This is a genomic window from Amycolatopsis sp. A133 (genome assembly GCF_031082405.1).
In the GTDB taxonomy this organism is placed as follows: Bacteria; Actinomycetota; Actinomycetes; order Mycobacteriales; family Pseudonocardiaceae; genus Amycolatopsis.
Window position 1 is genome coordinate 284,723 of record NZ_JAVHJU010000067.1, and the last position, 57,671, is coordinate 342,393.

Consider the following 57,671-nt stretch of genomic DNA (forward strand, 5'->3'; position numbering starts at 1 on the left):
CGGTCGATCGGGGCCCAGGTGCAGCCGCCGCCGGCGGTCCACCCGCCGCCCGGACAGGTCACGCCTCCCGGACACAGCACGCCGCCAGGGCAGGTGACGCCGCCGGGATCACCGCCCTCCGGCGTGGACGACAGCGTTCGCGCGCAGGGTTACGCGCCGCCGTCGGCGCAGTACCCGCCGGGCTATCAGCCACCAGGCACGGGACCAGGCGGGTTCGGGCCCGGCTCGGGTCCCGGAGGTGGGTTCGGACCCGGCTTCGGCCCTGGTGGTGGCGGCTTCGGGCCGGGCTCGTCGTCCGGTGCGAGCGGCGGCACCGGCGCGGGTGCCCGCGGTCCGGGCGCGGCGACCGGCGCCGGCGTCCCGGGCGAAGGACGTCCCGGCGCGGCCGGCGGGGTCCGCGGCGGCGCGGCGGGCAAGCCGGGCTCACCGGGGATGGGCGGCGTGGGCCAGGGCACCAAGGGCGGCCAAGGCGAGGAGGATGCGGAACACCAGCGCGCGTCGTACCTGGTGGAGCCGGATCCGGAGAGCATCTTCGGCGGCTCCGACGAGCGGACCGTGCCCCCGGTGATCGGACTGTGATCTTCCTGCCCAGAACGGCCCTGCTCACCGCGTGGGAGTGGGAACGGCACGGTCCGCCGCCCGCGGTCCTCGGTGACGGCAACCTCTGGCTCGGCGACGAGACCCGCAAGCGGCTCGACGAACAGGTCCTCGAGGTCTTGGCCTCGCTCAGGCTCGCGGCGGGCGGCACGCTGACGCGGGACTTCCGCGACGTCCTGCGCGTCCTCGCGAAGGGCGCCCACCAGTTCACCGGCTGGCTGGGCGACATCGAAGCGGACGAGTCGGGCGCGGTGCTCGTGTCCGCCTCCGGGCCGGACGCGCTCCGGCTCATCCGGAAGGACGACACGGTCCGGATCGACGTCGTGGAGCCGTCGCGGGTGGCGGAGTCGCTGGTGGATGTGCTGCCGCCGGTGCCACCGGCGCGGATTTCGGCGGTGTCGATTCCGGAGGCGCGGTTCTCGGGCCGCGCACTGGAGGAGTCGTACGACCTCGATGACCCGACCGTCGACCGGGGCCGGGACCCGTTGCCGTGGGCGCGCCGGCTGATGGCGGCGCGGCGGACTGGGTTGCACCAGTGCTACGCCGTCCACCGGGGGTCTCGCAGTGCGCCGATCACCGCGGTGGATGTCGCCGGGACCGGGCGGGTGCTGACGTACGTGTATCCGGGGCGCGAGCGGATGGTCAGCCTTCAGCCGGGGACCCGGGCTGCGCTGACCGAAGTCCTGTACGCGACCCTGAACGGGTTGGGGGAACGACGATGACGGGCTCGTTTTTCAGCGGGATCGACTTCTGGGCGACGGACACGCCGAGCGGGGCGGCGGCGCGGCCGGGTGGTGGGCAGGGGTTCGCGATGAGCTCGGCCGAGATGCGGGCGATGCTCAAGAAGGCCGTGGACCAACGCGAAACCCTCGTTCAGCAGATACGAGCAGCCGATCACTTGTTCCAGGCGACGCCGCCGGCGGAGGAGCCGGTCAGCCAAGCCGCGGTGAACGGGCCGAACGGAATCAATGAGTCCGGCGCGTACTACAAGGGACACCTGCAGTACCAGTTCAGCTACCTCACGGAGTTGATCCGGAGGTTGCAGCAAGCCCTTGGCATCACCGAGGCGGCGGACCAGCAGGCTGCAGACTCGACCAAGACGATCAAGGGGTCCCTCGAATGAGTCATCGGATTCTCACCACCCTCGCGCTGGTCACGGCCGGAGTGACGGTGCTGACCGCCTGCACCGGCAAGGACAACGTGGCCGGCACGCCGACGCCCGCACCGACGAGCAGCTCGAACCTGCCGAACAGCGGTGCTCCCACGGTGGACAACCCGCTACCCGCCAAGGTGCTGGACGGCAATCCGTGCGATTCGGCACTCACCGCCGAACAGGTCCAGGGCTATCTCGGGCAGACCAACCCACCCGAATCGAAGGACACGGAACTGGGTGCGACCTGCGACTGGGCCAGCGCATCGGGATCAGCCGCCGGGATCCTGGTCGGCTACGACACCAAGTCCGAACAAGGACTCAGCCTTCCCTACAAGAACGTGAAGCCGAAGGCGAAACGTTGGGTGGACGACCTGGATCCGGTGCAGGGCTACCCGACCGTGGGTTATGTCGGCGTCGGAACCACCGACGACCGGACCTGTGTGGTTGTCGTCGGTGTCGCGGACGACCTCGCCTACTCGGTCTCGCTGAGCCTCGGTGACTCGGCGGTCCAGGCCGGCAAGGACGCCTGCCGGCTCGGGCGCGGTGTCGCCGACACGGTGCTCACCAACCTCAAGGCGCGCGCCTGAGCTGCACCTTTCGTTACGGCGCAGATCGGGTTGACCCAAAATCCGTCGTACCAACCACCTAGACTGTTCGGATGAGCCACCCCACGCGAAGGGGTCGCGCGCGTGCGGCTACCGAACAGGACATCCGGCGGACCGCCCGGAAACTGCTCGTCGAGCAGGGGCCGGAGGCGGTCACCCTGCGTGCCATCGCGCGGGAGCTGGGCATCACCGCGCCGGCGCTCTACCGCTACTACGAGTCTCGTGACGACCTCGTCGAGAACCTGCGGCTGGACGTCTGCGCCGACCTGGCCGACGACCTCGCCGGGGAAATCGCCGAGCTGCCCGATGACGGCGTGCTGCAGTTGTTCGCCATCTGCAAGGGTTTCCGGCGGTGGGCACTCACCCACACGAAGGAATTCACGCTGGTCTTCGCGTCGCCGACCGGCGGGGTCGGGTCGACGTCGGGGAGTGCGCTGAGCCGGGTCGACGAGCCGTTCGGGCGGATCTTCCTCGCCGCCGCGGGGCGGGTGCTCGCCCGGCACGACATCGTGCTGCCGTCGGCCAGCGGGGTGCCCGACGAGCTGCGGGACGATCTGAAGACCTTCCAGGAATCACTGGTCGCCGTGCTCGTCGAGTCCGATCAGAACGTGCCGGTGGAGAAGATCGACCTCGGCGTGACGTACCTGATGATCCAGTTCTGGGCCCGGCTCTACGGGCACGTCACGCTCGAGGTCTTCGGCAACTACCCGATCCCGATGTCCAAACCGGACGTCCTGTTCGAGGCGATGCTCATCGACCTCGCCCGGGAGATCGGGCTCTACTCCGGCTGACGCTAGGCCGCGTGGCCGCCGTCCACGGACAGCACAGCCGCCGTCACGTAGGCGCTGGCCGGTGCAGCCAGGTAGGACACCGCCGACGCCACCTCCGCAGGTGAGCCGTAGCGGTCGAAGGCCGTCAGCGCGCGCTGGTCGGCCGCGTACGGGCCGTCGGCCGGGTTCATGTCCGTGTCCGTCGGGCCCGGGTGGACCAGGTTGACCGTGATGCCGCGCGGGCCCAGCTCGCGGGCCAGCGCCTTGGTCAGGCCGACCATCGCCGCCTTGCTCGTCGCGTAGAGCGCCATGCCCGGGCCGGGCACGCGGTCGGTGACGCAGCTGCCGATCGTGATCACCCGGCCGTCGTCGCTCAGCACCTCGGCCGCGGCCTTCGTCACCGCGAACACACCACGGACGTTCACCGCGAGCACGCGGTCGACGTCCTCGATCGCGGTGTCGGACAGCGGGCCGACGAAGCCGACGCCCGCGTTGTTCACCAGGACGTCGAGCCGGCCGAACTCGGCGACGGTGGCCGAAACGGCCGCCGACACCGCCGCCGCGTCCGCCGAATCCGCCTGGATGGCCAGCGCGCGGCGGCCGAGGTCCTTGATCTGCTCGACCACCTCGGCCGCCCGCGCGGCGTTGTTCTGGTACGTCAGCGCGACGTCCGCGCCGTCCTCGGCGAGCCGCAGTGCCGTGGCCGCGCCGATGCCGCGGCTGCCGCCCGTCACCAGTGCCACCTTGCCGTCGAGGGTCATCCCCGGTTCTCCTTCGATCGAACGGTTTTCCTTGACCGTTCAATCAAATCGGGGATGACCGCCGACCGCTGGCGTCTTTCCGCCCTCGCGTCAGAGGACGATGTTGACCAGCCGGCCCGGCACCACGATCACTTTGCGCGGCGAGCCGTCGCCGACCATCGCCGCGACCTTCTCGTCCGCCAGGGCCGCCGCCTGGACCTCGTCCGACGAAGCGGAAGCCGGGACCGTGACGCGGGAGCGGACCTTGCCGTTGACCTGGATCGGGTACTCGACCGAGTCCTCCACCAGGTACTTCTCGTCCACCACCGGGAACGGGCCCTGCACCAGCGAATCCGCGTGCCCCAGCCGGTGCCACAGCTCCTCCGCCAGGTGCGGGGCCAGCGGCGCCAGCATCAGCACCAGCGGCTCGGCCAGCTCGCGCGGCGTCGACGCAGCTCCGCCGTACACCTTGGTGACGTGGTTGTTCAGCTCGATCAGCTTCGCGCCGGCCGTGTTGAACCGCATCTCCGCGTAGTCCTCGCGGACGCCCGCGATGGTCTTGTGCAGCACCTTGCGGTCCGCCTCGGAAGCGTCCTCAGCGGACACCCGCAGCTCGCCGGTGGTCTCGTCGACGACCAGGCGCCACAGCCGTTGCAGGAACCGGTGCGCACCCACGACGTCCTTGGTCGCCCACGGGCGCGACATCGCCAGCGGGCCCATCGCCATCTCGTAGAACCGGAACGTGTCGGCGCCGTAGTTCTCGGCCATCTCGTCCGGCGTGACGACGTTCTTCAGGCTCTTGCCCATCTTGCCGTACTCCTGGGTGACCTCTTCGTCGTTGAAGAAGTACTTCCCGTCGCGCTCCTCGACCTGCTCGGCCGGGACGTAGACACCGCGCGCGTCCGTGTACGCGTACGCCTCGATGTAGCCCTGGTTGAACAGCTTCCGGTACGGCTCCTTGGACGTCACGTGGCCCAGGTCGAACAGCACCTTGTGCCAGAAGCGCGAGTACAGCAGGTGCAGCACCGCGTGCTCGACGCCGCCGACGTACAGGTCGACGCCGCCGGTGTCGTCCGCGCCGTGCTCGCCCACGCGCGGGCCCATCCAGTACTCCTCGTTCTCCGGCGCGCAGAACGTCTCGGAGTTCGTCGGGTCCAGGTAGCGCAGCTGGTACCAGCAGGAACCCGCCCAGTTCGGCATCGTGTTGATGTCGCGGCGGTAGGTCTTGGGGCCGTCGCCCAGGTCCAGCTCGACCTCGACCCAGTCGGTCGCGCGGGCCAGCGGGGACGACGGCATCGAGTCGCGGTCCTCCGGGTCGAACGTCACCGGCGAGTAGTCGGCGACCTCGGGCAGCTCGATCGGCAGCATCGACTCCGGAACGGCGTGCACCTCGCCGTCGGAGTCGTAGACGACCGGGAACGGCTCGCCCCAGTAGCGCTGGCGCGAGAACAGCCAGTCGCGCAGCTTGAACTGCACGGTGCCGACGCCGGCACCCTTCTCGGTCAGCCAGTCGATGATCGTCTTCTTGGCTTCGGCGACGTCCATGCCGTCCAAGAAGCCAGAGTTGATCGCCGGCCCGTCACCCGTGAACGCCTTGCCGTCGAAGCCGTCGGACGGCTGCACGGTCCGGATGATCTCCAGCCCGAACTTCTCGGCGAACTCCCAGTCCCGGACGTCCTGGCCGGGGACGGCCATGATCGCGCCGGTGCCGTAGCCCATCAGCACGTAGTCGGCGACGAAGATCGGGATCTGCTTGTTGTTGACCGGGTTCGTCGCGTACGCGCCGGTGAAGACGCCGGTCTTCTCCTTGTTCTCCTGCCGGTCCAGCTCGGACTTGCGCGACGCGGCGACGCGGTACTCCTTGATCGCCTCGGCGGGCGTCGCGGCGCCACCGGTCCAGCGCTCGTCGACGTCCGCGGGCCACTCCGCCGTGACCAGCTTGTCGACCAGCGGGTGTTCCGGCGCCAGCACCATGTACGTGGCGCCGAACAGGGTGTCCGGCCGGGTCGTGAAGACCTCGATGGCGTCGTCGCCGGAGGAGAACGTGACGCGGGCGCCGTGCGAGCGGCCGATCCAGTTCCGCTGCATGGACTTGACCTTCTCCGGCCAGTCCAGCAGGTCCAGGTCGTCGACCAGGCGGTCGGCGTACGCGGTGATCCGCATCATCCACTGCCGCAGGTTGCGGCGGAAGACGGGGAAGTTGCCGCGCTCGCTGCGGCCGTCGGCGGTGACCTCTTCGTTCGACAGCACGGTGCCCAGGCCCGGGCACCAGTTGACCGGCGCTTCGGAGATGTAGACCAGGCGGTGGTCGTCGATGACCGTCTTGCGCTCGGCGGCGCTCAGCGACGCCCAGTCCTTGTTCCCCGGCACCGGGCGCGAGCCGTCGGCGAACGCGGCCTCCAGCTCGGCGATCGGGCGTGCCTTGCCCGCGTCGGTGTCGTACCAGGAGTTGAAGATCTGCAGGAAGATCCACTGCGTCCAGCGGTAGTACTCGGGGTCGATCGTGGAGATGCGACGGCGTTCGTCGTGGCCCAGGCCCAGGCGCCGGATCTGGCGCAGGTAGGTCCGGATGTTCTCCTCGGTCGTCTTGCGCGGGTGCTGCCCGGTCTGGACCGCGTACTGCTCGGCCGGCAGGCCGAACGCGTCGAAGCCCATCGTGTGCAGCACGTTGCGCCCGATCATCCGGTGGTACCGGGCGAAGACGTCGGTGCTGATGAAGCCCAGCGGGTGCCCGACGTGCAGGCCGGAGCCCGACGGGTACGGGAACATGTCCTGGACGAACAGCTTGTCGCTGGGCACCGGCTGCCCCTCGACGGCGAGCGGCCCGACGGGGTTGGGCGCGTGGAAGGTGCCCTGGTCGGCCCAGTGGTCCTGCCAGCGCTGCTCGATCTGACCCGCCAGCGCGGCTGTGTAGCGGTGCGCCGGGACGTCAGTCCCTGTCGTCTCGGTCATGCCGTCTTCCTCCGTGGGAGCTACTCCAGAAACAACTCGACCCCTCAGCCACCAGGGCATGAGGGGTCGCCGCGCCGGCCGGGCCGGGCCCGGTCAGCGCGGCAAGCTAAGGAGCAGCCGAGCCGTGTTCACACTGTCATCGTAACTTGCTGGTCAAAGCCGTTCCGAGGGGACCGCCAGTGCGACGAACTGGGTGACTTGGGTCGCTGAGAAGTTGTTGTCGCTGACCAAGATCAAACTGCGCTCGCCGTTCGGCAGCTTCGGCCCCCACGTCATGCCCTCGAGGTTGTCTACTGTGGACAAGCCGAGGTCGGCCGCGTCGAAGAGGAACCGCTTCTTCACCGGCTTGACGTGCTTCGCCTCGGCCAGGGACTTGACGTTCAGGACGTTCGTCGCGCCCTTCGTGTCGATCTCGTAGACGCGGACCTTGTTGCCGACGCCGGTGCTGAACGAGCGCTCCATCATGAGGAACTTCGTCGGGTCGGCCTGGTCGACGGCCAGCATCGAGGAGACACCGGTGGTGGCGAACGCCGTCGACGGCACCGGCGCGGCGAACAGCGGCTCCTGCGGGTAGGCGTACTGGGCCAGGACCGGCCCGAACCGCGACTGCAGGGTGATCCGCGACAGCGCGCCGCTGGTCGTCGTCGCCTCCGGGCCGTCCTGCAGCAGCGGGCCCTCGACCTCGCTGGCCAGCAGCGAGCCGAAGCCGGCGAAGGTGATGCCCTCGAGGACGAGGTTCTGCCGCGGCCCGGCCGTCGGCGTCATCTTCTCGTTCGCGGGGATCGGCAGGTCACGGACGTATTTTCCGTCGCGGCGGGCTTCCCGGATCGACGGGTCGATCAACGTCGTCGCCGTCCGCTCGCCCTCCTGCGACCAGTAGTAGCCGCCGGTCCACGGGTCGACGCGCAGCTCTTCGGGGTCGATCGTCTGCTCGTTCTGCGGTTTCGCCGGGTCGTTCTGCGCGAGCGGCGGGTACGGCGTGCCGTCCGGGCGCAGCAGCGGCTTCGTGCCGGTGAACGTGACCGGGCCGACGCCGTCCGCCGTCACCGGGAAGGTCGCGGTGTAGAAGCGGGCGGGGTTGATCGCCGACCGGTCGTCGCAGATCAGCGCGTAACCGCCGGTGCGCGGGTCGAAGTCGATGCTGGACAGGCCGCCGACCGTCGTGCCCTGGAACGGCAGGGCGTTCGGGACGATCTGCTCGCCGAGCAGCCGGATCGGCCGCTGGTGACTCTCGGTGGCGCTCGCCGGCGTCGCGGCGAGGATTCCCCCGATCAGGGCAGCGGTCAGGACGGTGGGCAGTACACGCGGTGACATGGCCTGTAGCACAGTCGATCAGGGTATCCGGCAGGTTGCCGGGACGTCACGCTTATCCTTGACCTCGTGTTCGCTATCGCGCTGGTTCCGGTCGTGCTGGGTCTGCTCGTCGGCTTTGGTGGGTTCCTCGGTTTCCGTGAGCGCTTGACGCGCGAAGGCGGCACCGGAGTGCGCACCCAGGCGGCATTGCGCAGCGAAGAAGCGTTCAAGCTGGCCAACCGCGTCGCGGGCCTGCCGACCATGGCCGGGGGCGCGATCTCCGTGCTCACCGGGTTGGCCGGGCTCGCCATGCCGACGACCGGTGGCCTGATCGCCGCCGCGTTCGCGGGCGTGCTCGCCATGCTGCTGCTGGTCATGGGCGGTGGCGTGCTCGGCAACCGGGCCGCGCTGACCGTGCCCGCGCCGGCTCCGGCGGCGCCCGCCGGCTGCAGCGGCTGCGCTTGTGGCGCCGGCGGTTGCGGCGTCTTCAAGAAGGAAGACGCCTAATTCCGCTGGAGGTCGCCCGGATGGGTGGCCAGCAGCGCGAGCGGGATGCCCTGGCGGCGCAGGACCTGGCTCCACAGGTCGCCGTCCGGTGAGGCCAGGATGTCGCTCGGCAACGCCGGCACGATGACCCAGTCCTCGCGCTCGATCTCGCCGGCCAGCTGCCCCGAGTCCCAGCCCGCGTAACCGGCGAACACGCGCACGCCGCGGACCTTCGGCACCAGCACCTCGGGGTCGGTGTCCAGGTCGACCAGCGCAACCGGGCCGCGGACCGCGATCACCCCCGGCACGCTCGCCGCCGTCTCGCCGGTGCGCAGCGCGGCCAGGCACAACGCCGTCTTCTTCTCGACCGGCCCGCCGACGAACACCGCCTGCGGCTCGGCGACGTGCCCGCCCCAGCTGGGCAGCACGTCGTGCACGGCGACGTCGCTCGGCCGGTTCAGGACCACGCCGAGCGTGCCCTCCTCGCGGTGATCGATGACGAACACCACGGTCCGGCGGAAGTTGGGATCGACCATCGTGGGGGCGGCGACCAGGAGCGTTCCCGGTTCAACCTCGGCGTCCGCTGGCACGCGACCCATGATCCCACTCTCGGCCCGGCGAATTACTTCGGCTCGGGAACAATCGCCCCACGAGCCTCGTTTGAAACAGTGGTCGGCGCACTCCGTGTCCCCCGGGCTCACTGAAGAACCGCCTTTGTGGAATACCGTCCGGCTGGAGCCACACTGCGCATAGCCGCCGAGAGGCGACCCTAGTGCGTCGGCCACCCAACTCCCTTGACCCGCGCCCTACGACCGGGCCTTACGCTGACTCCGTGACGATCAGCGCCCGGACGGCGACAGAACGAAGAGGGCCGCGGGCACTGCTCAAGGACCCGGCCTTCCGCCGTCTCCTCTTCACCCGCTTCGCCGCCAGCTGGGGCGACGGCGTCTTCCGCGCCGGCCTCGCCGGAGCGGTGCTGTTCAACCCCGAGCGCGCCGCCGACCCGCTGGCCATCGCCGGCGGGTTCGCCGCACTGCTGCTGCCGTACTCGGTCGTCGGGCCGTTCGCCGGAGCCCTGCTGGACCGCTGGGACCGCCGTCGCGTGCTGATCTTCGCGAACCTCCTGCGCGGGCTCGCGATCGCCGCCGCGTCCGCCGCCGTGGGGCTCGGGTTCGGCGGCCTCGGGCTGTTTTCGCTGGCACTGGCCGCGGAGGGGATCTCGCGCTTCATCGGCTCCGGGCTCTCGGCGTCGCTGCCGCACGTCGTGGAAGAAGAGAGCGTCGTGACGGCGAACGCGTTCGCCACGACGCTCGGTTCGGTGGTCGCCGTGGTCGGCGGTGGCTGCGCGATCGGCCTGCGGGCGCTCTTCGGCAGCGGCAACGTCGGCTCGGCGTACACCACGGTGTTCGCCGTCCTCGGCACCCTGGTTTCGGCGTTCATCGCGCGCGGCTTCGTGCGGGGCGTGCTCGGGCCGTCGGTGGTCGACGAGCCGCCGAACCCCGTGCTGGCCGTCGCGCGCGGGCTGGCCGACGGCGCGAAGCACGCGTGGCGCGCGCCGAGCGTCACGGCCGGGTTCGTCGCGCTGTTCGCGCACCGGGCGTCGTTCGGGGTGTCGCTGCTGGTCACCGTCCTGCTGATGCGCAACTACTTCACCGACCACGGCGTCTTCCGCGCCGGGCTGCCCGGCCTCGGGCAGATGGCCGCGCTCGGCGGCGCCGGCCTGCTGCTGGCCGGGCTGCTGACCGCCCGGCTGATCCGCGTTTTCGGGCGGCTGCGGGCGGTGCTCGGCGCGCTGCTGCTCGCCGCGGTGGCCCAGGCCGCGCTGGGGCTGCCGATGGTGCTGCCCCTGGCGCTGTTCGCGGCGTTCGTCATCACCGGGGCCGGTCAGGTGCTCAAGCTGTGCGTCGATTCGTCGATCCAGCTCGACGTCGCCGACGAAGCCCGCGGCCGCGTGTTCGCGCTGTACGACACGCTGTTCAACATCACCCAGGTGGCGGCGGTTTCGCTGGGCGCGCTGTTCGTGCCGGACGACGGCCGCTCGCCGGGCCTGCTCATCGCCGCGACGGTCTGCTACCTGGTCGGCGGAGCGGGATACGTGGTCGCCCGGCGGCGCGTGGTTCGCTGACGCAAACACCCGAACCGGTCACGGTGACTGCTCCATTGGCATTAGGGTGACGGGCAGTCATTAGTAGGTTCGAGGGACACCGGGGGCACCTGTGACCACCGCGGGCGACGACCGTGCACGGCTCGAAGCACGCAATGCCGCGATGAAGGACCAGATGGACACCCTCCTGGAGAACTTCGAGCGGCAGACCGCGCAGCTGCGCGACGCCCAGGCCGCGGCCGCCGAAACCACCGCTCAGGTGAGTTCCCCCGACGGGCTGGTCCGCGCCACCATCGACGCCGGCGGCAGCCTCGCGAAACTCGAATTCGCCCCGAACACCTTCGAGCGCACGACGCCCGCGCAGCTCGCGAACACCGTCCAGTCGCTGGTGCGTCAGGGATCACTGCAGGTCAAGCAGAAGATCGCGGACCTGATGGCGCCGATCACCGAAGGCCTGCCCGACCTCGCCGACCTGGTCGAGGGCGCGCCGTCGCTGGCCGGGCTGGTGCCGCCGATCCCGGACTTCGTCGAGGAAGAGGCTCCGGCGCCGCGGCCCTCGTACGAAGAAGGTGGCTCGATCCTGCGCAACGACGCCGTGCCGCCACCCGTGCCCGCTCCGAAGCCCACCCCCAAGCGCGTCCGCCCGCCGCGTGACGAGGACGAAGAGCCACCGTCGTCCTGGATGACGAGGGGCGACTGATGCCGGACGGGGGTTCCGGGTTCACCGCGGAGCCGGACGCGGTCCTGCGCGCGTCGAACGGCCTGGTGACAGCGGCCGACGGGCTCGACAACGCGGCGAAGGCGCTGCAGGCGGCCCTCGCCGCGCAGGGCGAGTGCTGGGGCGGCGACGACTCCGGCAAGGAGTTCGCCAAGGACTACGTGCCCGGCGCGCAGGGCGCTGTCGACGGTTTCACCAACCTCGTGCAGGGGTTGCGGGGGATGCAGCAGAACGTCGCCAAGTCGATGAAGGCCCTTTCGGGCGCCGACGAAGACGTGACGTCCCAGCTCGGCAAGGGGCAATGACGCTTGGGAATGGAGATGCCCGACGCGGTCAAGTGGCTGCTGCCGATCGTCGTCGGGGAGAGCTGGCCCGAGGGCGACGAGACCAAGCTGCGCGCGCTGCGGGACGCGTGGCACGCGGCGTCTTCGGCGATCGGACCGGTTTCGGAGACGGGCAACCAAGCGGCGTCGGGGATCCGCGACAACTGGACGGGTGACGGCGCCGACGCGTTCGCGGAGCAGTGGAAGAAGTTCGTCGAGGGCGACGAGGCGTACTTCAAGCAGCTGGCCGACGCGACGAAGGCGCTCGGGGATTCGTGCGACCAGACGGCACTGGACGTCGAGTACACGAAGTACATGATCATCATCTCCCTGATCGTGCTGGCGGCCCAGATCGCGGCGATGATCGCGGCGGCGGCGGTGACGTTCGGCGGTTCGACGGCGGGCATCGCGCCGGCCCAGATCGCGACCCGGATGACCGTCCAGATGCTGTTCCGGCAGCTGCTCGAGAAGCTGGCGCAGCAGGGGTTCAAGCAGGTCGCGAAGGAGCTGCTTGAGAAGCTGCTCAAGCAGGGTCTCAAAAAGATCGGCATGGAGGTCCTCAAAAACGAGGCCATCAACCTCGGCATGGACGCGGGCATCCAGGGTCTGCAGATGGCCAAGGGAGATCGTAAGGATTGGGACTGGTCGAAGACGTCGGACGCCGCGATTTCGGGCGCGGTCGGTGGGGTCGTGGGGGCGGCTTCGGGGTCGATCGGACGCGGGGCGACGGAGGGGCTGTCGCACAGTGCCGGTGGCCAGATCGCGGACGCGGCGCTGCGGGCGGGGACGCGGGGGGCCGTTGAGGGGGTGGCCCAGACCGTCGGGCAGGCGGCCGTCACCGGGGATTTGGGGTCGCTGACGCCGGAGCAGCTGCTGATGGGCGCGTCGAGCGGAGCCGTGGGGGGTGCGGTCGGGGGCGCGAAGGAGCAGATGCACTCCGTTCACGAGGCGAATATCCCGGGGGATGCGGGTTCTTCGTCTTCTTCGTCGGAGTCTGGGCGGGAGTCGTCGGGGGAGTCGTCGCGGGAGCCGTCGGCGGAGCCCGAGTCGCGGGCGTCGACTTCGGAGGCTGAGTCGCGGGGTGAATCTTCGTCCGAGGGCGAGGCGCGGGGTGAGTCGTCTTCCGAGGGCGAGTCGCGGAGTGCGGCGTCGTCTGAAGGCGAGTCGCGCGGCGAAGAGCCGCGGCGGGACTCCTCCGCGCCTGAGTCGCGCGGCGAAGAGCCGCGGCAGTCCTCCGAGCCTGAGTCACGCGGTGAAGAGCCGCGGCGCGAGGCGCCCTCCGAACCCGGGTCGCGGCGAGAGCCGTCGTCAGAACCGCGGCACGAAGCATCGTCAGCTCCTGAGTCGCGGAGTGAGGCGTCAGCCCGGCCGGAGCCGCGCGGCGAGGCGCCGTCTCAACCGGAGACGCGGGCGGCCGCCGAACCGCAGCGTGCGGACAGCGCGCCACGGCCGGAACCGCAGTCCGCCGGGCCGCAGCCCGAGCACCGCGCACCCGAGGCGCCGCGGGCGAGCGCCGAGCACACCCAGCAACCGGAACCACCTCGTGCGGCGGCATCGGCGCCGAGCCAGCCGACGGGCGGGCCGGCCCCGTCGCAGGGCGGCTACGGCATGGCCCCACCGCCGGGACCGGGCCCAGAGCCGGGCCGCCAGAGCGGCGGACGCCCCCAGGACAACGTCGGAGCGGCCGGATTCACCGGCGGCCCGAGCCAGCCGTTCGCGGCGGAGGGGGGTGCGGCGCCGTTCCAGAACGGTCCGTCGCCGCAGCAGGCACCGCCCGCGGGCGGATTCCCACCACCGCCGGGCGCAATGCCGAACGCCGGCGGCGGTCCGGGACGCCCCGGTGGCCCGGCCCCCCGCCCGGCCGGCCCGCCCCCGCCGCAGATGCCACCCCGCGGCGGCCAGCCCCCGCACGAGCAGCCGCGACGGGTCCCGCCACCGGACCCCCGCCGCATGCTGCAGGGCGGCCAACCGCCCATGCCGCAGGGTGGGTTGCCGCCGGTACGGCCCGGCCAGCCGCACGCCCCCGGAGCCCCGATCCAGCACGGCGGACAGCCCCACCAGAGCGGACCACCGCCGGTTCACCCGGCTGGGCAACCCCACCAAGCCGGACAGCCCGGTGGACAACCGCACCCGAACGGGCAGTCACCTGTTCAGGCCGGCGGACAGCCACGCCAAGGCGGGCAGCCGCCGGGCACACCAACACACCAGGGCGGCCCAGCACCCGTCCAGCCGGGCGGGCAGCTACCTGTTCAGCCCGGTGGACAACCGCACCCGAACGGGCAGTCACCCGTTCAGGCTGGCGGACAGCCACGTCAAGGTGCGCAGCCGCCGATTCAGCCGGGGTCGCAACAGGGTGGATGGCCTGCTGGCCAGCCACCGGTTCCGCCCGGTGGGCAGGCCCACCAGAACAGGCAGCCCGGTGGGCAGCCGCCGCAGGGTGGGGCGCCGTTTTCGCGCGGGCCGCAACCGCCTGGTCAGCCGCACATGGGCCAGCCGCCGCAGGGTGGGTTGCCGCCGCAAGGTGGATTGCCGCCGCAAAGTGGATTGCCGCCGCAAAGTGGATTGCCGCCGCAAAGTGGATTGCCACCGCAGGGTGGGCAGCCGCCGCAAGGTGGGTTGCCGCCGCAGGATTCGCGGCGGATGCCTCCTCCGGGGCCTCCGCAGGGTGGGCCGCGGCCGCCGGTGGGGGGTGGGCAGCGTCCTGCCGGGTATCCGAACCAGCCTCGTGGGCCGCAGGGACCTGGGCCTCACCCGGGCGGTCGGCCGCCGATGCCGCCGCCTCCGGGTGGTCGGCCGCCGCATGATCCGCGGTTGGGGCCGCCGCGGACGGTGGGGCCCGGTCAGGTTCCGCCGCCGCGGTTCTCGCCTCCGCAGGAGCACCTTCCGCGTGGTCCCGTCGACCAGCCGCGGCCGGTGGATCCGCGGGTTCAGCGTCCCTTCGAGCAACCGGCCCAGGAGCGGCCGGCGCCTGCCGCCGAACAGGGATCCGCTCCGGCACGCCCGGCAGAGCCCGCCGAGCCGGTGGCTGCCCAGCCGACCGGCCAGACGGCACGCACCGAACAGCCGGCACCCGCCGGCGAACCGACAGCCGGGCACGAACGCCCAGCCGAACACGCAACGGGCGAGCCGCCCACGCCTGCCGCTGAATCGGTGGCACGTGAGCAGACACCCGCGACCGAGTCACCCGCGCCCGTCGGCGAGCACGCACCTGCGCCGGAACACCCGGCACCCGAACAGACCGTGCCGGAGCAGCCGGTCGGGGCCGAGCCGCCCACGCCCGCCGGCGAGCACGGGCCTGCCCAAGACCACGCGGCGGCCGAACACGCCGAAGCCTCCACGGGCGAACACGTTCCTGCCCACGACCAGTCTGAGCACGCCGCCCACTCTCATGAAGAGCCCTACCTCTCCGATCCCAGCTTCCACACCGATGATCCCGCCGGCACCCGGCGGATCGAGGACACCTTCATGGACTCCGGGCGGCACAGCCCCGAGTCCGGCGAGTGGCGGCACGAACAAGTCCGGCGCGAAGCGCTCGCCAAGCGCGACGAGTTCCACCCCGGCGTCTCCGATGCCGGCGCGCTCGCCGTGCACGCCTACACCCGGTACGAAATGGTCGGTCCGCTCAACCACGCGCTTCGGATGGGCGGGCCCGAACTGCTCGACCTCGGGCCGCAGGCCGGGGCGCTCGTCTCCGGGCTGAACGAACTTCCGCCGCACGTCGGGACCGTTTCGCGGCGGATCGACTTCCACGGGGATCCTTCGCGGCTGCAAGCCTTCCTCCGGCGGTTCCACGAGGGCGCGCACATCACCGAACCGTCGTTCCTCAGCTCGTCGAAGGTCGACGCGGATCATCCGCGCAGCGCCTTCCCCGGCGAGGTCGAGATGCGGATCCAGTCCAAGACCGGCCGGGACGTCGAAGCGCTCGCCAGCATCGGGCACGAGCGCGAGGTCCTCTTCAAGGCCGGGACGCAGTTCGAGATCACCAGCATCGAGAAGGGCCCCGGGCACCCGGACAACCCGAACCGGCGGCCGGGTGAGCCGCAGTGGATCGTGCACGCCGAGGAGGTTGCTCCCGGGGATCCGCGGCACCTCGGCGAGGCCGATGCCCGGAACGCCATCGAACAGCGGCGGGCCGAGGAGCGCGCCGACGAGGCGCGGTTCCAGCGGGAAGCCGACGCCGAACTCGAGCAGTTCTACGCCGAGCACCCGGAGCTGAGGCCGACCGGCGACCTGTCGAAGCTGACCGCCTTCGACGATCCGGATGCGCCGCCCCCGCCCGTGCGGCGGCCGCCGGCCACCGGGGAGCCCGATGGGGGGTGGGCGCAGCTCGCCGAGCCGCTTCGGCCGGGGGGTGCGCCCGTGCTGCACGCCGGGTCCGTCGAGACGCCGCAGCAGCACGCTCGCCTCGTCCGCGATGCCGTTCCCGAGCTCGGCGCGGTCAACACCCGCAACCACTACAGCGCGGACGCCCTCGAGAACGGCTTCCGGACCAACGCCGCCGAATCGCTGGTCGCCTTCGAACGGCGGATGAACGGCGAAGACGTCGTCGCCGGACCGGCGCGGCAGCAGAGCCTCGCGGACGTCGGCGAGCAGCTCGGCGGGCAGTGGAGCAGCCGGGAGACCTTCGACGGTGTCGCCCGTGACCTCGGTGAACGCCCGGTCGGCGCGCGGACCGCTGTCGCCTTCGAGACGCCCGGTGGGGAGTCTCGGCTGCTTGCCGCCGTGCACACCGAGCACGGGGTCCTGTTCGCCGATCCGGTCACCGGGCGGCTCGCCGAGCTGCCGCACGACGCCATTGGCATCCACACCATGCCGCTCGGCGGCGGCGACGCGCCCCAGCACCACGAAACGCCACAGCACCACGAAACGCCTCAGCCGGCCATCGCCGACCGGCTCAACCCGGTGCCCGAGCGCATCCCGCACGACGAGGGCTACCTCTTCGACGGCGAGCACCGCGGCACCCCGGCCGACCACGAAAGCATCCGCCGCGCGGTCGGCGACGAGGACATCTACCAGCAGATCCACGACCGCGCGCTCGCCCGCCGGGACGCCGCCGGGATGCCGCTGACCGACGAAGGCGCCGTCGCGATCCACGGCTACACCCGCGGCGAGTACGCCTACGACGTCAACGAGGCTCTCCGGCGCGGCCCCGGTCACCCCGGCTTCGACCTCGCGCAGCAGAACGCCCGCGCCATCGTGGACGGCCTCAACCAGGTCGCGCGCGAGTCCGGCGAGAGCGTCCGCGCCTTCGATGTCGGCGGCGACCCGCGGCTGGCCGACCTGGTCGCCCGGCCGTACGAGCCGGGCTCGGTGGTCGTGGAGCCCGCGTTCTCCAGCGCGTCCATCAAGACCGGCGAGTTCTCGACGTCGAAGTTCGGCGACGACGTCGAGCTGCACGTCCGCTCGGACAACCTCCGCGACATCTCGAAGCTCGCCGAGAACCCGGGTGAGCGCGAAACCCTCTCGCCGCCCGGCACGCAGCTGCTGATCCACGAGAAGCGGCTGGAGATCTCGCCCGACGGCCGCCGCAAGTGGGTCATCGTGGCCGAGGAGATCGGTCCCGGTCACCCGCGCTACCTCGAGCCCGAGGCCGCCCAGCAGAAGATGGCCGAGCGCCGTACCGAGAACGACCACAACGCGGCCGAGTTCGAACGGCGCAAGCAGGCCGCGATCACGGAGCGGCTCGGCGGCCTCGGCGGGCCGGAGCACGTGGCCCCGCAGCCGGAACCGCCGTCGGTCCACGACGTGCACGAAGGCCCGGCGGAAACTCCGCCGCCGGTCCCGGACCCGGTGCACGACTACTCGCGGCTGGCCCGGGCGACGAACCCGCCGTCCGAACCCGCCATCCACGCCGGCGGGACGACGCCGTCCGAGCGCGCGGCCTACGTCCAGGACCGGCACCCGCACCTGCGCGACGTCAACCCGGGCTTCCGTGAGCCGGGCGCCTTCGAAAACGGCTACGTGACGAACTGCACGCGCGGCCCCGAGGCCTACCTGGACCGGCAGCGCGGCGGCGACATGACGGCCGAGCCGATCCTGCCGCACGAGATGGGCACCCGCGGCACGCTCGACCACCTCGAGGGCCGGTTCGGGGAGACGTTCTCCGAGCGCGGCAGCTACGACGACGTCATCCGCGAGATGCGGGACAAGCCGCTGGACCACCACGCCGTGGTCGCGGTGAAGTACGAGGGCCCGAACGGGGTCGAGTACGGGCACGTCGCGATGGTCGTGCACACCCGCGAAGGCGTCGCGTTCATCGACCCGCAGTCCGGCGACCTCATGCACCTGCCGCAGCCGCCGACGAGCATCAAGCTGATGCACGTCGGCACGCCGGACGAGGTGCACCTCGGCACCGACCACGGCACCGGCGAGCACGGCGGGTACGGGACAGCGGCGCCGCACGACGCCTTCCTGGCCCGCGACGACGTCGCCGCGGCGCTCGAGGGGCACGCGGACGCCGACTACATCCGCGCCCACCTGCCGGAACACCCCGGCCTGGTGCGGGTGCTGGCCGACCCGGCCAACGACTACCTGACGCGCTCGCTGCTGGACAACCCGAAGACGCTGGCCAGCCTGCTCAAGCATCCCGAGGCGATCCCGATCCTCGAGGACGCGGTCCACGAAGTGAACGAGCGCGGGTACAGCGTGATCGACGACGTGGAGCACCAGGGGGTCGGGCCGTTCGACCCGACGCCGGAACAGGCGGAGGTGTCCGACGGAGTAGCGGCGATCGTCGACGAGACCGAGAGCGCCCTGCGGCTGCACGCGAGTTTCGACCTGAGCCGGGCCGGCGATCCGGAGTACTGCCGGCAATGGGTGGCGGAAGAGCGCGAACGCTGGCCCGAGACCCAGGGCACGCTGAACCGCATCACCGAGCGGATCGCCGGTGAGACCGACGGCCACCCCGGATTCCGGCCGGAGCCGAAGGACGACGTCCGGGCGCTGGCGAAGATCGCGAAGTACGGCTGGGACGGTTCGCGGCTGACCGACCTGGTCGGCGCGAAGATCCAGTTCGAGCGGGTGGCGGACATGTACCGGGCGCTCGACGCGGTTCGCGGCGACCCCGAACTCACGGTCGTCAAGTTCTCGGATCGGCTCGCCGACCCGCAGGACAGCGGTTACCGGGATCTGCAGCTCAACGTCCGGCTGCCGAACGGGCACGTCGCCGAACTGCGGCTGCACCTGACGCACATCGACGAGGTCGCGTCCTACGAGCACGCGCTTTACGAGGTGCGCCGGGATTTCGAGACCTTCAGCAAGAAGGAAGGCCGTGAGGGCTTCCTTTCCCCGGAGGAGGCCGCTCTCGACGCGGCGTTGACCGAGCAGGTCCGAGGCCGTTTCGAGGAAGCGTTCCGGCGGGGACTGACAGCCGAGGAGAGCAGCTGATGGCCGTTCGGACACCCAGGTTCTACAAGTACTACGCCCAGACCTACCGGATCGATTCGACGCCCGGCGGCGGCTTGGCGGGCACCCTCCTCGATCTGCGGACCGGGTTCTTCGTGCCGGACAGCAGCCACATCCGCGAGGTCATGCGAGCCACCACCGACTCGAACATCGACGGTCCCTTCAGCGAAGAGAAGTTCATCCACGAGACCGAGATCGAGCGGAACCACTTCCTCTCCGGCGACGGCCCGATCTTCGCGCTCTACGAGACGATCAACGGCATCGACGACGTCGCCGTCCGCGAAAATCGGCGGCGGACGAAGCAGGAAACCGCGTTGGTCCACGCGCTGCAGAAGCGCACCTTCAAGATGTGGGAAGACGAGGCTGCCCGTCGAGCCGCCGGTGAGCCGCCGTCCTTCACGGTGACGAGCCGGTTCAACGCGGGGCAATGATTCACGTGGAACATCGACTTTCGCCCGATGAGCAGCGCACCCTCCTGGTGCGGCTGGGAAAGCTCGTGCGCGAGCACCGGGCCGACGCCGCCGCGCCCGCCGTCGTCGACTTCCGGCAGGTCGGCAAGCACGCCGAGCTCGCAGGCCACAACACGGCGACGCCGGACGAGCTGACCGACCTCTTCACCGAGCTGCGGGCCGGCATGTACGCCGAAGATCGTGGCACCTGGCTGCAGGCGCGGTTCACGCTGAACCCCGACGGCAGTTTCGACTTCGACTTCGCGCTCGACGACGATCCGGTGTGGACCGAAGCCCCGGAGCCGGCCGCCTACCCGGAGGAACTCGCCACGTTCCCGCGCGCCGACGAGCACATCCCGGACTGGTGGCGGCTGCGCGCGCAGCTGCCGCTGGGCGTGGTGTTCCGGCACGCCGAGGTCGGCGGCCCGGACGTCGAACGGCCGCCGCTGACCGACACCGAGGTGCCGCTCGTGCTGCAGTACCTCGAGCGGGAAGCCGTCGTGCACGAGGAAGACGACGAGCGCTTCCACAGCGACGGCACGTGGATCTGGTCCGAAGCGGTCCCGCTCCTGCTCGCGGAGCACGGCGTGCCGCCGGAGCCGGACCTGGTCGCGCACATCCGCCGCCACCACTTCCAGCCGCCGTACGTCGAGCCGCTGGTCCGCCGGACCGCCGAGGCGGACCTGCTGGGCAAACCGCGGCCGAAGCCGGGCCGCGGCGACGTGAAGAAGACCGCCGGGGACGTCCTCGCCGAGCTGGAGACCACGCCGGATCCGAAGCTGGCCGACGAAGAGCTGCTGATCGTGCTGGTGCAGCGGCTCGGCGAGCACGGGGTGTGGCCGGAGGCGTACCGGGTCGGCGAGCGCGCGGACGGCGCGTGGTGCCTCAACTACACCCCCGACGGCTGGGAAGTCGCCGCGTACGCCGGCGGAAAACCTCGCGAGCCGAAGTACCTCACCCGGCTCGAAGACGCCGCCCAGCAGCTGCTGGGCGCGTTGCTGCTGCACCCCGCCCGGATGACCGCCGGGCACGAAACACCGCTGGAAACCGCGAAAGAGCTCGACGACTGGCCGGTGCACCCGGCGCCGGGTGAGCCTCCCCTCACCCTGCTCCGCAACAAGCGCATCACCAGGCTGGTGGCGGGTACGGTCGTTCTGCGCTTCGGCGAGGAACCCGGCAACCTCGTGCACCACGGGGAGGTACGGTTCGCCACGACGTCGCTGCCGCTCGAACGCGAGCGGGTGCGGCGGAGCTACCGGCTCAGACGCCCTCTGCACGTGATCACCGGCATCACGGTTCCGTGGGCGAACCTGCCGGGTGGCGCGGTGGCCTTCGTGCTGCCGAAGACGATCGCCGAGCACGAGTCCGACGGAAGCCTGGAGAGGATCGAGTAGGTGGAAGCGGCGGAAGCGATTGCCAAGGTCGGCCAGTGGCTGCGCGCGGTGCACGGCCCGGACGTCTCCGGTCCCGCCGGGCTCCGGGTCGACACCGAGAAGGTGCTGCGCATCCCCGAGGGCTGGTCGGTGCCCTACAACACCATCGCGTTCCTCGACGAGGGACGGCCGGAGAAGGAGATCTTCCCGCCGCCGTCGGTCGTCGTCCGCGAGCCGGACGGCGAGCTGCGCCAGGCGCACCCGCACCCCGGTGGGCTGTCGGTGCCGGTGGCGTTCCCCGGCCAGGAGAACTGGCGCGAGGTCGTCGACCCCGAATACGTGAAGGCCGGGCTCGGTGAGCTGGGCGTGCCGCTGCAGGCCGTCGCGGGCTGGGTGAAGGTCGACGCCGAGGGCAACCAGACCGGCGAAGAGCGCGAAAACCCCGAGTACAAGGCCGGCCCGATCCGCCGCGGTTACCCGAAGCCGGAGAACACGCTGGAGACGCTGCTGTCCTTCGGCAGCGTCGGCTGGCTGACCCGGGAGCTGCTGCTCATCGGGCTGATCCGGTGCGAGGTGTACGTCCCGCTCGACCTGGAGACCGGCAAGACCGACCGGTTCTACTTCGCCGAGGAACGCAACGAGCTCAAGGTGTTCAGCTCGACCCGGCACCTGCCCTCGCGCGAGCACGGCTGGTGGAAGGTCGACGTGGCGACGCTGGCCGAGTTCGAGCACCCGCCGAACCTGGTGATCAACGGCGGCCCGACGACCATCGAGGACGTCTCCAGCGGCGAGCTCGCGGAGATCGTCAAGCGGTTCCCGCGGCACGAGCCGCGCATCGACGTGCACGGCCGCTGCCCGGAGGCGGAGGAGGACCTGATCCGGGTCGCCGCCGAAACCGCGGCCCGGATGGGTCTGCCGGACCCGGTGAAGCCGCCGCTCGCGGCGGCCGAGAAGGCCCGGCGGCGGGGTTTCGAGCTGACGGCCGAGGAGTGCGCGAAGACCGTGCTCGGCGAGTCGTGGCTGAAGCGGCTGCAAATGCCGGAGCCGCCGCGCAGCAAGCCCAACGACCTGCGCGCGAACGGGCTGGCCCCGGCGTACGACAACACCGGCCGCACGGTCCCGCGGCTCGACACGTTCGGCAAGTACTTCGAGCAGGACCTCGACGGCTTCCGCTACGGCTGGCAGCGCGTCACGGGCGCGTACGTCGGCTTCGCGCTCGGCGAGGCCCTCGGCGCGGCCGTCGACCGGATGATGCTGCACGACATCCACGCGAAGTTCGGCATCGAGGGCGTCACCGATCTGGTCCCGGCGTTCGACCAGCCCGGCCGGATCGGTTCGCTGACGCAGCGGCTGCTCTTCTACACCGAGGCCGTGATCCGCAGCCCGCACCGCGAGCAGCCGGAATCCCGCGAGGCCGAGCAGCTCTTCCCCGACGTCGTCCGCGGGGCGCTGCAGCGCTGGCTGCGGACCCAGGGCGCCCCGATGGACGCGCCGGACGGCTGGCTCGTGCAGGTCCCGGACCTGCACGCCCGGCGCGACGCCGACGACGCCGAGCTCAACGCCTACCACCAGCTCGCCACCGGGGTCTCCGGCGCGCCGCCGATGATCGGCCCGGCCGCGCTGATCCCGGCGTTGCCGGCCGCGCTGACCATGGCCGGGCCCGGCAGCGGGTTCAGCGGCGGTGCGCGGCAGGCGGTGCGCGAGCTGGCCGGCGTCACGCACCCCGACGAGTCCGACCTGGCCGCCGCGACCTACCTGACCTGGCTGTACGAGCACGCGCTGACCAAGGACCCGTTCAGCTTCCCGATCTGGAACACCAGCCGTGAGGTGCTCAACCCGGACAACCAGTTCCAGCAGGGCCCGGAGTGGACGGCGATCGCGGAAACGGTCGCCGAGTCGGTGCCGTTCTTCGGCGAGCACGGGCTGCCCGACCTGCGGATGCCGGAACTGATCGGCGACGGCAAGACGACGCTGTCGGTGCTCGGACGCGCCTTCGCCGCGTTGTCGGGCTTCGAGAACTACCCGGAGCAGGCGCTGCTTCGCGCCGTCAACCACTCCGGCCGCAGTGCGCTCACCGGGGCGATCGCCGGTGCCTTGCTCGGCGCGCGCACCGGGATCCCCGGGCTGCCGCAGAAGTGGGTCGACCAGCTGGAACTGCGGTACCTGGTCGAGAACGTCGCTTCGGACGCCTACTGGCACTTCGACCGGCATTCGGCGCTGAGCGCGCTCGGCGACGCGTGGATCGAGCGGTACCCGCGGCATTAGCGCGAGGATGGGGAGAATGGAAGAACAGGAAGCCGTCGCGCGCGTGCGGGAGTGGTTGCGCACGCGTCCCGGCGGCGACCGGCTGCGGATCCGGCCGGAGTTCACCGCGCGTCGCCCGGACGGCTGGAGCTTCTCGGTCAACGCGGCCGGTTACCTGGACGGCACGGACGTCGGCGCGGGGTTGTTCCCCGGCCCGGTGGTGGTCGTGCCCGACGACGGCGGCGAAATCACGCTCGACCAGGCGGCGATGGCGGGCCGGCCCGCCGTGGACGAGTGGCGGCCGGACGTCGACCCCGAGTTCGACGAGAAGGCGTTCCCCGAGCTGGACCTGCCGGTGCGGGCCGTCCGCGGCTGGACCCGGGCGGACGGCGAGTACCGGGTCAACGAGCAGTACACCCCCGGCCCGGTCTGGCGCGGGTTCCCGGTGCCCACGACCGACACCGAGAAGCTGCTGAACTACCTGAGCGTGAACTGGATCAGCCGCGCCGAGTTCGTCCGGGCGCTGCTGGACTGCGAGGTGCTGGTGCCGCTGCTGGACGGCGAGCCGCTGCTGCGGCCGGTCCCCGGCACGGGCGGACGCGAGGTCATCGCGTACAGCTCGTCGGCGAAGGTGCCCGGGCGGTACCCCCGCCGCCGGCGCGTGCGGGTCCGGGACCTGCCGCCGTCCGGGCTGACCCTCGACCCCGGCACCGGGCTGGTCCGCAGCCTCACGGCCGCCGAATCGGGCACGACCGGCGAAGGCCGGCCCGTCGTGGAAGAGCCGGCGCCGGAAGCCGGGCCCGAGGTCGCGGCGGCACTGCCCGCGCTGGTCGCGGAGTTCGGCGTCGAGCCGCCCGACCTGCTGGAACGGCACTTGCGGTACGCGCTGGACCACGCTCGCGACCACCACTTCGAGCTGACGCCCGACGAGTGCCTCCGGTACTTGCGCGGGTTCGCCCGGCAGTACCGCAACGGCGTCCGCCGCCGGGCCGGCCAGGAGCCGGAATGGCCCGCCGACCTGGCCGCGAACGGCTTGATCGCGCACGTCGGCGAAGACGCGCGCCCGCGGCCGGTGCCGTGGACGTTCGGGAAGTTCTCCGCCTTCGGGACGCCGGCCGACCGCTTCGCGTGGCACCGGATCGTCGGCGCGTACGTCGGTTTTGCGATCGGTGACGCGCTGGGTGGCGGCGCCGACCCGGCGGGCCCGCTGCCGATGGGCGGCCTGACGCGGCACCTGCTGTTCCACACCGACATCGTGCTGCGCGGCCTGCCGCCGGTGCCGACCGGCGAAGTCCCGGCGACCCTGCCCGAGCCGGACCCGGTGGGCTGGCTCGCCGTCGCGACCCGGCACGCGGGCCCCGCGCCCGCCGAGTTCTCCGCGCTGCTGGCCACGGCTTTGGCCGCAACGCCGGCCGGCGCGGTGGCGCTGGCGGACGTCGACGGCGAGCAGTACGCGAAGGACGTCGCCCGCGAGCTGACCGGCAGCGCGGCCGGAGCCGAGGTCACCGAGGGCGTCGAGCTGCTGATTTCCCTGTTCCAGGCCCTGCTGACGCGGGAGGCGTTCGCGCTGCCGGTGCACATCCGCCTGCACGAGGTGGGTGGCGACCTGGCGGCGTCGACGCTGGCGCTGCGGGCGGACCGCGACGCCGACGACGTCACCCAGCTGGAGAGCATCGGCGACGGCCGGAGCGTCCGGTCGGTGCTCGGGCGCGCGTTGTTCGCCGCGGCCAAGCGCGGCTACGACCCGGAAGCCGCGATCAGGCTCGCCGCCCGGTCCGGGCCGGTGGCGGGCGCGATCGCCGGCGCGCTGGTCGGTGCCCGGGTCGGTGTGCCCGGGCTGCCGTGGGTGGCGTCGCTGCCCGACCTCGGCCTGCTCGACGACGTCGCGAGCGACGTCTTCTGGTACTTCAACCGCAACGGCCTCCAGACGGAGACCGCCGAACACGCACGCTGGGAGCGCCGGTACCCGAGCGGCCGGTTCACCCCGGAACCGAAGGGACCCGGCTTGCGATCACGACTGCGCGGCAGCCTGCTCGCCGGCGCGATCGGCGACGCGCTGGGCGCGAAGACCGAGTTCGACTCGATCGACCGGATCCGCGAGATCGCCGGGCCGGACGGCATCACCGACTTCATCCCCGCGTACGGCGGCGCCGGCCGGATCACCGACGACACGCAGATGACGCTCTTCACGCTCGAAGCGCTGATCCGGGCGCACGCCCAGCAGCGGAAGACGGGGTCCGCGGACGTCGTCCACTCGCTGCAGATGGCCTACCAGCGCTGGCTGCACACCCAGGGCGTCACGTGGGACCGGGCGCGTGGACCGCAGTCGGCCGTCGAAGCGGCCGACGGCTGGCTGATCAGCCACCAAGAGCTGTTCAGCCGCCGCGCGCCGGGGCTGACCTGCTTCGGCGAGCTGGAGGCGTACGGCCGCTCGGGCGTCCGGGGCACCGTCGACCGGCCGGTGAACAACTCGAAGGGCTGCGGCGGCGTGATGCGCGCGGCGCCGATCGCGCTGTGGTCGGACGACCTCGCCGAGGTGTTCCGGCTCGGGGCCGAGAGCGCGGCGCTGACCCACGGTCACCCGAGCGGGTACTTGTCGTCGGGCTGCTTCGCGGTGATCGTGCACGAGCTGCTGCACGGAAAGCCGCTGCCCGCCGCGGTCGCGACCGCGCGGGCCGAGCTCGTGAAGCACCCCGCGCACGAAGAACAGAGCGCGGCGCTCGACGCGGCTCTGGCGCTGGCGGAGCAGGGGCCGCCGACGCCGGAGAAGCTGGAGTCGCTGGGGCAGGGCAACGTCGGGGAGACCGCGTTGTCGATGTCGGTGTACGTCGCACTGGCCACCACGGACGCCGACTCGGCGTTGCTCGCGGCGGTCAACCACAGCGGCGACAGCGACTCGACCGGTTCGGTCTGCGGCAACCTCGTCGGCGCGATGTACGGCGAGGAAGCGCTGCGGAAAAGCTGGCTGGACCGGCTGGAACTCCGCGAAGTCATCGCCGGCCTGGCGGACGACGCGCTCACCGAGTTCGGCCCGGGTGCGCCGGACGACGACCGGTGGTTCGCTCGGTACCCGGTCGACTAGGTTTCTTGGGGTTACTGGGGACGGGGAGGACAAACGTGCGTTACCGGGTTGAGGTGGCCGAACGCCCGGACGGCCTGTACGCGACGTGGGGTGAGGGGACCTTCCGCGCGCAACGGTCGACCACGGACGGCACCGTGCTGCTTTCGGTGCTGCCGGAGGAAGAGGCGCCGGAGGGCTTCGACAAGGAGTTCGACGGCCGCCCGGCGCGGGTGGTGCCGTCGAGCGAGGTGCCGTCGACGTTCACGCTGCGGACCTTCGCCGAATACGACGGCGAGGTCTTCGAGGTCGCGCCGGGCGCGCGGCCGGAACTGACGCTGCGCTGGGTCCACGACGACGCCGCCCGCGCGGCGCAGCTGGGCCTGACCGACTTCTCGGTCACCGTGCCGGCCAAGCAGGTCACGGCGCTGTGGCAGACGCGGCTGGACTTCACCGAGACGCCCGAAGCGCGGCCGCAGCCGGGCACCGGCGACCAGAACGCGCTGCTGCGCGCCATCGGCCGGACGCTGCTGCACACCGTGCCCGGCGGCTGGGCACGGGTCGGCGCGCAGTTCCGGCAGGTCGGCGACTACGCCGAGATCGAGGTTCGCGCGGTCGGCGACGAGGACGGCCCGGTGTCGGTGTCGCTGCCCGCGGTGCCCCGGCTCGGCGGGCTCTTCGCGCGGTTGCGGGCGGCGATGTACCAGGCCGAGGCCGGGACGTGGTTCCAGGGCACGTTCACCCTCGACGCGCAGTCGCAGTTCGACTTCGACTTCGACGCCGACCGCGAGCCGGACTGGCGGGTGCCGCCCAACGACGGCGGCCGCCCAACGACCGCCGCCTACGAGCTGGAGCTGGCGACCTACCCGCGGACGCCGAAGCACCTGCCGTCGTGGCTGACGGCGAAGGCGGGGCTGCCGCTGGACGTCGTGTTCCGGCACGCGCGAGTCACCGATTCGCACGTCGAGGGCGAGCGCCCGGTGGTCAACCGGCCGCCGGTGCCGCCGGACCAGGTCCGCGGCCTGCTCGACTACCTGTTCCGGGCGCCGGTGGCCCTGCACCGGCCCGCGCCGCTGCCGGACATCTTCGGCGCGCCGGGGGCGAAGCCGGACGTGCCGAACGCGTTCCACACCGACGGCACCTGGATCTGGCCCGCCGCCGTCCCGCACTACCTGCGCAAGTACGGGGTGCCGCCGGAGCCGGAGCTGGTCGAGCACGCGCGCGCAGCGGGATTTCGCCCGCCGTTCGTCGGTGAGCTCGTCCGCGCGACAGCGGAGGCGGAGGTCGTCGGGCAGCCGCGGCCGCCGCAGACGACCGCCGATCTGCCGGACGAGCGCGCGCTCACCCGCGTCGCCCGCGGCGAGCAGGTGCGGGACCTGCGCGGCGCCGAGACGCTGGAGCTGCTCCAGCAGCGGCTCGCCGAGCACGGCGTGCCGGCGGCGGCCTACCGGATCGGCGCCAACGAGGTGCCGACCGAAGGCGTCTGGACGCTGCGCCGCGCCGAGAACGGCTGGGAGGTTTTGCGCCCGCCGTCCGACGAGCCGGTGGCGTTCGGCTCGCTCGGCGACGCGGCCCGGTTCCTGCTCGGCGTGCTGCTGATGCTGCCGCCGCGGCCGGCGGAGGAGTCCGACCAGCCCGCCGACTGGCCGATCCTGCCGATGCGCGGCGAACCGCCGTTGAACTTCTACCGCGGCAAGCGCCTGATCACGCTCGCGCCGGGAACGACGGTCGTCCGGTTCGGCAACGAGACCGGCAACCTGGTGCACGCCGGTGGCTCCCGGTTCGTCGAGACGGCGCTGGCGTTCGAACGCGAACGCGAGAAGCGGCTGTACCGGGTGCAGCGCGCGGTGCGGGTACTGACCGGCGTGGCGGCGCCGTGGGGCGGGCTGCCGGGCGGCGCGGTCGCCTACCTGCTGCCCCGGCCGCTCGCCCAGCACCTCGAGACGGGCTCGCTCAGCAGGCAGTGATCAGGACGGCGGGCGACCACCAGTAGTCGGCGAGCGGTTCGACGGCGACCTCGGTGAAGCCCGCCGTCTTCAGCTGCTCGGCCCAGACCGACGCCGGGTGCTCCCAGTTCGTCCGCTGCTGCCCGGAGACGATCCCGAGCAGCACCGGCAGCAGGAAGCCCTGCGCGACCAGCGAGGCGTCTTCGCCGTATTCGGCCACGCCACGCTCGTAGCGCTCCACGAGCGAGCGAAGGTGCTCCGGCGAACCTTCGTCGAACTCCGGGACGTCGAACTCGGCGAGCACCAGCGTCCGGGTGCGCGGCTGCAGCGCGCGCAGCACCTCCGCGCGCTGCTCCGGCTCGATGGACTGCAGCGCGAACGTCGACTGGACGAAGTCCCAGCCGAGGTCGTCGCGGGCCAGGAAGTCCTGGGCGGTCGACTGCCAGCACTGGGCCGACGGCACCCGCTCGTGGACGCCTTCGAGCAGCGCGGCCGACGGTTCGACCAGGTCGATCCGCGGCGGGAGGTGCGCCGCCTGCTCGAGCGCGGGCACCACGGCGAGGCCGTCACCACAGCCCAGGTCGAGGAGTGATTCCGGCTTGCCGGCGTCGTACCGGGCAGCCAGCTCGGCGCTCAGCGCCCGGTACAGCTCGACGTTGCCGCCGCCGCGGATGAACGCCGTGAACGCGCTCGGCTGGTCGTACACCGGCGCCGAGCCGTCGCCGGCCAGGTAGGCCCGCAGTTCGTCCGCCAGCGTGGAGCCGGCGAGCCCGGCCTGGGCGGTGAGTTCGGCGGCCTGGTCGCGGTCACCGGAGCGGTAGGCGGCGAGAGCGTCGGCGAGCAGCTCGATCGAGGTCATGGTCAGGGCATATCAGAACGGGACCCACAACGTCACTCGCGTGCCGCCCCCGGCGAGTCCCGACTCGACCAGCGACGTCCCGCCGACCTCGGCCAGCCGCGCGGTGATCGACTCGCTGATGCCGAACCCGGCGGGCCGCTCGGCCTGGTCGAAACCGCTGCCGTGGTCGCGGGTGATCACCGCGATCCCGCCGTCGCGCTCCTCGACGCGGACCACGACCCGGTCGGTGCCGGAGTGCTTCATCGTGTTCCGCATGGCCTCGCGGACGGCGTCGCGGATGGCGATCTGCCGGACCTCCGACAGCGTGTCGTCGTCCAGCTCGGCCACCACGAGCTGGGCGCGCAGCCCGTCGCGGGCCATTTCGGCGGCGAGCGCGGCGAGTTTCTCGCCCAGCGGCCGCGCGCCGGCCTCGGCCCGGTCGGAGGCCGCCGACTCGATCGTGTGCCGGATCTCCATCGCCTGCGCCCGCGCCAGCCGCTGGATCTCCACCAGGCGTTCCTCGGCGTTCGCGGTGCCGGACAGCGCCATCGCCTCCAGCGTCTGCAGCACGGTGTCGTGCAGCATCCGGTGCTGCTGGGCGCGCTCGGCGAGCCGTCCGTTGCGGGTGCCGTAGGCCAGGGCCAGGCGGGTGCCGAGCCCGGTCAGCACCAGCGCGGCGGTGGCCAGGAACAGCTCCGCGAGCAGCGCGGAGTACGTCGAGAAAGCGGCCGGGACCTGGAACCGGCCGCTGTTCAGCCAGTTCGCCAGCATCCGCAGCGGGAAGCTGAGCAGCCCGAACACCACGCCGCTCGGGAGGCCCAGCGCGAGCGTCAGCAGCCCGGCCTCACCGAACAGGTGGATGCTGCTGACCGCCAGCGCGTCGAAATACGCCGGTGCAGGCACCGTCAGCGCCAGGACCAGCGGCGAAAGCACCGTGAAGGCCAGGTCGACGGCCAGCAGCTTCCCGGCGTTGCGGCCGCGGAACGGCGCCGAGCGGAACATCCAGCGGAGGCCGGCGACGTTCAGCGCGACCGACAGCAGGGTGAACACCCCGACCGGCAGCAGCCCGGTCGCGCCGTGCTGCAGGACGTACACGCCGAACTGGCCCGGCACCGCGAGCAGCCGGTAGGCCAGCGGGATGAGCACGACGTACCGGGTCGCGCGCAGCAGCAGGCCGTCGCGCTCGGTCGGGTCGATCGGGCCCGACATCCGCGAGATGCGCCGCAGCGCGTGCATCGGCGCCGGGTCGGCGATCTCGTCGGGCAGCTCACTCGTGGCGGTGGCGATCGCGGGGGCGCCGCGCCGCAGCAGCGCGACCAGGAAGCTGCCCCCGCCCGCCACGGCTCAGTCGTCCCCGACGCCGTTTTCCGCGGCCCACTTCTTCAGCTCGGCGACGGCTTCGTCGTGCTCCAGCGGGCCGCGGTCCAGGCGCAGCTCCTTGAGGAACTTCCACGCCTTGCCGACGTCCGGACCCGGCTTCAGGCCGAGCAGCTCCATGATCTGCTCGCCGTTGAGGTCCGGCCGCACGCGGTCGAGGTCCTCCTTGGCCTTCAGCGCGGCGATCCGGGCCTCGAGGTCGTCGTAGGTCGCCTGCAGGGCAGCCGCCTTCCGGCGGTTGCGCGTGGTGCAGTCGGCGCGGACCAGCTTGTGCAGCCGGGTCAGCAGGGGGCCGGCGTCGGTGACGTACCGGCGGACCGCCGAGTCCGTCCACTCACCCTTGCCGTAGCCGTGGAACCGCAGGTGGAGGAATACGAGCTGGGAGACGTCGTCGACAATCTCCTTCGAGAACTTCAGCGCCCGCAAACGTTTGCGGGCCATCCGCGCGCCGACCACCTCGTGGTGGTGGAAGCTGACGCCGCCGCCCTCCTGGAACTCCCGGGTCGCCGGCTTCCCGACGTCGTGCAGCAGCGCCGCCAGCCGGAGGATCAGATCGGGCCCGGACGTGGGCTCGTGCGAGGTCTCCAGGTCGATCGCCTGGGCCAGCACGGTCAAGGAGTGCTGGTAGACGTCCTTGTGCTGGTGGTGCTCGTCGATCGCCAGCCGCATCCCGGGCACCTCGGGCACCACCCGGTCGGCCAGCCCGCTGTCGACCAGCAGCTCCAGCCCCGGCTGGGGGTCGGGCGCCAGCAGCAGCTTCGACAGCTCGGCCTGCACCCGCTCGGCGGTGATCCGGTCGATCTCCGCCGCCATCGACGTCATCGCGTCGATCACCCGCGGCGCCGCGGTGAAGCCCAGCTGCGCGGCGAAGCGGGCGGCGCGCAGCATCCGCAGCGGGTCGTCGGCGAACGACTCCTGCGGCGTCGCCGGCGTGTCCAGGACCTTCTCCCGGAGCGCGCTCAGCCCGTCGTGCGGGTCGATGAACGTCTTGGACGCCAGCTCCACGGCCATCGCGTTGACCGTGAAGTCGCGGCGCAGCAGGTCACCCTCGATGCTGTCGCCGAAGGTGACCTCGGGGTTGCGGCCGACGCGGTCGTAGCTGTCGGCGCGGAACGTCGTGATCTCGAGCTGCATGCCCTTCTTCGTCACCCCGACCGTGCCGAAGGCGATCCCGACGTCCCAGACCGCGTCGCCCCAGCCGCTGACGATCTTCAGCACCCGGTCGGGCCGCGCGTCGGTGGTGAAGTCGAGGTCGCCGGATTGCCGCCCGAGCAGCGCGTCGCGCACGCTGCCGCCCACGAGGTACAGGCGGTGACCCGCACTGGCGAACCTTTCCGCCAGCTCCTCCGCCAGGGGAGAGACCTCCATCAGCCCCACCACCTGCTTGTCGACCACGTCGTTCACAAAAATCCCACTACGTTCCAGGTGCGATTGCTCCAGGCACCGCCGGACACGGACACGGAGAGCCAGCCTACCGGGGCAACCGTTTGCTCTAGCATCGCAGCATGTCTGGATCAGCCGGCCGCCCCGGCGCCTCGAAGCCGCGCAGGCGGCGCAGGCGTCAGCGTGGCAGGCGCCTGACCACGGTCGACGAGACGTCGGCCGGCGGCCTCGTGGTGGACGCCGAGCGCGAACAGGCGGTGCTGATCGGCCGGCTCGACCGGCACGGCAGACTGCTGTGGTCGCTGCCCAAGGGCCACATCGAGGACGGTGAGACGGTGGAACAGACGGCCGTGCGCGAGGTGCGGGAGGAAACCGGCATCTCCGCGCAGGTGCTGCGGCCGCTGGGCACCATCGACTACTGGTTCGTGGCCGAGAAGCGGCGCATCCACAAGACCGTGCACCACTTCCTGCTCGAAGCGCTCGGCGGTGAGCTGTCCGACGAAGACGTCGAGGTCACCGAGGTGGCCTGGGTCCCGCTGGCCGAGCTGGAGTCCAAACTCGCCTACTCCGACGAGCGCAAGCTCGTCCGGAAGGCCAGTCAGATGCTCAAGGAACTTTTTGCGCGCCCGGACGTCCACGGACGAGACGAGCACGCCCCTGAGGGAGCCCCCGAGTGAAGCGGTTCGCCGCAGCCTTCCTTTCCGTCCTCTTCCTGGCCGTCCCCGCCCTCTCCGGAGCCACGGTGGCCCAGGCAGCGGAGGGCGCCCGCCTGCGCGTCGACCTGGCCGAGTTCGGCCCGCGCGTGATCACGACCTCGACGACGACGCTGACCGTCGCCGGCACGGTGACCAACACCGGCGACCGCAAGGTCACCCGGCCGCAGGTGCGGCTGCAGGTCGGTGACCGGGCGACGAGCGAACGCGGGATCGGCGACGTGCTGTCCGGCGCGGTCATCAAGGACAGCCCGCTGACCGACTTCACGTCGGTCGCCGACGTGCTGGAGCCGGGGCAGAGCGCCCCGCTGAACATCACCGTGAGCCTGACCGGCCCGCGCGCGGAGCGGTTCAGCCGCCCGGGCGTCTACCCGCTGCTGGTCAACGTCAACGGCACGCCGGAGTTCGGCGGGCCCGCGCGGCTCGGCGCGGTCAGCATGCTGATGCCGGTGCTGGCGGGCCCGGGCAAGCAGGCGACCACCAGCCGGTCCGGTGCGCCCAGCATGACCCTGCTCTGGCCGCTGACCGGCAACGTCCCGCACGTCTACGCGGCGCCCTACGGCAGCCCGCTGGTGCTGGCCGACGACCGGATGGCCGCGGAGATCAGCTCCGACGGACGGCTGAACGCGCTGGTCACCGCGGCCGCGTCGGCCGCGCAGAGCGACTCGGACCTCGCGAAGTCGATGTGCTTCGCGCTCGACCCGGACTTGCTCGCCACCGTCGACGCGATGAGCCGCGGCTACCTCGTCCACACGGACTCGGGCAACGTCGACGGCAAGGGCGTCGAGGCCGCGAAGACGTGGTTGTCGGCCGTCCGCTCGCTGGTCGCCAGCCGCTGCGTGGTGGCGCTGCCGTTCGCCGACGCCGACCTCGACGCGCTCACCCGCATCCGGCCGGGCGACCACGGCCTGGTCAACCGGGCGGCCACCGGCGCCGCGACCATCCAGCAGCTGACCGGCGTCACCCCGCAGACCGGCGTGCTCTGGCCGGACGGCACGCCCAGCGCACCGGTACTCGCGGCGCTCACCGAGGCCGGCGTGCGCACCGTGCTCACCGACGCGGGCAAGCTCGCGCCCGCGTCGGCCGGCGGCGGTGTCACCGTGCAGGGCAGCGCCGTCCGCCTGCAGCCGACCGACTCGCTGATCTCGGCCGCGATGACGGGCGTCCCGACCGTGCCGGACTCGGTCACGGTGCCCGCCACGACCGAGCGGGCCGTCGCGAGCCAGAACGGCCTCGGCGCGCTGGCCTTCCGCGCCGGGCTGGGCCTGCCCGCCGGGCAGCAGCGGCCGGACCACCTGCTGGTCGCGCCGCCGCGGCGCTGGGACGCCTCGGCCGAGGAGTTCACCACGTACCTGCGGCAGGTCGGCGACTTCCTGGACGCCGGCCTGGTCAACGCGACCGGCCTCTCGACGCTGCTGGCTGCCGACCCGGCGGCCACCGGCGCGGTCGGCGACGGCGGGGCCCCGGCCGCCGCCATCGACGCCGGGGTCGTCTCGACGCTGTCGGAGCTCGACGGCCAGGCCACCGGGCTGGCGTCCGCGATGCAGCTCGACACGGCCAAACGGGTGAAACCGGACGACGTCGTCGAGCCGGTCCGGCTGGCCGAGCTGCGCGGTGCCTCCACAGCGTGGCGGGGGCTGCCCGCGGCCGCGGCGACCACGAACGCCCAGGCCGAGCTCGCGTCGATCAGCGGGCGGGTGACCGTCTCGCAGCCGAAGCAGACGATCGCGCTGGCGTCGGGCAACTCGCCGCTGCCGGTATACGTCAGCAACGACCTGCCGGTCGGGATCAACGCCCGGTTCATCCTCAGCAACAACACCGGGCTGCGCCCGGAGGACGCCAAGGACTGGTTCTTCCCGGCCAGCGGGGGCAAGAACTACTTCCTCCCCGTCGAGGCACTGCGGGCCGGCCGGTTCAGCGTCGATGTGTCGTTGCGCACGCCGGCCGATACCCCGCTCGGGTCATCCGCGCGGTTCGAGCTGACGTCCACCGAGTACGGCGCGATCACCATCATCGCGACCGTCGCCGCAGGTGTGGCCCTGCTTCTGCTCGCCTCGAGGCGGATCTACCGGCGGGTGAAGGACGCCCGCTCTGGCCGCGACGTCGTGGACTGATCCGTCGGCCTTTGAGTGTTCCGGACCGTTCCCGATTACCCTTGGTCCGCACGTGCGCGGCACCGGGCCGCGGCACCGGGGACGAGCACCGAGGATTGGGCACGCGTTGGAGAGAGAGCCGGGCTTACCACCCGAGCGTGCGGGTCGTCCTCGGCGCGAAGGGTCCCCGCCCCCGCAACGGGGCGACGGGCCCCCGAAGGCATCACAGCCGTCGCAGCCGGTCCGCCGCCAGCCCCCGCCGCAGACACCGCCGCAGCAGCCGCCGGCGCCACCGGAGCGCGGCCGCCGCCAGCCGCCCCGCAACGGCCACACGCGCCAGATGCCGCCCCCCGAGGACGCCACGGTCCGCGACCAGCGCCCGATCCGCGAAGGCCGCCCGGCCCGCGACGGCCGCCCCCGCCGCGGCGACCGCCCGGCCCGGGAGGAGCAGGCTCCCAGGGGCGGCAGGGCGCCCCGCGACGAGCAACCGCGGCGCGGCGACCGCCGGGTGCGCGACGATCGTGCCCCCGGTGACGAGCAGCTCCCGCGCGGCGACCGCCCGGCGCGCGACGACCTGCCGCCCCACAGCGACCGCCCGGCACGGGACGACCGCCCACCCGGCGACGAGCGGGCCCGCCGAGGCGACCGCCCGGCCCGGGACGGCTCGCCCCGAGGCGACCGCCCGGCCCGCGACGAGCAGCTCCGGCGCGACCGTCCGGCCCGCGACGACCTCCCGCCCCACGGCGACCGGCCGCGCGACGACTGGCCCCCGGACGACCGAGCCCTCCGCGAGGAGCGGCCGCCGCGCCGGGTTCCGCCGCCGCCGCAGTCTCCGCCGCCGCAAGCGCCGCCGCGGGGTGGGCAGCCGCCGCGCAACGCCGGTGGTCCGGCGCCGACCCGGGTTCAGCCCGTGCCGCCGCCGCAGCAAAGCGGTCCGCAGCCGGTGCCGCCCGCAGGCAGCCCGCCACCCGGTCCGCCGCTGCCGCCGGGCCCGCCGCCGGGACCGGCCCCGCACCAGGGGCGGCTCCCGCAGCCCAGCCCGCCGGTGACCCCACCGCCCGGCATCCCGACCTCCGGCATCCCGACCTCCGGCATCCCGGCCTCCGGCGTCCCGGCTCCGGGCACGCCGGCACCGGGCGTCCCGGCCACCGGTACACCGCCACCCGGGATCCCGGCGGCGCCCGGGACGCCGCCGCCCGGCATCCCGGTGCCGCCCCGCGGCCGTGGGGCGCGGCGGCCGGCGCCGGTCCGGCCGTGGCAGGAAGAGGCCCAGCGGCCGCCCGACCCGGAGGCGACGCGGTTCATCCCGCGCACCGCCGGCGTCCCGATGAACTCGCGCTGGCCGGTCGCCGACCCCGACGTCATGCGGCCCTACGACGCGCTGGCCACCCAGGTCATGCCGGCGCTCAAGGGGCCGCTGGTCAAGCCGCGGCCGGACGGGGAAGCGCCGGAGGCGCCGGCCAAGGCGCCGTCGCTGGCGAAGGCGTCCGGGCGGATGGCCATCGCGTCGCTGATCAGCCGGATCACCGGCTTCCTGTGGAAGCTGCTGCTGGTCGGCGCGATCGGCCAGGGCATCGCGAACGACTCGTTCAACGTCGCCAACACAATGCCGAACATCATCTTCGAGCTGCTGATGGGTGGCGTCCTCGCCAGCGTGGTGGTGCCGCTGCTGGTGCGCGCGCAGGACGAGCCCGACGGCGGGACGGCCTACACCCAGCGGCTCATCACGGTGGCGTTCTCGCTGCTGCTGGTCGGCACGGTGGTCGCGGTGATCGCCGCCCCGGCGTTCACAAGTCTCTATGTCGACTCGTCGGGCGAGGCGAGCTCCGCGCTGACCACGGCGTTCGCCTACCTGCTGCTGCCGGAGATCTTCTTCTACGGCGTGTTCGCGCTGCTCTCGGCCGTGCTGAACGCCAAGCAGATCTTCGGGCCGACGGCGTGGGCACCGGTGATCAACAACCTGGTCGTCATCTTCACGATCCTGGTCGTCTGGATCATGCCGGGCGACATCGACACCGGCCACGCCTCGATCACCGACCCCAAGGTGCTGACGCTGGGCATCGGCGTCACCGGCGGCATCGTCGCCCAGGCCCTGCTGCTGATCCCGCCGCTGTTGCGGTCGGGCTTCCGGTTCAAGTGGCGCTGGGGCATCGACAAGCAGATGAAGGAGTTCGGCGGCCTCGCGCTCTGGATCCTGGGCTACGTCGCGGTGAGCCAGGTCGGCTACACGATCAACACCCGGGTGCTGACCAGCGGCTCGGCCGGTGGCGTGACGGCCTACAGCAACGCCTGGCTGCTCTTCCAGCTGCCGTACGGCGTCATCGGCGTCTCGCTGCTGACGGCGATCATGCCGCGGATGAGCCGCGCGGCCGCCGACGGCGACCACAAGAAGCTGATCGGCGACCTGTCGTACGCGTCCCGGATCTCGACGGTGATGCTCGTCCCGATCTCCGCGGTGATGACCGTGGTCGGCGGCTCGATCGGCATCGCGCTGTTCACCTTCGGCCGGGGCACGGTCGAGACGGCCGAACGGCTCGGCGACGCGCTCGCGATCTCGGCGTTCGCCCTGCTGCCGTACGCGCTGGTCATGCTGCAGATGCGCGTCTTCTACGCGATGAAGGACGCCCGCACGCCGACGCTGATCATGATCGTGATGACGCTGGTCAAGGTGCCGCTGCTGTACCTGTGCCCGGTGCTGCTGTCGCCGGACAACGTCGTGCTCGGCGTGATGATGGTCAACGCCCTGACGTTCGTCGTCGGGGCGATCCTCGGCCAGGTTTGGCTGTGGGTGACCCTGGGCAACTTGCGCAGCAAGCGGGTGATCGGCGTGATTCTCTTCACGGTCGTCGCGAGTGCCCTGGGTGTCGCCGCCGCGTGGGTCGCGGGCAAGCTCGTGCCGGACTCTTTCGGGCCTACTTTCGGCGCCTGGGTGAAGCTGTTGCTGCAGAGCATCGTGGGCATCGTCGTCTCGTTCGGCGTGCTGGTGGCGCTGAAGGTCGAAGAGCTGAAACCGGCCACTTCGAGGTTCACCCGGTTGATCAAGCGCGGGTAACGATTGGGGTACGGAAAGCGACGACTCCCGCGTCGTATTCTGGGTAACCTTGGTGCGGGGAGCTAGCGGGAGAGTGCGGGTGGACACGAGGCGGAGCGAACAGGCGGGGGGTGCGAACCACGTGGGCAAGGCCCAGGTCGGATCGCTCGCCCCCGGGCGTGTGGTCGGCGACGGCCGCTACCGCCTCCTCGCGCAGTTCGGCGTGGACGAGCGGGGCGACGCACACCTTTGGCGCGCCCGTGACGGGCAGCTGAAGCGGGACGTGGCGCTGACCCTGCTGGTCGGCGACCCGGCGGACCCGGAAGCCGCCCGGCTGGCCCGGCGGACGCTCGAACGCGCGACGCACGCGTCGAAGTTCGGCCACGGCGGAGTCGCCCGCGTGCTGGACGTGCTCGCCCTCGGCAGCGGCATCACGTCGAGCGAAGGCCTGCTCGGCGTCGTCGTCGCCGAATGGACCAAGGGCAGCGACCTGGTCGACCTCGTCGCGCAGCGGCCGGTGGCGCCCGCCGCGGCCGCGCGGATGGTGCAGGCACTGGCCGAAGCCGTCGAGCAGGCGCACCAGAACGGGCTCGTCCTCGGCCTCGACCACCCCCAGCGCCTGCGGCTGACCCCGAACGGCGCCCTCAAGCTCGCGTTCCCCGGCCCGCTGCCGGAGGCGACGCTGCGCGACGACGTCAAGGCGCTCGGCGCGGTCCTGTACCTGCTGTTGACCGGCCGCTGGGCGCTGCCCGGCGGCCCGCCCGCGATCCCCGCGGCGCCGATGACGCCGCAGAACCGGATCGTCCCGCCGCGCCAGCTGGTGCCGACGGTCCCGGCGGACCTGTCGTCGCTGGCCGTGCGCACGATCGAAGACGGTGGCAACGGCGGCATCCGCACCAGCGCTGCCATCCTCCGCGTCCTCGACCAGGTCGCCGAGGAAGAAGAGCGCACCCAGCTGATCAAGGCCGTCGGCGGGGACGTCGCCGAGCCCGACGGCACGATCTGGACGACGAAGAAGCCGGTCAAGGACGTCGCCCGGCGGCGCAAGCTCGCCCTCGGCGTCACCGTGCTGGTCGTCGCCACCGTCGTCATCCTCGCCTGGGGCGGCCTGATGTTGATCAACGTCTTCCAGGGCGATTCGAAGGCGAGCGGGCCGTCGATCAACGTGGCCGCGCCGCCGGCGTCGAGTCAGCAGGGCGCGCCGCCGCCGGCATCGTCGTCCGCGCCGGCCCCGCCGCCGTCGCCGACCGTGGGCGCCGCGGTGCCCCCGCAGTCGGTGGCCGTCTACAACCCGGAGGGCCGCGGCGACAACACCAGCCGGGCGAAGTACGCGATCGACGGCAAAGCCGAGACCGAGTGGCGCACCGAGAAGTACAAGCAGCAGTTCCCCACCATCAAGCCGGGTGTCGGCCTGGTCGTCTCCTTCGCCGACCCGATCAACCTCAGCCAGGTGAAGGTCACCGGGGGCACCCCGGGCACGAAGGTCGAGATCCGCTCGGCGACCGAGAAGAACCCGGACCTGGCCGACACGAAGGTGGTCGGCAACGGCGACCTGAAGGACGGCGAGACGGTGATCCCGCTGGCCCAGCCGACGCAGGGCGAGTACTTCATCGTGTGGATCACCCAGCTGGGCGACGCGGACGGGCAGTTCATGACCGAAATAGGCGACCTGTCCTTCCTGCCTGCGGGGTGACGCACCCGACAGGGTCAGTAGGCTCTGCCGGGTGACAGCTGCAGCTCCCACGGATGCGGATCTGATAGCGGCTCACGCCGCGGGGGACCCCCATGCGTTCAGCGAACTCGTCCAGCGACATCGCGACCGCATGTGGGCGGTGGCCCTGCGCACGGTCCGCGACCCGGAAGAGGCCGCCGACGCGTTGCAGGACGCCTTCATCTCGGCGTTCCGCGCGGCGGGGAACTTCCGAGCGGAGTCGCAGGTCACGACCTGGCTGCACCGGATCGTGGTGAACGCCTGCCTCGACCGGATCCGCCGCCGCCAGGCGCGCCCGACCGTGCCGCTGCCGGAAACCGGCTTCAACGAGCCCGCCACGCCCCGCGACTCGATGGCCGAGCGGGAGACCAGCCTGCTCGTGCGCGAGGCCCTCGACCAGCTGCCCGAAGACCAGCGTGCCCCGATCGTGTTGGTCGACGTCGAGGGATACTCCGTCGCCGAGACGGCCAAGATGCTCGGCATCGCCGAAGGCACGGTGAAGAGCCGGTGCGCGCGGGGCCGCGGGAAACTCGCGAAGGTTCTCGGGCACCTGCGGAACCCCGATGCGATTGCGAACGTCCCAACTCACGAAAGCAAACGGGCCGGGCGTCAGCCGGGTAACGGGGAGGGACGATGACGGACGAAAGCCGGGGGATCGGGGGGACCATCGGTCCGCCCTGGTCTGTCGACGTGCTCGCCGACCTCCACGCCGGTGTCCTCGACGACACCGACGCGGCCGAGCTGTGGCCGCTGGTCAACGCCGACCCGGAGGCCCGGGCGATCCTGGACGCGCTGGACGCCACGCGGGCCGATCTGGCCTCGCTTGCCGACGCACCCGCCCCGCGGATGCCCGCGGAGTTCGCCGCCCGGCTGGACGCGGCGCTGGCCGCCGAAGCAGCGGCCGCCTTTCCCCGCGCCCAGGGCGCTGCGCAGGCACCGCAGCAGGCCGGGCCCGGGGACGCCCCGGTGGTGGACCTCGCGGCGGCCCGGCGCCGCCGGAACAAGCGGCTCGGCTGGGCCGCCGGCGTCCTGACCGCGGCGGCCGCCGCGGTTGTCGCCGTCACCGTCGCCATCCCGAACACGGCCCAGCAGCCCGGCACCCCGAACGTGGCGGCCCCGACCGGCCCGTCGGTCGGTAACGACGGCGCCGGCGCGCAGGCCCTGGTCGGCAAGGCGATCGGCGTCCGCGACTTCGGCCCGCTGCAGAACGAGGACCGCCTCGACGCCTGCATCGCGGCCGCGGGGCTGGACCCGAAGGTGCGCCCGGAGGGCATCCGTCCGGTCAACGTCGGCGGCAAGGCCGGCGTGATGATCATCCTGACCACCGGCAAGCTCGCGCAGTTCCGGCTCGTGGCCTTCGGCGCGGACTGCGGACCAGGTAATCCGGCTGTGCTGTTCGACAAGGTCGTCGGGGAGAAGTAGCGGCTGTCACCGCTGGGAACATGGCCACCTACGATCGTGTTGAGCCTGGTACACGGGTCACTACGAGCGGAGGTCACGGGTGGCTGCCGAGGAAATCAGGAACCTGATCATCGTCGGGTCGGGTCCTGCCGGATACACCGCTGCCGTTTATGCGGCACGGGCCCAGCTGGAACCGCTGGTGTTCGAGGGCACGCAGTTCGGCGGCGCGCTGATGACGACGACCGAGGTCGAGAACTTCCCCGGGTTCCGCGACGGCATCATGGGTCCGGACCTGATGGAGGAGATGCGCAAGCAGGCCGAGCGCTTCGGCGCCGAGCTGCGTGCGGAGGACGTCGAGTCGCTGGAGCTGACCGGGGACGTCAAGTACGTCCACGCGAACGGCAAGCGCTACGCCGCCCGCGCGGTCATCCTCGCCATGGGCGCGGCGGCGCGGTACCTGAACGTGCCGGGCGAGCAGGAACTGCTCGGCCGCGGTGTGTCGGCCTGTGCGACCTGTGACGGCTTCTTCTTCCGCGACCACGACATCGTGGTCGCCGGCGGTGGCGACTCGGCGATGGAGGAGGCGACCTTCCTGACGAAGTTCGCGAAGTCCGTCACGATCGTCCACCGGCGCGAAGAGTTCCGTGCGTCCAAGATCATGATCGAGCGCGCCCGCGCGAACGAGAAGATCAAGTGGAAGCTGAACTCGCAGATCACCGGCGTCCTGGGCGACGGCAAGGTCGAAGCCCTGCAGCTGAAGGACACCAAGGACGGCTCCGAGTCGACGCTCGACGTGTCGGGCTTCTTCGTCGCGATCGGCCACGACCCCCGCAGCCAGCTCGTGCGCGGGCAGGTCGACCTGGACGAGGACGGTTACGTGCTCACCCAGGGGCGCACTTCGTTCACGAACCTCGACGGCGTCTTCGCGGCCGGCGACCTGGTGGACCGCACCTACCGGCAGGCGATCACCGCCGCGGGCTCCGGGTGCAGCGCCGCGATCGACGCGGAACGCTGGCTGGCGGAGCACGGCGAGTCGGACGCCCACGAGGCGGCCGAGCTGGTCGGCGGCGGCTACGGCCCCGGCACGAACTGACTTTCCGGCGTTCAACCACTCGAAGGAGAAACCATGTCCAACACCGTGAAGGTGACCGACGCGACGTTCGTCGACGAGGTCCTGACCAGCGAGAAGCCGGTCCTCGTGGACTTCTGGGCCACCTGGTGCGGCCCGTGCAAGATGGTCGCCCCGGTGCTCGAGGAGATCGCGGCCGAGAACGGCGAGAAGCTGACCATCGCCAAGATCGACATCGACGAGAACCCGAACACGCCGCGTGACTACCAGGTGATGTCCATCCCGACACTGATCCTGTTCCAGGGCGGCAAGCCGGTGAAGCAGATCGTGGGCGCGAAGCCGAAGGCCGCGCTGCTGTCGGACCTCGCCGACGTCCTCTGAACCGAACAAGCCCGGCGGACCCGGGGCCTGCAGGAACCCTCCTGTGGACCCCGGGTCCGTCGTCGTTCGGGGGAATCTGGCCCGTGTGGGTGAATCGAGCGTGACGGCGGTCAACGCGGGTACTCCACGAACGGGTCCTTGACGGTCCTACCGGGCCTGCGCTGTCACCCAGAGTTGGCAAGGCACAATAGAGCACCTGGGCTCGTCCCAGCGAAGGTTTTCCCGAAGTCCTGCCACGCACCGAGCCCCCGAATCGGTGCCTGAGGAAGAGCGAGGAGTGCATGCGGGTACTCCGCCGCGGTGACGCCGGTCCGGACGTCGCCGAGATCAGGTCCATCCTGGCCGGGATGGACCTGCTCCCGCCGGTCACCGGTACCGACGACTACGACACGTTCGACGGCGCCGTCGAAGGCGCCGTCCGTGCCTTCCAGCAGCGTCGTGGGCTGATGACCGACGGCATCGTGGGTACGGCGACGTTCCAGGCGCTCAAGGGCGCCAGCTACCACCTGGGCAGCCGCCCGCTGTCGTACATGATCGCGTCGCCGGTGCACGGCGACGACGTCTTCACGCTGCAGGAGCGGCTCACCGAGCTCGGCTTCGACGCCGGCCGCCCCGACGGCTACTTCGGTCCCCAGACCGAGCGCGCGCTCAAGACGTTCCAGCGCGACATGCGCCTGACGCCGGACGGCATGTGCGGTCCCGCGACCATCCGCGAGCTGCACCGCCTGTCCTCGCCGCGGGCCCGGGGCGGGCGTCCCGTGTTCCTGCGCGAGCAGGAGCAGGTGCGCCAGGCCGGGCCGCGGCTGCGCGGCAAGCGCATCGTGATCGACCCCGGCCACGGCGGCGACGACCTCGGCGTGGTCTCCGGCGGGCTGCGCGAAGCCGACATCGCGTGGGACCTGGCGCGCCGCCTGGAGGGCCGGATGAAGGCCACGGGCATGGAGGCGCTGATCTCCCGCGGCCCGAACCACAGCCCGACCGAGCTGGAGCGCGCCCGCTTCGCGAACGACTCGGGTGCCGACCTGTTCCTGTCCCTGCACAGCGACGGCAACCGGTCGCCGCGCGCCCAGGGCATCGCGAGCTTCCACTTCGGCACCGGCAACGGTACGACGTCGACGGTCGGCGAGTTGCTGGCCGGCTTCATCCAGCGCGAGGTCGCGGCCCGCACGGGCATGCTGGACTGCCGCACGCACTACAAGACTTGGGAGATCTTCACCCGCACCCGCTGCCCGGCGGTCCGGGTCGAGATCGGCTACCTGACGAACCCGGACGACGCCCGCAAGCTCGGTGACCCGGCGTTCCGCGACATCGTCGCGGAGGGCATCCTCATCGCCGTGAAGCGCCTGTACCTCCTCGGCGAGGGCGACCAGCCGACGGGAACGTTCACGTTCGCCGACGTCCTGGCGCACGAGCTCGCCAAGGCCGAATAGGGCCGACCACAACCCCTAGCGGCTCTCCTTCACCTGCCCCACCACCCCTGGGGACGCGACGCACGCGTCCCCAGGTTTCGGGGCAGTCATCCACAGCTTTTCCACCGCTCCTAGCAGCGCTCTGTGGATAACTCGGCACTTCTTCCACAGTTGTGCACACCGTGTTCCGGGCACGCCGAAGCACAGGCGCAAACGTTTGCGGATCAGGAATCAGGCGCGGCCGAGGCTCGGCTCGGCGGTGGTGATCGTCACCTGGCCGAGCAGCTTTTCCAGCGCCGCCTCGACGTCTTCCTTCCAGGTGATCGCCGAACGGAGCTCGAGCCGCAGGCGCGGCCACTTCTGGTGCGGGCGAACCGTCTTAAAGCCGACGCTCTGCAGGAAGGCCGCCGGCAGGACGCAGCTGTGGCCGCCGTCCGGGTCGGCTTCGTCGGGACGAGCGTCGCCGAACGCCTCGATCGCGCGGACCCCGCGCTTGGTCAGGTCCTTGGCGACCGCCTGGACCAGCATCCGGCCGAGACCGCCGCCGCGGAACTCCGGCAGCACCTGGAACGCCGTCAGCAGGACGGCGTCCGCGCTCGGCGGCGACGTCGGGAAGGCCAGTGCGCGCGGGACGGCGTTCGGCGGTGCGTACAGCACGAACCCGACCGGCAGCGTGTCGCTGTAGACGATGCGGCCGCAGGACCCCCACTCGAGCAGCACGCTCGAGACCCAGGCTTCCTTCTCGACCTCGGTGGCGCCGAACTCCTCGGCCTGGTGCTTGAGGTGGGGGGCGAGTTCCCAGTAGACGCACCGGCGGCAGCTCTTCGGCAGGTGCTCGAGGTTGTCCAGTGTGACGCCCACGACGCGACGCGACACCTGCGACCTCCCCTGCCCAGCGCTCCGACCGGCTGCCCGGTCGTCGAACCGCGCGAAAACCACGGCACGAACACGGGAGCCACGGTCGAGGATAGGCCGATGTGACGAGCACCGGAAGGCCAGGGGGTCCTGATGGGTGCCCGGTTACACTCGATGGATCTACCAGCTCCCGCGGGAGTGACCGTGTCCGCCTAGCCCCGGGTGAACGTCGATGACCGAGAACCGCCCCAGCAAGCCGCACAGTGGCCGACCAAACCCCAGTGGCCGACAAAGCCCCAGCGGCCGCCAGAACCTCGACCCGCACCTGGAGCGGTACGCCGCCCGCACCGCGGGGATGACCGCCTCCGAGATCCGGGCGCTGTTCGCGGTGGCCAGCCGGCCCGAGGTGGTTTCGCTGGCCGGCGGCATGCCGAACCTGGCCGCGCTCCCGCTCGACACGCTGTCGGCGCAGGTGGCGGAGATCATCGCCGAAGACGGTCTGGTCGCGCTGCAGTACGGCTCGGCGCACGGCGTCCCGGTGCTGCGTGAGCAGATCTGCGAAATCATGGCCCTGGAGGGCATCAAGGCGCACCCGGACGACGTCGTGGTGACCGTCGGCTCCCAGATGGGCCTGGACATGGTCACCCGGCTGTTCTGCGACCCCGGTGACGTCGTGATCGCCGAAGGTCCTTCGTACGTCGGCGCGCTGGGGTCGTTCGCCGCGTACCAGGCGCAGGTCGTGCACGTGGCGATGGACGAAAACGGCCTGGTGCCGTCGCTGCTCCGCGAAGCGCTCGACCGGACCGAGAAGGCCGGCCGCCGGGTCAAGTTCCTGTACACGATCCCGAACTTCCACAACCCCGCCGGCGTCACGCTGGCCGTCGAGCGCCGCGCGGAGATCCTGGAGATCTGCCGCGACCACGGCGTCCTGGTTGTCGAAGACAACCCGTACGGGTTGCTCGGCTTCGACGGCCAGACGTACCCGGCGCTGCGGTCGACCGATCCCGACAACGTCGTGTACCTCGGCTCGTTCTCCAAGACGTTCGCCTCCGGCCTGCGCGTCGGCTGGGTGCTCGCGCCGCACGCGGTGCGCGAGAAGCTCGTGCTCGCCGCGGAGTCGGCGACGCTGTGCCCGCCGACGTTCAACCAGATGATCGTCTCGCGCTACCTGGCCACGCACGACTGGAAGGGCCAGATCAAGAAGTTCCGCGAGAACTACCGCGAGCGGCGCGACGCGATCCTGTCCGCGCTCGACCAGTACCTGCCCCCGGGCTGCTCGTGGACCAAGCCGGACGGCGGCTTCTACGTCTGGGTGACGGTGCCGGAAGGCGTCGACACGAAGGCGATGCTGCCGCGCGCGGTGACCGCCCGGGTGGCGTACGCGTCCGGCACCGGTTTCTACGCCGACGGCTTCGGCAGCCGCCAGATGCGGCTGTCCTACTGCTACCCGACGCCGGAGCGGATCCGCGAGGGCGTGCGGCGGCTGGCCGCCGTGCTGGAGTCCGAAATGGACCTCGCTCGCACCTTCGGTAACGTGAGCGCGCGCCAGATCCAGGGACCGCCGAACCCGTCCCCGGACACGGTTTGATTCTTTTGCAGCTAAGGAGTTCCTACGGTGGTTGACCGTACCGTTGCCGTGCTCGCCGGCGGGCTCTCGCACGAACGAGACGTCTCGCTGAGGTCCGGGCGACGGCTCTCCGCGGCGTTGAAGTCCGAGAGTTTCGGCATCGAAGAGTGGGACACCGACGCGGGACTGCTGGAGCGGCTGCGCACGCAGCGCCCGGACGCGGTGGTCGTGGCGCTGCACGGCGGCGAGGGTGAGAACGGCTCGGTGCAGACGGTGCTGGAGATGCTGGAGGTGCCGTTCGTCGGCACCGGCTCCCAGGGCTGCCGCCGCGCGTGGGACAAGCCGACCGCGAAGGCGCTGCTGCAGAACGCCGGGTTCGTGACGCCGGGGTGGGTGGTGCTGCCGCACAGCACGTTCCGCGAGCTGGGCGCCCAGGCGGTGCTCGACGCGATGGTCGAGCGCCTCGGCCTGCCGCTGATCCTCAAGCCCGATCAGGGTGGCTCCGCGCTCGGCACGCAGGTGGTGCGCGAGGCGGCCGAACTGCCGGCGGCGATGGTCGGTTGCTTCGCCTACGGCGACACGGTCCTCGCGGAGCGGTTCGTGGACGGCGTCGAGGTGGCCGTGACGGTCATCGAGGGCGAGGACGGGCCCGAGGCCCTCCCCGCGGTCGAGATCGTCCCGGAGAACGGCGTGTACGACTACACGGCCCGCTACACGGCCGGCCTGACCGACTTCTTCACCCCGGCCCGGCTCGACGACGCCGCGGCCAAGGCGGTGGCCGAACTCGCGGTCGCCGCGCACCGCGTCCTCGGGCTGCGAGACATCTCCCGCACCGACGCGATCGTCGCCCCGGATGGCACGGTTCACTTCCTCGAAGTGAACCCGTCGCCGGGTCTCACCGAGACGTCCACGGTCCCGATGGCCATCGACGCGGCGGGCAAGTCGCTCGGCACGGTGTTCGCCGAACTGATCGCGCGGGCCGTCTCCCGCTGACCCCCCGCACGCGAAAGGCCACTACCGAGGTTCGGTGGTGGCCTTTTTCGTGTCGCGAGTGGTGATCACCAGCTGTGTCCGTCACGGCTCCGATGAGCAATCATCACCGTGACGAAACACCCCGGGGTGATCCCTAATCGGATTTCGGTGTCCGATTTGCCTCATTCGCGTCGATGATCGAGACGATCCGCTCGAGGTCGTCGACCGAACCGAATTCGAGCACGATCCGGCCTTTGCGCCGGCCGAGGTCGACCTTCACGCGGGTGTCGAAGCGGTCCGAAAGCCGGTTCGCGAGTTCCTGCAACCCCGGCGCCTGGATCGGCTTGCGGGGTGCGGCCTTCGGCTTGGCCGGCTTCTCGCTCTTCTTGAGCGTGACGGCTTCCTCGGTCGCCCGGACCGACATGCCCTCCGCGACGATCCGCGCGGCGAGCTCCTCCTGGCTTTCGGCGTCCTCCAGCGACAGCAACGCGCGCGCGTGCCCGGCCGAGAGGACACCCGCGGCCACCCGGCGCTGCACCGGGAGGGGGAGCTTGAGGAGGCGGATCGTGTTGGTGATGACCGGGCGGCTGCGGCCGATCCGGCTCGCCAGTTCCTCGTGGGTGACCGCGAACTCGTCGAGCAGCTGCTGGTACGCCGCCGCCTCTTCGAGCGGGTTCAGCTGGACGCGGTGGATGTTCTCCAGGAGCGCGTCGCGCAGCATCGACTCGTCGGCGGTCTGCCGGACGATCGCCGGGATCGCTTCGAGCTCCGCCTGCTGCGAAGCGCGTAGCCGCCGCTCGCCCATGACGAGCTCGTACTCGTCGTTCCCGAGTTCGCGGACGACGATGGGCTGCATGAGCCCGAACTCGCGGATCGAGTGCTCGAGTTCGGCGAGCGCGTCTTCGTCGAAGACCTGCCGCGGCTGCTTCGGGTTCGGCTTGATCGAACCGACGGGGATCTCGCGGTAGACGGCGCCGGCGACCTCCCCGCTGTGCTGCTTCGCCTGGCCGTTCGCCGCGAACCAGCCCTTGTCCTCGGCCGCCTTCTTTTCGGCCGCCGCCGCGTCGCCGGGCGCGGGCAGGGGACCCCCACCGGTGGGTCCGGTCGGGATCAGGGCGGCGAGGCCGCGCCCCAGCCCTCCTCGACGCTCGGTCATGTCGAACTACCCTTCTCCATCAGTGCGCCGCGCTCGGCGATCTCCTTGGCCGCGTCGACGTAGCTCAGCGCCCCGCGCGAACCAGGATCGTAGGCGAGCACGGTTTGGCCGTACCCGGGCGCCTCGGACACCTTCACGCTGCGGGGGATGACGGTCTTCAGCACGGTGTCGCCGAAGTGGTTCCGCACCTCGTTCGTCACCTGGTCGGCCAGCTTGGTCCGGCCGTCGTACATGGTGAGGAGGATCGTCGAGACGCGGAGTTCGCGGTTGAGGTGCTGCTGCACGAGCTCGATGTTGCTCAGCAGCTGCCCGAGCCCTTCGAGCGCGTAGTACTCGCACTGGATCGGGATGAGCACCTCCTGCGCGGCGACCATCGCGTTGACCGTCAGCAGACCCAGCGACGGCGGGCAGTCGATGAGGACGTAGTCGACGCCGATCTCGTCGAGGATCTCCGAGGAGATGGCCTCCTTGAGCCGGGACTCGCGGGACGCCATCGAGACGAGCTCGATCTCGGCGCCGGCGAGGTCGATCGTCGCGGGGACGCAGAAGAGGTTGGGGGACTGCTCGGTCGGCTGGGCCGCCTCCGCGAGCGTCACCTCGCCGATGAGCACCTCGTAGATGGAGGGCGTCCCGGACCGGTGGTCGACGTCGAGCGCGGTGCTCGCGTTGCCCTGCGGGTCGAGGTCGACGACGAGCGTCTTGAGCCCGTGGACGGCGAGCGCGGCAGCCAGGTTGACCGTGCTGGTGGTCTTGCCGACGCCGCCCTTCTGGTTGGCAACGGTCAGCACGCGCCGACGCCCGGGGCGGGGGAGCGTCCGCTCCGGGTGCAGCAGACGCGCGGCGCGGGCGGCTTCTTCGGCGATCGGCGTCCAGCCCACGTCGTGGCTGGTCTCCGTGGAGTCGGACGGCGGGGGATTCACCGGTCTCGACACCTCCTCCATCTAGACGTCTGGTCGGTGGTCGAGTCGCGTCGTTTCACGTGGAACATCGCGGCCCGTTAACGCTTCCTGCTCCGCGCCTTCGGCTTGCTTCCCGCTGGGAGGCGACGGATCTTCACGACCGTGCTGGGCACCTCGAGCACCGCCGCACCACACTCGACGATCAGGGGATCGGCTCCGCCGGCCTTGCGGATGGCGGCGCCGTCCCGCTCGATTTCGTCCGCCGCGCTGGCGCCCTTGAGGGCGACCAGGAAGCCATCGGGTCGGACCAGCGGCAGGCACCAGTCCGCGAGACGAGCGAGCGGGGCGACCGCGCGAGCGGTGACGATGTCGGCGCCACCGAGCTGCTCACGCACAGGCCGCTCCTCCGCGCGTCCACGGACGATGGTGATCGGGAGTTCCAGCTTCTCGGCCACCTCGGCCAGCCAGTCCACCCGGCGGGCCATCGGTTCGAGCAAGACGATATCGAGGTCCGGTCGCGCGATCGCCAGCGGTACACCCGGAAGCCCGGCTCCCGACCCGACGTCGACCACTCGGGCACCTTCGGGCATCTGCTCGCCGATCACCGCCGAGTTCAAGACGTGCCGTTCCCACAGCCGCTCGACTTCCCGGGGACCGATCAGCCCCCGCTCAACGCCGTGGCGCTCCAGGAGTTCGACGTACCCGGCCGCTTGGTCGAGGTGCTCACCGAACACTCGCTCCGCCGCGGCCCGCACCGCCCCCGCGGCTTGCTCCAAGCTCACTCCGTCTACTCCTCGTCCGCCGGTTTCACGTGAAACCGCGCTCGTCCGATTGTCCCCGATGAACCCGAGAAGACGAGCCGACAGTCCGAAGATGTGGACAACTCCACTCAGGCGGCGGCCGCCGTGGACCGTTCCACGTGAAACATCACGCGTGTAATTCGGTGACGCGAGCCAGCGCACGCGGGCCAGCAGACAAAGAAGCGGCCCCATCCGAACCAGTCGGATGGGGCCGCCTCGAGGACCGAAGGTCACTCCTCCGGGAAAATCACCACGCGCCGCTTGGGGTCCTCGCCCTCGCTCTCGCTCGTGACGCCCGAGACCGTCGCCACCGCGTCGTGGACGACCTTGCGCTCGAACGGGCTCATCGGCTGCAGCCGCACGCGCTCGCCGCTCTTCAGGACCGACTCCGCCGTCGACCGGCCGAGCTCCTTGAGTTCCTCGCGGCGGTCCGCGCGCCAGCCCGCGATGTCCAGCATCAGGCGGCTGCGGGAGCCCGTCTCCTGCTGGACCGCCAGGCGGGTCAGCTCCTGCAGCGCCTCGAGCACCGTGCCGCGCGGGCCGACGAGCTTCTCGAGGTCCTCGCCGCCGTCGATGCTGACGATCGCGCGGCCGGCTTCCACGTCGAGGTCGATGTCACCGTCGTAGTCGAGCAGGTCCAGCAGGCGCTCGAGGTAGTCGCCGGCGATGTCGCCCTCCTGGACGAGGATGTCGTCACCGCCCGACTTCTGCTCGCCCCCTGCGTCCGCCGAAGCGGCCTCCTCCGGGGTCACGTCGTCCTTCTCGGCGTCGATCGTGTCGATCGTCTCCGACATCATTCGTCTCCTCTCCGAACCGGTCGCGCCTCAGCGGCGCTTCCGGCCCGACTTCCTGGTCGAGTCTTTGAGAAGGCCCGGCACGCCCGTGCCGTTGTCCTTCGAGCCGTTGGTGTCGGCGGCCGGAGCCGGGTCCGCCACGGTCGCGCCGTCCGCCTTGGCGGCGGCGGCAGCGGCGGCGGCCGCCTCCGCGGGCGTGGTCTGCGCGAAGCCATGAGCCGAACCGGCCTTGGTGACCTTCTTCTGGGAGCCGCCCTGCGCAGGCTGGTTCTTCTTCTGCTGGACCGGCTTCTGACCGACCTTCGGCGCGGTCGGCTTCTGGCCCGGCTTCGGCCCGAGCGTCGCGCGCTTCTCAGCGGCCTCCGCCTTGAGGGCCGCCTCTTCCTTGTCGATCTTCGTGTAGACGAGGCGCTGCTGCATCAGGGTCCAGCCGTTGTTCGCCAGCCAGTAGAAGAGGAGGCCGAGCGGGAACAGCGCACCGAAGACGAGGACACCGAGCGGGAAGATGTACATCGTCAGCTTGTTCATCATCGCGGTCTGCGGGGTGGCCGACGCGGCGTTCTGCCGGGCCACCGAGTGGCGCGCGGTGAGGTGCGTGGCGATCGACGCGACGATCATCAGCGGCAGCGCCACCGGGAGCACGCTCCAGTGCCAGCCGATGTTCGTCGCGCCTCCGCTGACGACACCGACACCGTTGTAGACGGCCTCACCGAGGTTGACGCCGAACAGCTTCGCGTTGACGTAGGACTCGACGTCGTGCTGCGTGAAGAAGTAGTTCTCGGTCTTCGGACCGCCACCGGGCGGCGGCATCGTGAACGCGCGGAGGACGTGGTTCAGGCCGATGAACACCGGGATCTGAAGCAGCATCGGCAGGCAGCTGCCGAGCGGGTTGACGCCGTGCTCCTTCTGGAGCTTCTGCATCTCCGCGGCTTGGCGCTGCCGGTCGCTCGCGTACTTCTTCTGGATCTTCTTCATCTCCGGCGCGAAGTCCTGCATCTTCTTCATCGACCGGACCTGGTTCACGAACGGCTTGAACATGATGCCGCGGACCGTGAACGTCAGGAAGATGATGCCGAGGATCCAGGAGATCGCCGCGGCTTCCCCGAAGACGAACCCGAAGACCTTGTGCCAACACCAGAGGATGAAGGACACGGGGTAGTAGATGAAATCGAGCACTGCTGCTACTCCTCGATCGGTGTTTCAGGTCGTCGGTGGCGCCACGAGAACGTCTCGGGCACGGGGTCGCGGCCGGGTGGCGTCCAGGGGCCGCAGCGCAGCAGCCGGCGCAGCGCGAGGTAGGAGCCGCGGCCGGCACCGTGCCGGGTGAGGGCTTCGACTGCATACGCGCTGCAGCTCGGGTAGAACCGGCAAGCCGGGGGGAGGAAGGGCGAGATCGCCTTGCGGTAGAGCTTGATGGGGAGCAGCAGGACCCAGGCGACGGGGCCGGGCCTCGGGGGCTCGGGCTGGACGTCGTGGTCGTGCTCGTGCTCGGGGGTGGCTCGCATGCCGGTCACACCGCTGATCCGTGGTCGGGGGCCGCGTCCGCGGGACGCGTCGGGCGGGGGACATCCCCGGCCGGACGGCGCGACGACAGAAGCCCCAGCCGACGCAACGCGGCGTCGAGATCGGACTCGAGCTCGGCGCTGGAAGCGGTCGACGACGGCGGCAATGCCCGTACGACCAACGCAGTGCCGGCGGGCAGTGTTCCGAGCCTGGCCGAAACGAGATGACGCAACCGGCGGCTGACGCGGTGGCGGACCACCGAATTGCCGACGGCCTTGCTCACCACAAAACCCGCCCTGGCCGCCGACTGCGCAGTGCTGAACTGCACAGCGTCGGCGGCCGCGGACGGGTCCGTGGTCAGCGCGTGGACGACGAGGCGGCGCCTGCCTGCCCGGGACCCGCGACGGAGAACCACGCGGAAATCCTCACTCCGCCGCAGGCGTGCGGCAGCCGGCAGCACGGCGCGCCTCGATCGGTGCGATCAGGCGGACAGCTCAGCGCGGCCCTTGCGACGGCGGGCCGCCAGGATGCCCCGGCCGGCGCGGGTCCGCATGCGCAGGCGGAACCCGTGGGTCTTCGCGCGGCGGCGGTTGTTCGGCTGGAAGGTGCGCTTACCCTTGCTCACTGCTTCTCCTGTGTGTCGCGTCGGGCGGGAACAATTCCTTCCCCCCGCCTGGCGTGTCGTGCGGGTGCACGGCAGTCTCTGGTGTCTCCTACCAACGTGTGTCCTCGTCACGACGAGCAACGACCACCTGGGCACGCGAAACGCACCCCGTCGCATACGGGAGACCTTACGAGGGTACGCACCCCCGTCGGGCGGCCGGTAAGCACCCCCTCGGCCACGGTACGCGACCGGGTGGCGGGCTCCGGAACGTCGACGCCGCGGCACCGAATGGCAACGGGCGGTGCACCGTGAAATGCTGGCCGCCCAGGATGCCTTGTGGCCACGAGCGGGGCTTGTTAGCGTGCCTCTCTCGGGTCACCGGTCGAGGTGCACGAGTATCCGGGTGGTGGAGTGCCCACCGGCGTACGACGAGCCCGCAGGTGGCGGCACCGCGGGTCGCCGTACATTAGTGCACAGCTGTGGACAACTATGTGGATATTCGCTGTGCCGGTGGGCGGACAGGTTCTCCTGTGATCGCCGGGTGGAGTGACCGGGGGATTTCCGGGGCCGGCTCGGCCGTCCACGCCGACGAGGGGAGGGGAGCCAGACAGGTGTCGGATCACCAGCACAATCTGGGTGTCATCTGGGAACAGGTGGTACGCGAACTGTCCGACGGGACCCTCTCCCCCCAGCAGCGCGCCTGGATGCGCGTGACCCGGCCGATCGGCCTGCTCGACGGCACGGCGCTCCTCGCGGCGCCCAGCGACTTCGCCAAGGAAGCGATCGAACGCGGGCTGCGCGGCGCGATCACCGACGCCCTCTCCCGCCGGCTCGGCCGGGTGATCTCCCTCGCGGTGAAGGTCGACAACACCGAACCCGTCGCTCCGGCGCCCGCGGCCCACTACGCGCCGTCACCCGGCCGAGTGGAAAACGGCGTGAGCCCCGAGCCCGCCCCGCCGAGGGCCGCCAACGGCGGGCCGATGATGCCGCCCCCGCGGCCCGTCGAACCGGCGCCGCCGAGGCCGATGCCGGCGCACCAGGCCGTCGCGTCGAAGCCGGACGACGGCGACGACACCGACGAGGAAGTGGACGAAGAGGGCGAGGCGCTCGCCGCGGTCCACGAGATCTGGCCGACGTTCTCCGGCCAGCCGATCGCCGGCCAGCCGTACACCGCGCCGGCGCAGCCGCAGACGTCTAAGACGAAGCTGAACGAGAAGTACACCTTCGACACGTTCGTCATCGGCGCGTCCAACCGCTTCGCGCACGCGGCCGCGGTCGCCGTCGCCGAAGCGCCCGCCCGCGCCTACAACCCCCTGTTCATCTGGGGCGAGTCCGGGCTCGGCAAGACGCACCTCCTGCACGCGGTCGGCCACTACGCGCAACGGCTCTTCCCCGGCATGCGCGTCCGGTACGTCTCGACCGAAGAGTTCACGAACGACTTCATCAACTCGCTGCGCGACGACCGCAAGGTCGCCTTCCAGCGGCGCTACCGCGACATCGACATCCTGCTCGTCGACGACATCCAGTTCCTGGAGGGCAAGGAAGGGACGCAGGAAGAGTTCTTCCACACCTTCAACACCCTCCACAACGCGAACAAGCAGATCGTCGTCAGCTCCGACCGCCCGCCGAAGCGCCTCGAAACGCTGGAAGACCGGCTGCGGACGCGGTTCGAGTGGGGCCTCATCACCGACATCCAGCCGCCCGAGCTCGAAACGCGCATCGCGATCCTCCGCAAGAAGGCGGCGCAGGACCGGCTCGCCGTGCCGGGTGACGTCCTGGAGTTCATCGCCTCCCGGGTCGAGGCGAACATCCGGGAACTGGAAGGCGCGCTGATCCGCGTCACCGCGTTCGCGTCGCTGAACCAGCAGCCGGTCGACAGCGCGCTCGCCGAGATCGTGCTGCGCGACCTCATCCCCGACTCCCACGCCCCGGAGATCACCGCGCCGACCATCATGGGCGTCATCTCCGAGTTCTTCGACGTGACACTGGACGACCTGTGCGGCCCCGGCAAGACGAAGGCGCTCGCCACGGCCCGCCAGATCGCGATGTACCTCTGCCGCGAGCTGACCGACATGTCGCTGCCGAAGATCGGGCAGACGTTCGGCGGCCGCGACCACACGACGGTCATGCACGCGGACAAGAAGATCCGCAAGGAGATGGCCGAGCGCCGGCGGATCTACGACCAGGTGCAGGAGCTGACGTCGCGCATCAAGCAGCGCGCCCGCCAGTAGCACATCCCTTACCTCCCAACGACTTCGGGGCGTCCGCACACAGTGGACGCCCCTTAGTCGTCTTTGGAGTACCCGAAGCACGCGTACGCCCGCGAAGCAGCGAAGCCGTGTACGCGCGCTTCGCAAACTCGCCAAATTTGTTTGTACACAAGGGGTTTTCCCCACCGTGTGGGCAGATTGCCCACAGTGCCACCAGATCTCCCACCAGCGCTGACACGAATTCCCTCCACACCCCGCCCACAGGTCGTCCACAGGGAATCCACACCCTTGTCCACCCTGATTCCACAGGTTGCCCACATGCTGTACACAGGAGGGGCCGATCACTCGGAAGGGCGATTCGGCCCCCTCCGCGCACCCCCAGACCCTGGGTACAAATCGCCGCACACCTGGGGACAACCATGGGGACAACTGGGCCCGTCTGTGGACGAATCCGGGGTCGGCCGAAACCATCCACCGACGCCCCGATCTACCCACAGGTCTGCCACCACGGTTCTCCACATGCCCGCAAGCCGTCCGACCTGCGCAAACGAGCTCAATCCACACAATCCACAACGCCTATTACTGCTACTGCTCTTAGATCTTCTAAGAGAAAGAACAAAACAAAAACAGGCGATGGACGAAGTTGGGGACAGCTGCGAGATCGAGTCGTCAAGTCGACAAAGTCAAGGGGAGGCCGAGGTGACGGCAGCGTCCGCGACGGCCTAACGTGGATGCCTGCACCTGGTCCGTGCTCCGGCCGCTCACGCGGAGGGCGGACCGGCCGGAGGGGGCCGCCGGTCCCCGTCCCGCGAGAACGAGGCCTGGCCCGAGCCCGCAGTGGGCTCGATCGTCGAAAGGATGCGCGCATGAAGATCCGCGTCGAGCGTGACGGGCTCGCCGACGCCGTTGCGTGGGTGGCCAGAAGCCTCCCGTCCCGGCCTCCGGTGCCGGTGCTGGGCGGTGTCCTGCTCGACGCCGGTTCGGACGGCGACACCGACGCGCTGACGGTCTCCGGCTTCGACTACGAGGTTTCCGCCACGGTCGGGGTCCCGGCGACGATCGCCGACGGCGGCCGCCTGCTCGTGTCCGGGCGCCTGCTCGCCGACATCACCAAGGCGCTGCCCGCGCAGCCGGTCGAGATCTCCGTCGACGGCTCGCGCGCCACCATCACGTGCGGCAGCGCGCGGTTCTCCCTGCCGACCATGCCGGTCGAGGACTACCCGCAGCTGCCGTCCCAGCCCGCCTTCGCCGGCGAGCTCGCCGGCGACGCGTTCGGCCAGGCCGTCACCCAGGTCGTCGTCGCCGCGGGCAAGGACGACACGCTGCCGATGCTCACCGGCATGCGGCTCGAGATCTCCGGCAGCGCGCTGACGCTGGTCGCGACCGACCGGTTCCGGCTCGCGATGCGCGAGTTCACCTGGCAGCCCGCCGAGGGACTGGCCGACGCCGCGGTGCTCGTCCCGGCGCGCACCCTCGCCGAAGCCGCCAAGACGCTCGGCGCGAGCGGGGCCACGATCCGCCTCGCCCTCGCCAGCGGCGAAGGCCTGCTCGGCCTGTCCGGTTCCGGGCGCTACACGACGACCCGCCTGCTCGACGCGGAATTCCCGCCGTACCGGCAGCTGCTTCCGGCGTCGCACACCTCCCGCGCGGTCATCGAAGTGTCGGCTCTCACCGAGTCCATCAAGCGCGTTTCGCTGGTGGCGGAGCGGGGGACTCAGGTACGACTGGAGTTCGGGGACAACACGCTGCGGTTGTCCGCGGGCGGCGATGACGAGGGCAGCGCCGAAGAGGAGCTGCAAGTCGAGTACGAAGGCGAGCCGGTGACCATCGCGTTCAACCCGGGTTACCTCGTCGACGGCCTCGGCGCGCTCCACAGCGACCGGGCGGAGCTGACGTTCACCACGCCGAACCGCCCCGCGCTCATCAAGCCCGCCGACTCCGAGGGCAACGTCGTCCCCGGTTACCTCTACCTCCTGATGCCGGTCCGCCTCCCGGGCTGACCCGCTTTTTCCTGAGTACGTAAGGGGATCTCGATGGTTCAGCTCGGTCTGATCGGCCTGGGCAAGATGGGCTTCAACATGCGTGAGCGGCTGCGTGCGGCCGGTCACGAAGTGGTCGGCTACGACCGCAACCCGGACGTCAGCGACACGACCTCGCTCGAAGACCTCGTGTCCAAACTGGACGCCCCGCGGATCGTGTGGATCATGGTGCCCGCCGGCGACCCGACCCGGGCGACCGTCACCGAGCTGGGCAACCTGCTCGCCGAGGGCGACATGGTGATCGACGGCGGCAACTCCAAGTACACCGACGACAAGCTGAACGCCGATCTGCTGGCGGCGAAGAACATCGGCTACCTGGACTGCGGCGTGTCCGGTGGCGTGTGGGGCAAGGAGAACGGCTACGGCCTGATGGTCGGCGGCGCGGCCGCCGACGTCGAGCGGGCGATGCCGATCTTCGACGCGCTGCGCCCGGACGGCCCGCGCGAAGAGGGCTTCTCGCACGCCGGCGACGTCGGCGCGGGGCACTACGCGAAGATGATCCACAACGGCATCGAGTACGGCATGATGCAGGCCTTCGCGGAGGGCTTCGAGCTGCTCGAAGCGGCCAAGGTCGTCAACGACGTGCCCGCGGTCATCAAGGGCTGGCAGCGCGGCACGGTCGTCCGGTCCTGGCTGCTCGACCTGCTGGTG

General features: G+C 71.2%; 46 protein-coding genes (2 of these 46 running past the window's edge). 29 read left to right on the forward strand and 17 right to left on the reverse strand.

Annotation, left to right across the window (positions count from 1 at the left end):
- The 5 genes from Q5425_RS40405 to Q5425_RS40425 all read left to right on the forward strand — a co-directional run.
- A protein-coding gene (locus Q5425_RS40405) for a hypothetical protein (RefSeq protein WP_308677697.1) crosses the window boundary here: on the forward strand, positions 1-579 show its end. It extends 786 nt beyond the left edge of the window; the window shows 579 of its 1,365 coding nt (coding positions 787-1,365); its start codon lies beyond the left edge, outside the window; it ends in the stop codon at positions 577-579.
- Positions 576-1,319, forward strand: coding sequence for an ESX secretion-associated protein EspG (locus Q5425_RS40410; RefSeq protein WP_308677698.1), 744 nt, complete (start codon positions 576-578; stop codon positions 1,317-1,319). Before Q5425_RS40405 ends, Q5425_RS40410 begins: the two co-directional genes overlap by 4 nt.
- The gene (locus Q5425_RS40415) at positions 1,316-1,720 is read left to right on the forward strand and encodes a hypothetical protein (RefSeq protein ID WP_308677699.1); all 405 of its coding nucleotides are present in this window, start codon (positions 1,316-1,318) and stop codon (positions 1,718-1,720) included. The genes Q5425_RS40410 and Q5425_RS40415 overlap by 4 nt, the downstream gene beginning before the upstream one ends.
- Before the next feature lie 41 nt (positions 1,721-1,761).
- Positions 1,762-2,337: a DUF3558 domain-containing protein gene (locus Q5425_RS40420; RefSeq protein ID WP_308677700.1), complete on the forward strand. Its 576-nt coding sequence runs from the start codon at positions 1,762-1,764 to the stop codon at positions 2,335-2,337.
- A gap of 71 nt (positions 2,338-2,408) precedes the next feature.
- Positions 2,409-3,146: a TetR/AcrR family transcriptional regulator gene (locus Q5425_RS40425; RefSeq protein ID WP_308677701.1), complete on the forward strand. Its 738-nt coding sequence runs from the start codon at positions 2,409-2,411 to the stop codon at positions 3,144-3,146.
- A 2-nt stretch (positions 3,147-3,148) separates the two neighbouring features.
- On the opposite strand, the gene Q5425_RS40430 is transcribed toward Q5425_RS40425, so the two are convergent.
- The 3 genes from Q5425_RS40430 to Q5425_RS40440 all read right to left on the reverse strand — a co-directional run bounded on the left by Q5425_RS40430 (position 3,149) and on the right by Q5425_RS40440 (position 8,131).
- Entirely contained in the window at positions 3,149-3,886 is a 738-nt protein-coding gene (locus Q5425_RS40430; protein WP_308677702.1) for a 3-oxoacyl-ACP reductase family protein, read from the reverse strand.
- A 90-nt stretch (positions 3,887-3,976) separates the two neighbouring features.
- Complete coding sequence (gene leuS / locus Q5425_RS40435; protein WP_308677703.1) at positions 3,977-6,817, reverse strand: leucine--tRNA ligase; 2,841 nt, start codon at positions 6,815-6,817, stop codon at positions 3,977-3,979.
- A 153-nt stretch (positions 6,818-6,970) separates the two neighbouring features.
- Positions 6,971-8,131, reverse strand: coding sequence for an esterase-like activity of phytase family protein (locus tag Q5425_RS40440; protein ID WP_308677704.1), 1,161 nt, complete (start codon positions 8,129-8,131; stop codon positions 6,971-6,973).
- A 66-nt stretch (positions 8,132-8,197) separates the two neighbouring features.
- Here Q5425_RS40440 and Q5425_RS40445 point away from each other — a divergent pair, with 66 nt between their 5' ends.
- Positions 8,198-8,617, forward strand: a complete 420-nt coding sequence (locus tag Q5425_RS40445; protein WP_308677705.1) for an SdpI family protein — start codon at positions 8,198-8,200, stop codon at positions 8,615-8,617.
- Here the strand turns inward: Q5425_RS40445 and Q5425_RS40450 are convergent.
- Complete coding sequence (locus tag Q5425_RS40450; RefSeq protein WP_308677706.1) at positions 8,614-9,195, reverse strand: YqgE/AlgH family protein; 582 nt, start codon at positions 9,193-9,195, stop codon at positions 8,614-8,616. The genes Q5425_RS40445 and Q5425_RS40450 overlap by 4 nt on opposite strands.
- A gap of 233 nt (positions 9,196-9,428) precedes the next feature.
- Here Q5425_RS40450 and Q5425_RS40455 point away from each other — a divergent pair, with 233 nt between their 5' ends.
- The 9 genes from Q5425_RS40455 to Q5425_RS40495 all read left to right on the forward strand — a co-directional run bounded on the left by Q5425_RS40455 (position 9,429) and on the right by Q5425_RS40495 (position 28,236).
- On the forward strand, positions 9,429-10,721 hold the full coding sequence (locus tag Q5425_RS40455) for an MFS transporter (protein ID WP_308677707.1): 1,293 nt from the start codon (positions 9,429-9,431) through the stop codon (positions 10,719-10,721).
- Positions 10,722-10,863: 142 nt separating this feature from the next.
- On the forward strand, positions 10,864-11,400 hold the full coding sequence (locus tag Q5425_RS40460; RefSeq protein ID WP_308677708.1) for a YbaB/EbfC family nucleoid-associated protein: 537 nt from the start codon (positions 10,864-10,866) through the stop codon (positions 11,398-11,400).
- Positions 11,400-11,723 carry a WXG100 family type VII secretion target gene (locus tag Q5425_RS40465; RefSeq protein WP_308677709.1) on the forward strand — a complete coding sequence of 108 codons (324 nt, stop codon included), beginning with the start codon at positions 11,400-11,402 and terminating at the stop codon, positions 11,721-11,723. The genes Q5425_RS40460 and Q5425_RS40465 overlap by 1 nt, the downstream gene beginning before the upstream one ends.
- 9 nt (positions 11,724-11,732) lie before the next feature.
- The gene (locus Q5425_RS45955) at positions 11,733-19,127 is read left to right on the forward strand and encodes a toxin glutamine deamidase domain-containing protein (protein WP_396135359.1); all 7,395 of its coding nucleotides are present in this window, start codon (positions 11,733-11,735) and stop codon (positions 19,125-19,127) included.
- Positions 19,127-19,576, forward strand: a complete 450-nt coding sequence (locus Q5425_RS40475; RefSeq protein ID WP_308677711.1) for a hypothetical protein — start codon at positions 19,127-19,129, stop codon at positions 19,574-19,576. Before Q5425_RS45955 ends, Q5425_RS40475 begins: the two co-directional genes overlap by 1 nt.
- Positions 19,573-20,988: a TNT domain-containing protein gene (locus Q5425_RS40480; RefSeq protein WP_308677712.1), complete on the forward strand. Its 1,416-nt coding sequence runs from the start codon at positions 19,573-19,575 to the stop codon at positions 20,986-20,988. Before Q5425_RS40475 ends, Q5425_RS40480 begins: the two co-directional genes overlap by 4 nt.
- On the forward strand, positions 20,989-23,232 hold the full coding sequence (locus Q5425_RS40485; protein ID WP_308677713.1) for an ADP-ribosylglycohydrolase family protein: 2,244 nt from the start codon (positions 20,989-20,991) through the stop codon (positions 23,230-23,232).
- A 16-nt stretch (positions 23,233-23,248) separates the two neighbouring features.
- Entirely contained in the window at positions 23,249-26,293 is a 3,045-nt protein-coding gene (locus Q5425_RS40490) for an ADP-ribosylglycohydrolase family protein (RefSeq protein ID WP_308677714.1), read from the forward strand.
- 35 nt (positions 26,294-26,328) lie between these two features.
- Complete coding sequence (locus Q5425_RS40495) at positions 26,329-28,236, forward strand: TNT domain-containing protein (RefSeq protein ID WP_308677715.1); 1,908 nt, start codon at positions 26,329-26,331, stop codon at positions 28,234-28,236.
- Here Q5425_RS40495 and Q5425_RS40500 read toward each other — a convergent pair.
- Genes Q5425_RS40500 through Q5425_RS40510 form a run of 3 tightly spaced genes read right to left on the reverse strand, consistent with a single transcriptional unit; the run spans position 28,223 to position 31,834 of the window.
- Entirely contained in the window at positions 28,223-29,074 is an 852-nt protein-coding gene (locus tag Q5425_RS40500; protein WP_308677716.1) for a class I SAM-dependent methyltransferase, read from the reverse strand. The two genes, Q5425_RS40495 and Q5425_RS40500, sit on opposite strands and share 14 nt — an antisense overlap.
- Before the next feature lie 12 nt (positions 29,075-29,086).
- On the reverse strand, positions 29,087-30,394 hold the full coding sequence (locus Q5425_RS40505; protein WP_308677717.1) for an ATP-binding protein: 1,308 nt from the start codon (positions 30,392-30,394) through the stop codon (positions 29,087-29,089).
- 3 nt (positions 30,395-30,397) lie between these two features.
- Entirely contained in the window at positions 30,398-31,834 is a 1,437-nt protein-coding gene (locus Q5425_RS40510) for a CCA tRNA nucleotidyltransferase (RefSeq protein ID WP_308677718.1), read from the reverse strand.
- Between the two features lie 101 nt (positions 31,835-31,935).
- Between Q5425_RS40510 and Q5425_RS40515 the strand changes: the two genes are divergently transcribed.
- On the forward strand, positions 31,936-32,490 hold the full coding sequence (locus tag Q5425_RS40515) for an NUDIX hydrolase (RefSeq protein ID WP_308677719.1): 555 nt from the start codon (positions 31,936-31,938) through the stop codon (positions 32,488-32,490).
- Positions 32,487-34,640: a DUF6049 family protein gene (locus Q5425_RS40520; protein ID WP_308677720.1), complete on the forward strand. Its 2,154-nt coding sequence runs from the start codon at positions 32,487-32,489 to the stop codon at positions 34,638-34,640. Before Q5425_RS40515 ends, Q5425_RS40520 begins: the two co-directional genes overlap by 4 nt.
- 202 nt (positions 34,641-34,842) lie before the next feature.
- Here the strand turns inward: Q5425_RS40520 and Q5425_RS40525 are convergent, their stop codons facing one another.
- Positions 34,843-35,634, reverse strand: coding sequence for a hypothetical protein (locus tag Q5425_RS40525; RefSeq protein ID WP_308677721.1), 792 nt, complete (start codon positions 35,632-35,634; stop codon positions 34,843-34,845).
- A gap of 312 nt (positions 35,635-35,946) precedes the next feature.
- Between Q5425_RS40525 and murJ the strand changes: the two genes are divergently transcribed.
- The 7 genes from murJ to Q5425_RS40560 all read left to right on the forward strand — a co-directional run bounded on the left by murJ (position 35,947) and on the right by Q5425_RS40560 (position 43,642).
- Complete coding sequence (gene murJ / locus Q5425_RS40530; RefSeq protein WP_308677908.1) at positions 35,947-37,671, forward strand: murein biosynthesis integral membrane protein MurJ; 1,725 nt, start codon at positions 35,947-35,949, stop codon at positions 37,669-37,671.
- A gap of 79 nt (positions 37,672-37,750) precedes the next feature.
- A complete protein-coding gene (locus Q5425_RS40535) occupies positions 37,751-39,343 on the forward strand; it encodes a protein kinase family protein (RefSeq protein WP_396135360.1) in 1,593 nt (530 codons plus the stop codon).
- Positions 39,344-39,374: 31 nt separating this feature from the next.
- Complete coding sequence (gene sigM, locus Q5425_RS40540; protein ID WP_308677723.1) at positions 39,375-39,998, forward strand: RNA polymerase sigma factor SigM; 624 nt, start codon at positions 39,375-39,377, stop codon at positions 39,996-39,998.
- Entirely contained in the window at positions 39,995-40,783 is a 789-nt protein-coding gene (locus Q5425_RS40545; RefSeq protein WP_308677724.1) for a hypothetical protein, read from the forward strand. The genes sigM and Q5425_RS40545 overlap by 4 nt, the downstream gene beginning before the upstream one ends.
- Before the next feature lie 79 nt (positions 40,784-40,862).
- Positions 40,863-41,855: a thioredoxin-disulfide reductase gene (gene trxB / locus Q5425_RS40550; RefSeq protein ID WP_308677725.1), complete on the forward strand. Its 993-nt coding sequence runs from the start codon at positions 40,863-40,865 to the stop codon at positions 41,853-41,855.
- Positions 41,856-41,888: 33 nt separating this feature from the next.
- Positions 41,889-42,212 (forward strand): thioredoxin, encoded by a 324-nt coding sequence (gene trxA, locus Q5425_RS40555; RefSeq protein WP_020642536.1) that lies wholly within the window; start codon positions 41,889-41,891, stop codon positions 42,210-42,212.
- Between the two features lie 281 nt (positions 42,213-42,493).
- Entirely contained in the window at positions 42,494-43,642 is a 1,149-nt protein-coding gene (locus Q5425_RS40560; protein WP_308677726.1) for an N-acetylmuramoyl-L-alanine amidase, read from the forward strand.
- A gap of 210 nt (positions 43,643-43,852) precedes the next feature.
- Here Q5425_RS40560 and Q5425_RS40565 read toward each other — a convergent pair whose 3' ends face one another.
- Positions 43,853-44,497 (reverse strand): GNAT family N-acetyltransferase, encoded by a 645-nt coding sequence (locus Q5425_RS40565; RefSeq protein WP_308677727.1) that lies wholly within the window; start codon positions 44,495-44,497, stop codon positions 43,853-43,855.
- Positions 44,498-44,708: 211 nt separating this feature from the next.
- Between Q5425_RS40565 and Q5425_RS40570 the strand changes: the two genes are divergently transcribed.
- Together Q5425_RS40570 and Q5425_RS40575 are read left to right on the forward strand one after the other, a co-directional pair.
- A complete protein-coding gene (locus tag Q5425_RS40570) occupies positions 44,709-46,064 on the forward strand; it encodes a PLP-dependent aminotransferase family protein (protein ID WP_308677728.1) in 1,356 nt (451 codons plus the stop codon).
- Between the two features lie 27 nt (positions 46,065-46,091).
- Positions 46,092-47,036, forward strand: a complete 945-nt coding sequence (locus tag Q5425_RS40575; RefSeq protein WP_308677729.1) for a D-alanine--D-alanine ligase — start codon at positions 46,092-46,094, stop codon at positions 47,034-47,036.
- 133 nt (positions 47,037-47,169) lie between these two features.
- Here Q5425_RS40575 and Q5425_RS40580 read toward each other — a convergent pair whose 3' ends face one another.
- The 8 genes from Q5425_RS40580 to rpmH form a co-directional block, all read right to left on the reverse strand.
- Positions 47,170-48,171: a ParB/RepB/Spo0J family partition protein gene (locus tag Q5425_RS40580; protein WP_308677730.1), complete on the reverse strand. Its 1,002-nt coding sequence runs from the start codon at positions 48,169-48,171 to the stop codon at positions 47,170-47,172.
- Positions 48,168-49,091, reverse strand: a complete 924-nt coding sequence (locus tag Q5425_RS40585; RefSeq protein ID WP_396135361.1) for a ParA family protein — start codon at positions 49,089-49,091, stop codon at positions 48,168-48,170. Before Q5425_RS40585 ends, Q5425_RS40580 begins: the two co-directional genes overlap by 4 nt.
- 77 nt (positions 49,092-49,168) lie before the next feature.
- Positions 49,169-49,852 carry a 16S rRNA (guanine(527)-N(7))-methyltransferase RsmG gene (rsmG, locus tag Q5425_RS40590; RefSeq protein WP_308677909.1) on the reverse strand — a complete coding sequence of 228 codons (684 nt, stop codon included), beginning with the start codon at positions 49,850-49,852 and terminating at the stop codon, positions 49,169-49,171.
- Positions 49,853-50,100: 248 nt separating this feature from the next.
- Positions 50,101-50,664 (reverse strand): R3H domain-containing nucleic acid-binding protein, encoded by a 564-nt coding sequence (locus Q5425_RS40595; RefSeq protein WP_308677732.1) that lies wholly within the window; start codon positions 50,662-50,664, stop codon positions 50,101-50,103.
- A gap of 30 nt (positions 50,665-50,694) precedes the next feature.
- Complete coding sequence (yidC, locus tag Q5425_RS40600) at positions 50,695-51,840, reverse strand: membrane protein insertase YidC (RefSeq protein WP_308677733.1); 1,146 nt, start codon at positions 51,838-51,840, stop codon at positions 50,695-50,697.
- Positions 51,841-51,845: 5 nt separating this feature from the next.
- Positions 51,846-52,169, reverse strand: a complete 324-nt coding sequence (gene yidD / locus Q5425_RS40605) for a membrane protein insertion efficiency factor YidD (protein ID WP_308677910.1) — start codon at positions 52,167-52,169, stop codon at positions 51,846-51,848.
- 5 nt (positions 52,170-52,174) lie between these two features.
- Positions 52,175-52,627 (reverse strand): ribonuclease P protein component, encoded by a 453-nt coding sequence (rnpA, locus tag Q5425_RS40610; RefSeq protein ID WP_308677734.1) that lies wholly within the window; start codon positions 52,625-52,627, stop codon positions 52,175-52,177.
- Positions 52,628-52,648: 21 nt separating this feature from the next.
- A complete protein-coding gene (gene rpmH, locus Q5425_RS40615; protein ID WP_116205226.1) occupies positions 52,649-52,792 on the reverse strand; it encodes a 50S ribosomal protein L34 in 144 nt (47 codons plus the stop codon).
- A 590-nt stretch (positions 52,793-53,382) separates the two neighbouring features.
- Between rpmH and dnaA the strand changes: the two genes are divergently transcribed.
- From dnaA to gnd, 3 genes are all read left to right on the forward strand, one after another.
- On the forward strand, positions 53,383-55,002 hold the full coding sequence (gene dnaA / locus Q5425_RS40620) for a chromosomal replication initiator protein DnaA (protein WP_308677735.1): 1,620 nt from the start codon (positions 53,383-53,385) through the stop codon (positions 55,000-55,002).
- Between the two features lie 845 nt (positions 55,003-55,847).
- Complete coding sequence (dnaN, locus tag Q5425_RS40625; protein WP_308677736.1) at positions 55,848-56,981, forward strand: DNA polymerase III subunit beta; 1,134 nt, start codon at positions 55,848-55,850, stop codon at positions 56,979-56,981.
- A gap of 33 nt (positions 56,982-57,014) precedes the next feature.
- A protein-coding gene (gnd, locus tag Q5425_RS40630; RefSeq protein WP_308677737.1) for a phosphogluconate dehydrogenase (NAD(+)-dependent, decarboxylating) crosses the window boundary here: on the forward strand, positions 57,015-57,671 show its 5' portion. It continues 234 nt past the right edge of the window; 657 of the gene's 891 nt are visible here — the first part of the coding sequence; the start codon lies at positions 57,015-57,017; the stop codon falls past the right edge of the window.

What these genes read in the sequence shown, in the direction of transcription:
- Q5425_RS40415 (WP_308677699.1), top strand. Translation starts at nt 1,316, where the DNA reads ATGACGGGCTCGTTTTTCAGCGGGATCGACTTCTGGGCGACGGACACG.
- Q5425_RS40425 (WP_308677701.1), top strand. Translation starts at nt 2,409, where the DNA reads ATGAGCCACCCCACGCGAAGGGGTCGCGCGCGTGCGGCTACCGAACAG.
- Q5425_RS40430 (WP_308677702.1), bottom strand. Translation starts at nt 3,886, where the DNA reads ATGACCCTCGACGGCAAGGTGGCACTGGTGACGGGCGGCAGCCGCGGC.
- leuS (WP_308677703.1), bottom strand. Translation starts at nt 6,817, where the DNA reads ATGACCGAGACGACAGGGACTGACGTCCCGGCGCACCGCTACACAGCC.
- Q5425_RS40440 (WP_308677704.1), bottom strand. Translation starts at nt 8,131, where the DNA reads ATGTCACCGCGTGTACTGCCCACCGTCCTGACCGCTGCCCTGATCGGG.
- Q5425_RS40450 (WP_308677706.1), bottom strand. Translation starts at nt 9,195, where the DNA reads ATGGGTCGCGTGCCAGCGGACGCCGAGGTTGAACCGGGAACGCTCCTG.
- Q5425_RS40460 (WP_308677708.1), top strand. Translation starts at nt 10,864, where the DNA reads ATGAAGGACCAGATGGACACCCTCCTGGAGAACTTCGAGCGGCAGACC.
- Q5425_RS40465 (WP_308677709.1), top strand. Translation starts at nt 11,400, where the DNA reads ATGCCGGACGGGGGTTCCGGGTTCACCGCGGAGCCGGACGCGGTCCTG.
- Q5425_RS45955 (WP_396135359.1), top strand. Translation starts at nt 11,733, where the DNA reads ATGGAGATGCCCGACGCGGTCAAGTGGCTGCTGCCGATCGTCGTCGGG.
- Q5425_RS40475 (WP_308677711.1), top strand. Translation starts at nt 19,127, where the DNA reads ATGGCCGTTCGGACACCCAGGTTCTACAAGTACTACGCCCAGACCTAC.
- Q5425_RS40480 (WP_308677712.1), top strand. Translation starts at nt 19,573, where the DNA reads ATGATTCACGTGGAACATCGACTTTCGCCCGATGAGCAGCGCACCCTC.
- Q5425_RS40490 (WP_308677714.1), top strand. Translation starts at nt 23,249, where the DNA reads ATGGAAGAACAGGAAGCCGTCGCGCGCGTGCGGGAGTGGTTGCGCACG.
- Q5425_RS40500 (WP_308677716.1), bottom strand. Translation starts at nt 29,074, where the DNA reads ATGACCTCGATCGAGCTGCTCGCCGACGCTCTCGCCGCCTACCGCTCC.
- Q5425_RS40515 (WP_308677719.1), top strand. Translation starts at nt 31,936, where the DNA reads ATGTCTGGATCAGCCGGCCGCCCCGGCGCCTCGAAGCCGCGCAGGCGG.
- murJ (WP_308677908.1), top strand. Translation starts at nt 35,947, where the DNA reads ATGAACTCGCGCTGGCCGGTCGCCGACCCCGACGTCATGCGGCCCTAC.
- Q5425_RS40545 (WP_308677724.1), top strand. Translation starts at nt 39,995, where the DNA reads ATGACGGACGAAAGCCGGGGGATCGGGGGGACCATCGGTCCGCCCTGG.
- trxA (WP_020642536.1), top strand. Translation starts at nt 41,889, where the DNA reads ATGTCCAACACCGTGAAGGTGACCGACGCGACGTTCGTCGACGAGGTC.
- Q5425_RS40560 (WP_308677726.1), top strand. Translation starts at nt 42,494, where the DNA reads ATGCGGGTACTCCGCCGCGGTGACGCCGGTCCGGACGTCGCCGAGATC.
- Q5425_RS40570 (WP_308677728.1), top strand. Translation starts at nt 44,709, where the DNA reads ATGACCGAGAACCGCCCCAGCAAGCCGCACAGTGGCCGACCAAACCCC.
- Q5425_RS40580 (WP_308677730.1), bottom strand. Translation starts at nt 48,171, where the DNA reads ATGACCGAGCGTCGAGGAGGGCTGGGGCGCGGCCTCGCCGCCCTGATC.
- Q5425_RS40595 (WP_308677732.1), bottom strand. Translation starts at nt 50,664, where the DNA reads ATGTCGGAGACGATCGACACGATCGACGCCGAGAAGGACGACGTGACC.
- yidD (WP_308677910.1), bottom strand. Translation starts at nt 52,169, where the DNA reads ATGCGAGCCACCCCCGAGCACGAGCACGACCACGACGTCCAGCCCGAG.
- dnaN (WP_308677736.1), top strand. Translation starts at nt 55,848, where the DNA reads ATGAAGATCCGCGTCGAGCGTGACGGGCTCGCCGACGCCGTTGCGTGG.